Origin of the sequence: Roseomonas sp. GC11 (assembly GCF_024437745.1) — a bacterium.
In the GTDB taxonomy this organism is placed as follows: Bacteria; Pseudomonadota; Alphaproteobacteria; order Acetobacterales; family Acetobacteraceae; genus Pseudoroseomonas.
In genome coordinates this window covers 1-40,957 of the sequence record NZ_JANFNY010000046.1, presented here as the reverse complement: position 1 = coordinate 40,957, position 40,957 = coordinate 1, and the positions used below count along the sequence as shown (strand labels likewise).

Here is a 40,957-nt window from a genome sequence, read left to right as displayed (position 1 = left end):
ACTTGGTGCCAATCAACAGCGGCCCTTCCGGCATAGGATACTCCCTTCGTGACCGGGGGGGGGGGCCCCCCCCCCCCCACACCTCCCCCGCCAGGAAACTGAGTTTCCTGGACCTTCCCTCAGTTCAGGCCCTCAGCTCAGGGGCACACCCTTCGACGTGCTGTACTCGAAATGCAGGGCCTCGCCCGGGAAGACGCGCGGGTGGATGGCATGCGCGGCCATCGCGGCCTCGGAAAAGCCCTGGAGGATCAGCTTCAGCTTGCCAGGATAGGTCGCGATGTCCCCCACGGCATGCACCCCCGCAATGTTCGTCATGCAGGTGGCGGGGTCCACCGCGATATGGCTGCGCTCCAGCCCCAGGCCCCATTCCGCGATCGGGCCAAGCTCCATCGACAGGCCGAAGAAGGCCAGGAGATGGTCGGCGGGGACTTCCTTTTCCTCGCCCTTCAGCGTGGCCAGCACGACCGACTCCAGCGCGCCATCGGTGCCGCGCAGGCCGTGCAGCTGGTAGGGGATGGCCAGCTCGATCTCGCCGCGCGCGGCGGCGGCCTCCATCTGGGCCACGCTCTCCGGGGCGGCGCGGAATTTCGGGCGGCGATGCACCACCGTCACCTTCGCCGCCACGTCCTTCAGGCTCAGCGCCCAGTCCACCGCCGAGTCGCCACCGCCGGCGATCACCACCCGCTTGCCGCGCAGCTCCTCGCGGCGGGAGACCATGTAGCGCACCGCCCCCGTCGCCTCGAAGGCCGGCAGGTCGTTCAGCGGCGGGCGGTTGGGGCCGAAGGCGCCCGCCCCGGCCGCGACGATCACCGCCCTGGCCCGCACCTCCTCGCCCTGGCTGGTGCGCAGGGTGAAGCCGCCCTCCGGCCGCTCCGCCAGCGCCTCCACCCGGCGGCCGAGCAGATAGACGGGGGCGAAGGGCGCCGCCTGCTCCTCCAGCCGGGCGATCAGCTCCGCCCCGGCGATGGCCGGGTGGGCGGGGATGTCGTAGATCGGCTTCTCCGGATAGAGCGCGGCGCACTGGCCGCCGATCGCCTCCAGCGTGTCGATCACCACGCATTTCATCCGCAGCATCCCGCATTCGAACACCGCGAACAGCCCGGTCGGGCCGGCGCCGATGACGGCGACATCGGCCTCGACCACGGCATGGGGGGCGGGCGAGTGATCGGGCATGGGTGCATGAACCTCCGTGTCTGGAGGCGGTGCATAAAGGCTTTGGCGCGCGGCGGCAAAGCCCGGCGATGGCGGGTGCTTGTGGAAGGCCTGGCAGGCCGGCAGATTGCGCGCCGCGATGCCCGAGACGCTGCACCTCCTCCTCCCCGACCTGGCCGCCACCGAGGCGCTGGCGGCGCGCGCCGCGGCGCTCGCCCGCCCGGGCGACGCCCTGCTGCTGGAGGGCCCGCTGGGCGCCGGAAAATCCGCCTTCTGCCGCGCCTTCCTGCGCGCCGCCGCCGGCGACCCGGCCCTGGAGGTCCCCTCCCCCAGCTTCACCCTGGTGCAGGGCTACGACCTCCCCCAGGGCCCGGCCAGCCATTACGACCTCTACCGCCTCTCCGGCCCCGACGAGCTGGAGGAGCTGGGCTGGGAGGAGGCGCGCGACGGCATCGTCCTGGTCGAATGGCCGGACCGCCTGGACTGGCTGACCCCGCCCGATGCCCTCCACATCACCCTGCGCCCGGAGGGCGAAGCCCGCCACGCCACCCTGACCGGCTGGCCCGGCCGCCTGCAGCGGCTTTTTGTGGCTGACTGAAGGCGGGGTCCCCCAAGGGAAGTTTGGGGGTGGCCCTGCCACCCCGGCGGGGGCCAGGGGGCGGAGCCCCCTGATTCTCCGCTTGGCAAGACGCGCCGGCTGCGTCACCTCCTGCCTCCAGCATGATGCCCGCTGACGATTTCCTCTCCGCCCATGGCTATGCCGGCGCCACCCGGCACCCTTTGCCGCAGGATGCCGGCCACCGCCGCTACACGAGGCTGGAGGGCGGCCCGCGCCCGGCCCTGCTGATGGACTGCACCGCCGCGCCGCTTGTGGGTCTGACGCCGGAGGAGGACATCATCCCCTTCCTCCGCCTCGCCCGCCACATCCAGGGGGCGGGCCTCTCCGCCCCGGAGATCCTGGCCGAGGCGGTGCCGGAGGGGCTGGCGCTGGTCGAGGATCTCGGCCCCGCCACCCACACCGCGCTGCTTGATGCGGGCGCCGAGCCGCTGCCGCTCTACCTGGAGGCCGTCGAGGCCCTGGCCGCGCTGCACGCCGCCCCCCCTCCCCCCGGCCTGCCCGGCTGGGAGGGTGCGCGCATGGCCGCCACCGCCGCCGCCACCTTCCTCGACTGGTGGTGGCCCGCCGCCCTCGGCGCCCCCGCCAGCGAGGCGCAGCGCGCCGAATTCATGGCCGCGATGGCCGCCATGCTGGCGCCCTTCACCGGCGCGGGCTGCCTCGTCCACCGTGACTATTTCCCGGCCAACCTGATCCGCCTGCCGGAGCGCGACGGCGCGCGGCGTACCGGCATCATCGACTTCCAGGATGCCGGACTCGGGCATCCGGCCTATGATCTCGTCAGCCTGCTGGAGGATGCGCGGCGCGATGTCGCCCCCGCGGTGCGGGAGGCGGCGCTGGCGCGCTACCTCGCCCTCCGGCCCGGGCTGCGGGAGGAAGAACTGCTGGCCGCCTTCGCCGTGATGGCGGCACAGCGCCACCTGCGCGTGGCCGCGCTCTGGGTGCGGCTGGCGCGGCGGGATGGCAAGCCGGGCTACCTGATCCACGGCCCGCGCTGCTGGGCGCTGCTGGCGCGCGCGCTGCGCCACCCCGCCTGCGCGCCGCTGGCCGCCTTCCTCGACCACCATGTGCCGGCCGCCCTGCGGCGCAACCCCGACGGCCTGACCAAGGATTTCGCCGCGTGATCACCCTCTCCTCCGCCATGGTCCTCGCCGCCGGCCTCGGCACCCGCATGCGCCCGCTCACCGAGGAGCGGCCCAAGCCGCTGCTGCGCCTGGCGGGGCGGACGCTGCTGGACCACGCGCTCGACCGCATCGAGGCCGCCGGCATCGCCAGCCTCGTGGTGAACGCCCACTGGTTCCCGGAGCAGGTGGAGGATGCCTGCGCCGCCCGCGCCAACCCGCCCCGCGTGCTGCGCGAGGAGCCGGTGCAGGAGACGGGCGGCGGCGTGCGCGATGCCCTGCCGCATCTGGGGGACGCCCCCTTCCTGGTCGCCAATGGCGATGCCTTCTGGCTCGACGGCCCGCGCCCGACGCTGGAGCGGCTGGCCGAGCGCTTCGACGCCGGGAAGATGGACGCGCTGCTGCTGCTGGTGCGCTCCGCCCTGGTGGATGGCGAGGTCGGGCGCGGCGATTTCCTGCTGGACCCGGTGGGCCATGCCCGCCGCCCGAGGGAGCGGGAGATCGCCCCCTATGTCTATGCCGGGGTGCAGATCGTCCATCCCCGCCTGTTCGAGAACGCGCCCAGCGGCCCCTTCGGCATGATGACGCTGTGGCAGCGCGCCATCGAGGCGGAACGCCTCTACGGCCTGGTGCATGACGGGGCGTGGTTCCACCTCTCCACCCCGGTCGATCTGCGCCGCGCCGAAGCCGCCCTGGCCAGCGGCCTCGCCCGCCCCCACTTCTGATTTTTTTTGTCAGGCTGCCGCCGTCTCCCGGCACGGCGGGACTCTTTTTCAGGCTGCCGCCATCTCCCGGCACGGCGGGCAAGGCTGCGGCGGGTGGCGCCGCATCCCCTCCCCTGGCATGGCGGGCAAGGCCAGCCCGCAAAGGAGACAGCGCACACCGCACCCGCGAGGAAGCCGGACAAAGCACCGGGAAAAATCTCCGGGAAAGCGGCAGCATTTTAATGCAAACCTAGCGCCTGCCCTGACAGGATGCCCGCGCCATGCCACAGCCCGTCTCCAGCGGCCACCTGCACACGCTGGACGCTCTGCGCGGCCTGGCTGCCATCGCCGTCATGCTGTTCCACATCAGCGGCGATGCCTTCCAGAACATGTTCGGACAAAGGCCGGCCGGGGACGCCTTCGCCGCCGGCTATAGCGGCCTCGACATGTTCTTCGTCCTCAGCGGCTTCATCATCCTGCACGTCCACCGGGCCGATCTCGGGCGGCCCTGGCAGGTACTGTCCTATCTGCGGCGGCGCCTCGCGCGCATCTACCCGCCCTACTGGGCCATCACCCTCGCCTATGCGGGCATCTTCCTCGCCACCGGCCAGGAGCTGGACCCGTATCGCCTCGTCTCCTCCCTGCTGCTGCTGCCCGGCCAGCCGCCCCTCCTCAGCATCGCCTGGACCCTGAGCCACGAGATGCTCTTCTACCTGCTCTTCGCCCTGGCCATCCTCTGGCCGCGCGCGGGGCTGGCGGCCGGCCTCGGCTGGGTGGCGGCCTCGCTGGCGGTGCCCGCGGGGCAGGGCTGGCTGGCCGATTTCCTCTTCGACCTCCGCCACGTGGAATTCCTCATCGGCGCCATCGCCGCCCTGGCGGTGCGCCACGGCGCCGTGGCCCGCCCCCTGCCCGTGGCGCTCGGCGGCGCGCTGCTCTTCGGCCTTTCCGCCGTGCTGGACACGGCCCAGGCAGGCTTCACGCCCCAGGCCCATATCCTGGCCTATGGGCTGGGCAGCGGGCTCATCATCGCCGGCCTCGCCACCGCCGAGCAGGCCGGGCGGCTCCGCGTGCCCACCCCCCTGCGCTGCCTCGGCGAGGCATCCTATACCCTCTACCTGACCCACCTCTCAGCCTACAGCCTGCTCGCCCGGCTGGCGCGGATGGCGCATCTGCCGGAGATCCTGCCGGGCTGGGCGCTGCTCGGCCTGCTGGCCGTGGCCATCACCGCCCTCGCCCTGCTGCTCTACCACACGCTGGAAAAGCCGCTGCTGCGCCTCTGCCGGCCCGCCCGCCCGCTGCTGGTGGCGGCCCGGCCCGCCTGACCGCGCCCCCGGCCTGAAGGCCCGGGGCCTTCACCCCACGCAGTCCAGCCAGGGGCCAAGCTGCCCTACCCGGCGGCGGATCAGCGCCGCGCGCTCGCGCAGCCAGGGGCCGGGCTCGGCGGCGGACCATTCCAGCGGCAGCGGCAGCACCACGGCCAGCTGCGCCGCCTGCTGTTCCGTCAGCTCTGCCGCGCCCGTGCCGAAGAAAGCCCGCGCCGCCGCCTCCGCGCCATAGAGGCCGGGGCCGAACTCGACGATGTTCAGATAGACCTCCAGCACCCGCCGCCGCGGCCAGAGCAGGGCGAGCTGCGGCGTCAGCCAGGCTTCCAGCAGCTTGCGCAGCGGGTCCCGCCCCGGCCACAGGAAGAGATTCTTGGCCACCTGCATCGTCAGCGTGCTGGCGCCGCGCGGGCGTTCCCCGTGAAACAGCGCCCGCACCTCCCCCACCAGGGCGGGAAAGTCGAAGCCCAGCATCTGCGCGCAGAAGCGGTTATCCTCCGAGGCGATGACCGCGCGCGGCAGGGCGGAGGCGATCGCCTCGTAAGCCACCCATTCCTGCCGGATCGGGTGGCCCTGCGCGGCGCGCAGCAGCATCAGCGGCGTCACCGGCACGGGCAGGGAGCGAAAGGCCAGGATCAGCAGCGCCGGGCCCAGCAGCAGCGCGAGGCCAAGCCGCCGCAGCCAGGGCCGGCGCGCCATCAGCGCCCGCAGGCCCCCGCGCGGTCGCGGTGTGACCAGGGAAAGGTGAAGCGTGACCCCGCCGCCCAGGCGCCGGCCCCGGCGGCCTTGGCCTCCGCCTCCTCGTCCCGGTAGCGGCCCTTGGAATAGCGCGTGCAGTCGAAGGCCAGGCCGGAGCGCACCATCTCGGCATTGAGGTCCACCAACTGCCCGCCCTGCTGGCCGCCTTGCTGGCCGCCTTGCTGGACCGTGCAGCTGGCCACGGTGCGGCCATGCGTCAGGCTGCCATCCGGCGTGCAGACGACCTCCCGCCCGCCGATCAGCGCGGTCAGCCGGTTGCGCGCCTCCAGCCCGCAGGCGAAGCGCCCGCCCTGCGGGCTCGGGCATTGCTGGTCATGCTCGAAGGCGTCGATGCCCTGCATCCGCACGCGGATGCCCGCAACATCCATCGTGTCGCCATCGATCACGCGCGGCGTGCCGGAAAAGCTCTGGCCGGGCGCCGCCGTCCGCTCGGCGCGCTCGGTGCGCGGGGCGGGGCCGGCCACCTCGCGCCCCATGCGGTTCCATTGCGCCTCGGTCAGCCCGCAGGCCCCGAGGCCACCCAGGATGCCAAAGGCCAGGATCGCCCAGGGGCGCAGATGCGGCGGCAGCGGCGGCAAGCGGTTCATGGCGGGAGAATCGCGGAAAGGTTGCGCATCCGGCAAGCCCTATCCGGCCTGGAGGCACAGCGGAAGGGGGGCGCGTGCCCACAGGAAGGCGGTTCTGCCGCCACGCCAACAGAACCGCCCCGCGGCCCTCCGGCCGCCCCCTTCAGCTCACCGCGACATAGATCTTCCGCACCGTCTCCAGCGTGCGCCACACGCCGCGATAGCCGGGCTTCATCACGAAGCTGTCCCCCGCCTTGTAGCGGACCGGCGCCTGGCCTTCCTCGACCAGCTCAATGACGCCTTCCAGGATATGGCAGAACTCGAACCCCTCGCCCTTGATGGACAGGGTCTCGCCCGGCGTCGCTTCCCACACCCCGGTGCGGATCCGGCCATCCTTCGAGCTGTCCTGCAGCCAGGTCCTGAAGCTGGGGTCGCCCGAGATGAGGCGCTCCGCCACCGGCTTCGACAGCGCCGGCTCGGCGTCCGGGTTGGGGAGGATGGTCTGCAGCAGGGCCATGTGATGCTCCATGGGCGTAAAGACAGGCGCCCATGCTGGACCGCCCCGCGCCGCAGCTTCTGTTGAAGCCGGGGCGGCAGGCGGCAGGATGCGCCGTCAGCGCTCCGGGGGATCCTCGGCGATGTCCTGGTAGGCGGCGGCCAGGCGGTCCGCCTGGTCGCCCAGCTGCTGGGCCAGGTAGCCGGAACTCGCCGAGAGCAGCAGCAGGACCAGGAGCTGTGTCCGGATCAGGCCGCGCCGGCAGCGACGGCCGAGGCTGGGGAGGGAGGTCATGTCGCTCATGCCATGAAAAATCGCCGGGGCCGCCCGCCGGTTGAGGGGCGGCTGCCGCACGATAGCGCGAGACGAGCCAGGAGAGTGTTATTTTTTAGATAGACAACCCAAAAATCTCTATTAGTTTTTCGTTTATAATTCTTTGGGCATTTTTGGGGCTAATCTAAAAGAAAAGTTAAAAAGCCAGCGCCGCCTCCTGCGGCGACAGCACGAAAGCCCCCCTCTCCCCCGCCATCGGCACCCAGGGGGAGGACAGGCCCAGCACCGTCTCCGCGCCCCCCAGGAACAGCACGCCATCGGGCGCGAGGTGGCGCGCCAGCAGGGCCAGGACATGCTCCTTGGTCGGCGGGTCGAAATAGATCAGCACATTGCGGCAGAAGATCACGTCGAACAGGCCAAGCCCCCGCTGCGGCTCCAGCAGGTTCGCCTCCTCGAAGCGCGCCATGGCGCGCAGCTCGGGCAGGATGCGCCACTTGCCGCCCTCCTGCCGGAAATACCTCACCAGCATCTGCACCGGCAGGCCGCGCTGTACCTCGAACTGGGTGAACACCCCCTCCCGCGCGCGCTCCAGCACCTCGCGCGACAGGTCGGTGCCCAGGATCTCCCCCTCCAGCCCCTGCTCGCGCAGCAGCATGGCGATGGAATAGGCCTCCTGCCCGGTCGAGCAGGCCGCCGACCACAGCCGCAGCCGCTGCCCCGCCGGCCGCGCCGCGCGCAGCTGCGGCAGCAGGCGGCGCAGATGGTCGAAGGGCTTGCCGTCGCGGAAGAAGCTGCTTTCGTTGATCGTCAGCGCCTCGGCGATCTCGCGCGCCAGGGCCTCGGCCCCCGGCGCGGCGGCGCGCAGGCGCTGCGCCAGCGCGTCGAGACCCGGCAGGCCCTCCCGCCGCAGCAGCGGCCCCAGCCGCCCCTCCAGCATGTAGTCCTTGTCCGGGGTCAGCACCATGCCGGAGCGCGCCCTCACCAGCGCGGCGAAGGTGGCGAAGCTGTCGGGGGTCATGCCCGGCCTCCGGCGGTGGATGATGCGGGGGTCAGGGGGACCCCGCCGTCTCGGGCAACAGGCCGAGCTGGGCCAGCTTGCCGGCCAGGATGCCGTCATCGAACGGCTTCATGATGTATTCCTGCGCCCCGGCGCCGAGCGCCATCAGGATGCGCTCGAAATCATTTTCCGTGGTGCAGAGCACGACAATGGGCTCGGCGGGGCCGAATTCGGCCCGCGCGGCCTTGAGGAATTCAAGCCCGTCCATCACCGGCATGTTCCAGTCCAGCAGGACAAGGCGCGGCAATTCGGCGCGGCAGGCGTCCAGGGCCTCCTGCCCGTCCGCCGCCTCCCGCACCACGGCGCCATGCCGCTCCAGCATGCGGCGCGCCACCTTGCGCACCACACGGCTGTCATCCACCACCAGGCAGGTCAGCGCGTCGTCCACCCCACCCATCTCCCCGTCCCAAGAGCCGGGGCATTCGAGACCAGGGACGTTTCCGCGATGTTAACCTTTCGCGGCGGCGTCCCCGGCCGCGCCGTCAGCCCTCCAGCGCGTGCGAGAGGGCGATCAGGTCCCGCGTATGCGGGTGCACCGCCTCGCCGGCGCGCAGCTGGCCTTCCGTCAGCACCTCGACGATCCGCCCGCCCTGCATCACCGCCAGCCGCTCGCAGAGATGCGCGATGACGGCGAGGTTGTGCGAGACCAGGATGCAGGTGAGCTGCCGCGCCTGCCGCAGATCGGCCAGCAGGTTCAGCACCTCCGCCTGCACGGAGACGTCGAGCGCGCTGGTCGGCTCGTCCAGCAGCAGCACGGAAGGGTCGGCGATCAGCGCGCGGGCGATCGCCACGCGCTGGCGCTGCCCGCCGGAAAGCTGGTGCGGATAGCGGAAGCGCGCGGTGCGCGGCAGCGCCACCTCCTCCAGCGCGCGGGTGATGCGCGCCTCCGCATCCGGGATGCCATGCACCTCCAGCGGCTCGGAGAGGATGCGGTCCACCGTCTGGCGCGGGTGCAGCGAGCCATAGGGGTCCTGGAACACCATCTGCACGCGCTTGAAGAAGGCGCGGTCGCGCTTCTGGCCAAGCGGCGTGCCGGCCACCGCCATGCCGCCATCCCAGCCGGCATTCAGCCCGGCGATGGTGCGCAGCACGGTGGACTTGCCCGAGCCGCTCTCCCCCACCAGCCCGAAGGTCTCCCCCGCCGCGACGCGGAAGGAGACGTCATGCACCACATGATTGGCGCCGAAATGGACGTTGAGATTCTCGACTTCGATCATCAACGCGGCTCCAGCCAGGCGGGGTCGCGGGTCAGCGTCGGCAGGCGGTCGCGCCGGACGGAGAGGCTCGGCATGCAGTCCAGCAGGCCACGGGTATAGGCGTGCTGCGCGCGGTGCAGGTCGCGCGCCGGCAGCTCCTCCATCACCTGGCCGGAATACATCACCACCACCCGGTCGCAGAAGCGGCTGACCAGCGGCAGGTCGTGGCTGATCAGCATCAGCCCCATGCCGCGCGCCGAGACGAGATCCTCGATCAGCTTCAGGATCTCGGCCTGGACGCTGGCATCCAGCGCGCTGGTCGGTTCGTCGGCGATCAGCAGGTCCGGGTTCGGCGCCAGCATCATGGCGATCATCACGCGCTGGCCCATGCCGCCCGAGATCTCGTGCGGGTAGGAGTCCAGCACGCGCCTGGGGTCGCGGATCTTCACCTGCTCCAGCAGGGTCAGCGCGGCCTCGCGCGCCTCGCGCTGGCCGCCCTTGTTGTGGGCCAGCCAGGCTTCGGCGATCTGCCGGCCCACCGTCATCACCGGGTTCAGCGAGTATTTCGGGTCCTGCATGATCAGGCCGATGCGGCCACCGCGCAGGCCGCGCATCTGCCGCTCGCTCGCGGCCAGCACATCCACGCCATCGAAGCGCAGGGCCTGCGCGCGGACGCGGGCCGCCGAAGGGAGCAGGCGCATCAGGGCGCGGCCGGTCACCGACTTGCCGGAACCGCTCTCGCCCACGATGCCGAGCTTCTCGCGGCCCATACCGAAGGAGATGCCGCGCACGGCGGCGTTGAAGCCGGAGGGTGTCGGAAAATCGACGCGCAGGTCACGGATTTCGACCAGGGAACTCATGTCATGTGCTCCTTGCCGTGGGGAAGGCGCCGCCTTCCCCACACCCCATCCGCCGGGGTGGCAGGGCCACCCCGGACCCCACCTTCAGAAAAAAGAATCATCGCTGCTTGGGGTCCAGAACGTCGCGCAGGCCATCGCCCAGCAGGTTGAAAGCCAGCGAGGCCAGGAAGATCGCGATGCCGGGAATCACCGGCACCCACCACTGCTCCAGGATGAAGCGGCGGGCGGTCGCGATCATCGTGCCCCATTCGGGGATCGGCGGCTGCGCGCCAAGGCCAAGGAAGCCCAGCCCCGCCGCCGTCAGGATGATCGAGGACATGTCGAGCGTGACGCGCACCGTCAGCGAGGGCAGGCACATCGGCGCCACATGCTTCCAGATGATGCGCCAGGGCGAGGCGCCCGTCATCCGCACGGCGGCGATGTAGTCGGTGTTGCGGATGGTCAGCGTCTCGGCGCGCGCGAGGCGGGCATAGGGCGGCCAGGCGGTGAGCGCGATGGCGATGACGGCGCTCTCCACCCCCGGCTTCATGGCGGCGACGAAGGCCAGCGCCAGGATCAGCCGCGGGAAGGCCAGGAAGACATCGGTGACGCGCATCAGCACGCGGTCCCACAGGCCCCCGGCATAGCCGGCGACGCAGCCCACCACGAGGCCGAGCGGCGCCACCAGGATGACCACCGCCACCACCATGCCAAGCGTCACCCGCCCGCCATGGACGAGGCGCGACCAGGTGTCGCGGCCCAGTTCATCCGTGCCGAGCCAGTGCGCGGCGGAAGGCGGGGCGAGGCGGTTGGCGAGGTTCTGCACGCCGGGGTCCTGCGTGGCCAGCAGCGGCGCGGCCAGCGCCATGGCGAGCATCAGCAGCACGATGGCCAGCCCCGCCACCGCCAGCCAGTTGCGGCGGAAGGCGAGCCAGAGCTGGTAACGCCGCCCCCAGCGCGCCTGGGCGCGCGAGCCGGGCGTGTCGGAGAGCAGCCAGGCCCGGGTCGAGGTCTCGGACATCACTTCACCCTCGGGTCGAGCAGGCGGTAGAGCAGGTCGGCCAGCAGGTTCAGCACGACATAGATCAGCCCGACCACCAGCGTGGCGCCGAGCACCGCGTTCATGTCGGCATTCAGCAGGGAAACGGTCAGGTACTGGCCGAGCCCCGGCCAGGAGAAGATCGTCTCCGTCAGCACCGCGCCCTCGAGCAGGCCGGCATAAGTCATGGCCAGCACGGTGACGAGCGGCACGGCGGTGTTGCGGAAGGCATGGCCCCAGACGATGCGCAGGCCGGACAGGCCCTTGGCGCGCGCGGCGGTGACATATTCGCTCTTCAGCTCGGCCAGCATGAAGGCGCGCGTCATGCGCGCGATATAGGCGAGGCTGAAGAAGGCCAGCACCCCGGCCGGCTGGGCCAGATGCCACAGCGCGTCGCGGAAGGCCGGCATGTCGCCGGCCAGCAGCGCGTCCAGCGTCAGGATGCCGGTGCGCTCATCCACCAGCCCCTCGAAATACAGGCCCTGGCGGCCGGGGCCGGGGGCGATCTCGAGCGTGGCGTAGAACAGCAGCAGCGAGACGAGGCCGAGCACGAAGACCGGCAGCGAATGCCCGGCGAGGCAGAACAGGCGGACCGCCTGGTCCACCCAGCGCCCCTGCCGCGTCGCCGCCCAGACACCGAGCGGCACGCCGATCAGCACGGCGATGAGGATGGCGAAGGTCGCCAGCTCGAAGGTGGCGGGGAAGAAGCGGGCGATGTCCTGGGTGACCGGGTTCGATGTCATCACCGAACGCCCGAGGTCGCCGCGCAGGATCTGCCCGAGGAAATGCCAGAACTGGACATAGAGCGGCTGGTCGAGGCCAAGCTCGAGCCGCGCGCGTTCCACCACATCCTGTGGAGCGCGGTCGCCGACGATGGCGAGCACGGGATCGATCGGCACGACACGGCCGATCAGGAAGGTGACAAGGGCCAGCCCGAAGAGGGTGATGGGCACACTGGCCGCGGTGGCGGACAGGGCCTGCAGGCGCAGTCGCGCCGCCGAGGGCCGGGCCCGCCCCCCGGACGGCACGGCCGCCCGGGGAGAGGTGTTTTCAATCATGCCTTGGTGATGTGCGTGTAGAAGTGGCGGTCATTCATCGGACCCATGTCGAAGCCCTTCACCCCGGCGCGGGAGACGGCGATCTCGATCTCCTGCAGCATCATGACGAAGGGCGAGGACTGCTGGTGGTCCTTCTGGAGCTGGAGATACATCTCCGAGCGCCGGGCGGGGTCGGTCTCCTTCAGGGCGGCGACGGTGCGGGCGGACAGCTCGGGGATCTCCCAGCTGGCGCGCCAGGCGAGGGTGCGGGCCCGCGCAGTGTCGCTGTTGTCGGTGTTGATGCTGAACGCCTCGGCATTGCTGTGCGGGTCGAAATAATCCGAGCCCCAGCGGACCATGGCGATGTCATGCGTGCGGGCGCGCGTCTTGGTGATGACGGCGCGCTGCTCGCCCGGCAGCATGCGCAGGCGGATGCCGATCTCGGCGAGGTTCGCCTGCACCGCCTGGGCGATGTCGGAGAAGGGCGCGGGCGAGGAATAGTCGAAAGAGACCTCGAACCCGTCGGCCAGCCCGGCCTTGGCCATCAGCGCCTTGGCCTCGGCGATGTTGTGCTGGAAGGGCGTGTCGGTCAGCGCGCCGGGCAGGCCGGCGGGCAGGAAGGCCTGCTGCACGGCATAGGTCGTCGGCACGATCGCCTTCTGGATGCCGGCATAGTCGATGGCCAGCTTGATCGCCTGCCGCACCTCGGGCCTGGCCAGGTTCGGGTTCTTCTGGTTCAGCGAGAGGTAGAGCAGGCTCGCCTTGCGGGCGGACTGCACGGTATAGGCCGGGTTGCCCTGGAGCTGCTTGATCTGGTCGGCGCCGAGGTTGCGGGCGATGTCATAATCGCCCTTGGTCAGGCCGAGCAGCTGGGCCGAGGGGTCGGCCACATGGCGCAGGATGATGCGCTTGACCTGCGGCGCCTGCACGGCGTGCGGGTTGGCCTCCAGGATGGCGCTCTCGCTCGCCTTCCACTGGCGCACGGCATAGCTGCCGGAGCCGGCGGAATTCTGCTTCAGCCAGCCATTGCCGAGGTCATCGCCCTGGGCGCGGGCCATCACCGCCGCCTTCTCCACCACCGAGCCGACAGCGGCCGAGAGGCAGTAGAGCAGGAAGGAGGGCGAGGTGGCCTCGGCCGTCTTCAGCACCACCGTCCGCGCATCGGTGGCGCGGATGCGCTCGGCCACATTCTCCTTGGTGAAGCCGAACTGGTTGATGATGAAGGCCGGCGCCTTGTTCAGCAGCACGGCGCGGGAGAGGGAGAAGGCCACGTCCTCGGCCGTCACCGGCTGGCCGGAGGCGAATTTCGGCCCCTGCCGCAGGGTGAAGGTGAAGGTGGTGTTGTTGTCCGACACCTCCCACTTCTCCGCCAGCTCGCCGGTGATCTGGGCCGGGTTGCTGTTCGGCGTGGTCACCAGCTTCTGGTAGACATTCGCCGCGATCTCGGAGGCCGTGTATTCAAAGGCTTCGTGCGGGTCGAGGGTGATGATGTCGTCGATCTGCTTGGCGAAGACCAGGACATCCCTGGGCGTCTGCGCCGCCGCGCCCTTGAGGGCGGCAGGCAGCGTGGCGGCCGCGGCCGAAGCCAGCAGCAGCGAACGGCGATTAAGCATTGGTTTATGAAACCTCCTGCAAGCGAGACGAATGTAGCGCGGGGCGGGGGGGGTACGCCACGGGGGGGACTGCTGCCCCTGGCGCCGGGCGGCCCGCCATGGCATGCGCTGGAGGCATGGAATACTGGCAGGATTTCGAGGCTCCCCCCGCCGCCACGGACCCCGCTACCGCCTGGCAGGAGAGCTACCCGGCCCTGATGCCGGATGGCCGGGCGCTGCGGCTGCCCTTGCGGGACTATGGCGCCATCGCAGTGACGGGCTTCATCGCCAACCAGGCGGGCTTCGCCGTGCTGCGGCCGGTCTGTGGCTGGATGGCCGCGGCGGCGCGGCCGCTGGGGGCGGAGGTGGTGGTGGGCCTGCCGACGCTGGGCCATGTCGTCGGCGCCGGGGTGGCGGAGGCGCTGGGCCACCCCAACTGGGTCGCTCCCGGCTATTCCCGCAAGAGGTGGTATGACCCGGCGCTGTCCGTGCCCACCACCTCCTCCACCAGCCCGGATGCGCGGCGGATGTGGCTGGACCCGCGCCTGCTGCCGCGCCTCGCGGGCCGCCGCGTGCTGCTGGTGGATGACGTGATCAGCACCGGCAGTTCCGCCCTGGCCGGCCTTTCCCTGCTGCGCCGCGCGGGGGTGGAGCCGGTGGGCCTTTGCGTGGCGATGGCGCAGGGCGATCGCTGGCGCCTGGACTGGCCCGCGCATCTGCCCGTGGCGGCCGCCTTCGCCACCCCCCTGTTCCGCCGCACCCTGTCCGGCTGGTGGCCGGACCCTGCCACGCGTCCCGCGCCCCTCCACCTGCCGCCTGAAAACGGATAGAAAAAAGAAGGGGGTGCGGGGGAATTCATTCCCCCGCTCTGGCTGTTTTGTTGTTTTGTCTGAGGAACACGCGATGTCCCGTCTCTGGCTTGTCCTGGGTGCCCTGAGTGGCCTGCTGGCGGTGGGCCTGTCTGCCTGGGCCGCGCATGGCCTGGCGCCGGCCCTGGACGCCGTGGACGCCGCGCGGGTGCAGAGCGCGCTGACGATGCAGGGCTGGCACGCGCTGGCGCTGCTGGCGACGGGCCTGCTGGCCGAGCGGCGGGAGGGCTACCTGCCGCATCTGGCCGGCGCCTTCTTCGCCCTGGGCAGCCTGTTTTTCTGTGGCGCCGTCTGGTGGCTGGTCCTGAACGGGGAATCGCTGGGCCGCCTCGCCCCCTGGGGCGGCACGGCGCTGATGACGGGCTGGCTCCTCCTCGCCCTGGCCGCCCTGCGCCGCCCTGCATCGTCCCCTGGCACGCGGCCGAGCCGATGACGATCCGCGCCGCCTATCTCGCCCATGAGGGCTTCGAGCGCGAGGTGGAGGAGGAGCTCCGCCGCGCCGGCATCGCCATTGCCCGCTGGCACGGCCCGCTGGCCCTGACCGAGGCGCCGCCGGTGCCCTCCGCCTGGGCGCTGGAGGTCTGGACCGACCCGCGCGAGATCCCCGTGCCCTCGATCAAGGGCGCGGCCTCGGCGCTGCGGGCGATCCAGCGCAACTGGTCGCTGGAGCCGGTGCTGCACCACCGCCGCGCCGCGCTGATCGAGGCGGCGCTGCCGCCGCTGAAGGGCCGCGCCCTGCGCTTCCCCGAGCCGGCGCCGGCCGGGCATCTCGGCGCCTGGACGCTGCTGGCGCCGGACCTCATGCTGGCCAGCCCGACCAAGACCAGCCCCTTCCTGCGCGGCGCCGTGCGCTTCGAGGAGGATCGCGAGGGCCCGCCCTCCCGCGCCTATCTGAAGCTGTGGGAGGCGCTGACCCGCCTCGGCCGCTGGCCCGGGCCGGGGGAGAGCGTGCTGGACCTCGGCGCCGCCCCGGGCGGCTGGACCTGGGCGCTGGCGCAGCTCGGCGGCCAGGTGACAGCGGTGGACAAGGCGCAGATGGACCCCGCCGTGGCCGCCCTGCCCAATGTCGCCATCCGCACGGAGAGCGCCTTCGGCCTGGAGCCGGAGAAGCAGCCGGCGGTGGACTGGCTGTTCAGTGACATCATCTGCTACCCGGCGCGGCTGCTCGCCCTGGTGCAGCGCTGGCGCGAGGCGGGGAAGGCCCGGAATTTCGTCTGCACCATCAAGTTCCAGGGCGAGACGGACCATGAGACGGCGGCGCTCTTCGCCGCCATCCCCGGCGCGCGCGTCTTCCATGGGGCGCACAACAAGCATGAGCTGATGTTCTGCCTGCTGGCGGAAGGCTGAGAGGCGCAACCGGCGGATGGGTTTCCAAAGGCCTCAGGCCTTTGGTGGCTGCGCGGCACTGCCGCGCAGGTGCAGAGAGGGGCAAAGCCCCTCTCATCAACCGGCGCGGCGTTGTCCCACCTGCCTCTCAGGCCAGCAGCAGCAGCGCGGCCAGCAGCAGAATCGCCCAATTGGCCAGGATGGCCGGGGCACGCAGGGCGAATTGCGCCGGCGAGGCCTCCGGCGCCAGCATGCCGAAGGGATGCATCAGGCGCGCCACCAGCAGGGCCAGCAGCAGGGCGCGCACCAGGGCGGGCGCGGTGCCCGCGGCCTCGTTCAGCCCGATCAGCAGCAGGGTGAGCGGGACATACTCGGCGAAATTGGCCTGGATGCGGATGAGGCGCTGCAGGCGCGGCTGCCCGGCATCGCCGTGATGCGCCCGGTAGCGGGCGCGGCCCATGGACACCGCCACGGACAGGGCCAGGAACAGCAGGCCCAGCAGGGCCGCGTAAAAGGTGGTGAGGGGCAGCATCACGGCGGGCGACTCCACAGGGAATGTTCTTTTTTGGAAAAAAGAACCAAAAAATTTTTTTCTGCCGGAGCAACGGAAATACCGGGGCCGCGTTCGGCGCAGGTGGAGAAAAACACTCATGCGCAAGGCGTGGTGGCTGGCCCGGCAGACCGTGCTGGGCTTCATCGAGGATGACGCGCTGAGCCGGGGCGCGGCGATCGCGTTCTACACCGTGACATCGCTGGCGCCCGTCCTGCTCATCGCCATCGCCATCGCGGGCAGCGTCTTCGGCGAGGAGGCGGCGCGGGGGGCCATCGTCGGGCAGTTGGGCGGGCTGATGGGGCCGGCGGGGGCGGAGATGGTGCAGGGCATCATCCTCAGCGCCTCCAACCCCAAATCCGGGCTGCTCGCCAGCCTGTTCGGGCTGGCCACGCTGCTGCTGACGGCCAGCGGCGTCTTCGGCGAGATCCAGGCCAGCCTGAACCGCATCTGGCGCACCGAGCCGCGCACCAGCCTGTCCCACCTGCTGCGGGCGCGGGCGGCGAGCCTCGGGCTGGTGGCGGCGCTGGGCTTCCTGCTGCTGGTCTCGCTGGTGGTGAGCGCGGCGCTCGCGGCGCTGGGCCATGCGCTGGATGGCCGCCTGCCCGCCGTGGCGGTGGCGGTGCGCCTGGGCAATGCGGTGATGTCCTTCGCCCTGGTCGCCCTGCTCTTCGCCGCCATCTACAAGATCCTGCCCGACCGCAAGCTGGAATGGCGCGACGTGGCGGTGGGCGCCCTGGCGACGACGCTGATGTTCAACCTCGGCAAGACGCTGATCGGCCTCTACCTCGGCAGCAGCGCCATCGGCTCCACCTACGGCGCCGCCGGTTCGGCCGTGATCGTGCTGCTCTGGATCTACTACTCGGCGCAGATCTTCCTGCTGGGGGCGGAGTTCACCAAGGCCTGGGCGATGCACCGCGATGCGCGCCGCTGGGCCGCCCGGACGGCGGAGGCCTGAGGGGAGAGGGGCGAAAGCCGGGAAAGGAGGGCGCCCGGCTGTGGGGCGCCCCCGGCGCATCAGGCGGCGCGCTCGGCCTCGTCGGCCAGGCGGAGCAGATGCTGGCCATAGGCGGTCTTGGCGAAGAGCCGGCCGCGCGTCCGCAGCTGCTCCACGCCGATGAAGCCGTTCAGGAAGGCGATTTCCTCCAGCGAGGCGATCGGCAGGCCCTGGCGCTGCTGGATGGCGCGGACGAACTCGCCGGCATCGAGCAGCGAATCATGCGTGCCGGTGTCGAGCCAGGCATAGCCACGGCCGAGCTGCTCCACCTGCAGCTCCCCCGCCTCCAGATAGGCGAGGTTGACATCGGTGATCTCCAGCTCGCCGCGCGGCGAGGGCTTCACGGCGGCGGCGATGTCGAGCACGCGGTTGTCGTAGAAATACAGCCCCGTCACCGCCCAGTTGGAGCGCGGCTGCGGCGGCTTCTCGACGATCGACAGGGCGCGGCCCGCCGCGTCGAACTCCACCACGCCATAGCGCTCCGGGTCGTCCACATGATAGGCGAAGACGGTGGCGCCCTTGGCGCGTTCCCGCGCGCTGCGCATCAGGTCGGACAGGCCGGCGCCGTAGAAGATGTTGTCGCCGAGGACGAGCGCCACGCTGTCCTGGCCCACGAAGTCGCGGCCGATGATGAAGGCCTGCGCGAGGCCCTCCGGCTTCGGCTGCACCGCATAGGTGAAGGAGACGCCGAACTGGCTGCCATCGCCCAGCAGCTTCTCGTACATGCCGAGGAATTCGGGCGCGGTGATGATCAGGATCTCGCGGATGCCGGCCAGCATCAGCACCGAGATCGGGTAGTAGACCATCGGCTTGTCATAAACCGGCAGGAGCTGCTTGTTCACCGCCAGCGTGGCGGGGTGCAGCCGCGTGCCGGAGCCGCCGGCGAGGACGATACCCTTCATCTCACTTGGTCTCCTGCGGCGCGGCGGCGGTCAGGGTGGGGCCGATCAGCGTGTCGAGCGTGTCAGAGAGGGCGAGGCGCCAGTCCGGCGCGGCGAAACCGTGCACGGCGGCGAGCTTCGCGCAGTCCAGCCGGCCATCGGCCGGGCGGCGCGCCGGGGTCGGGTAGTCCGCGGTGGCGATGGCCTTGAGCCGCGGCACCTTGTGCCCGCGCGCGGCGGCGCCGGCGAAGATCGCCTCGGCGAAGCCGTGCCAGGTGGTATGGGGCATGCCCGTCAGGTGGAAGACGCCGAAGCGCGCATCCCCCGCCGGCGCCGCCACCAGGGCCGGGGCCATGGCGCGCACCGCCGCGGCGAGGTCGGCGGCGAAGGTGGGGGCGCCATGCTGGTCGGCCACCACACCCACCTCGTCCCGCGTCGCGGCCAGGCGCAGCATCGTCCTGACGAAGTTGTGCCCGTCCGGCGAGCAGACCCAGGCGGTGCGCAGGATGACGCTGCGCGGATTGGCCGCCAGCACCGCCTGCTCGCCTTCCAGCTTCGAGGCGCCATAGACGCCGAGCGGGCTGGTCGGGTCCGTCTCGCGATAGGGCGCGCCCTGCTCGCCGGGGAAGACATAGTCGGTGGAGAAATGCACGAAGGGCACGCCGATGGCCGCCGCCTCGGCCGCCAGCCAGCCCGCGCCGTCACGGTTGACGGCATAGGCCAGGGCGGCATCGCTCTCCGCCTTGTCCACCGCCGTATAGGCGGCGGCGTTGACGACGAGATCCGGCTTCGCGGCCGCGACGGCGGCGGCGATGCTCTCGCGGCTGGTCAGATCCAGCTCGGGCGGCTCCAGCGCCACCACCTCATGCCCATCGGGCGGCAGGGCGCGCAGCAGGGCCTGCGCCACCTGGCCGAGGCGCCCGGCAACCAGGACCTTCATCAGGAGGCCGCCTTCGCCGGCTCGGCCAGCAGGCCGATGCGCTCGCCGCTATAGACGCGCTCGCGCAGCGGCTGCCACCACCAGCTGTTGTCGAGATACCAGCGGATGGTCTTCTCCAGCCCGCTCTCGAAATTCTCGGCCGGCTCCCAGCCGAGTTCGCGCTTCAGCTTGCTGGCGTCGATGGCGTAGCGCGCATCATGGCCCGGGCGGTCGGCGACGAAGCTGATCAGGCGGCGGTGCGGGCCGGCGGCATCGGGGCGCAGGCGGTCCAGCGTGTCGCAGATGGCCTGCACGACCTGGATGTTCTGCCGCTCCGAATTGCCGCCGACATTGTAGGTCTCGCCCACCTTGCCCCGGCGCAGCACGGTGATGAGCGCGGCCACGTGGTCCTCGACGAAGAGCCAGTCCCGCACATTCTCGCCCTTGCCGTAGACGGGCAGGGCCTTGCCATCCAGCGCGTTGAGGATGGTGAGCGGGATCAGCTTCTCGGGGAAGTGGAAGGGGCCGTAATTGTTGGAGCAGTTGGTCATCAGCGTCGGCAGGCCGTAGGTCTCGTGCCAGGCGGCGACGAGATGGTCCGACCCCGCCTTGCTGGCCGAGTAGGGCGAGCGCGGCGAATAGGGCGTCGTCTCGGTGAAGAGGCCGGTGGCGCCGAGCGAGCCGAACACCTCATCCGTCGAGATGTGCAGGAAGCGGAAGCCCGCGCGCTGCTCGGCCGGCAGCGCGTTCCAGTAGGCGCGCGCCGCCTCCAGCAGGGTGAAGGTGCCGACGATGTTGGTGTGGATGAAGGGCGCTGCACCCGCGATGGAGCGGTCCACATGGCTCTCGGCGGCGAGGTGCATCACCGCATCCGGCCGGAACTCGGCGAAGGCCTTCGCCATCGCCTCGGCATCGGCGATATCGGCCTGGAGGAAGCCGAAGCCCGGCTTGCCCTCACAGTCGCGCAGGCTGCGCCGCTCGCCCGCATAGGTCAGCTTGTCGACGACCAGCACGGCCTCGGTCTGCTCCTGCAGGACCAGGCGCCGCACCAGGGCCGAGCCGATGAAGCCGGCGCCGCCGGTGACCAGGATGCGCATGGGTATTCTCCTCGAGTAGGCGGCGATCAGAAATAGGCGGGAAGTTCGGCCAGCTTCGGCTGGCGGCTGTCCTTGTCGGACAGCACGGGCCCGCCGGGCGGCAGCGGCCAGTCGATGGCCAGATCCGGGTCATCCCAGGCCACGCCCTTGTCGCAGGCGGGGGAATAGTAGCCGGTCACCTTGTAGGCCACCTCGCAATCCGGCTCGAGGGTGCAGAAGCCATGCGCGAAGCCGACGGGGACGAAGAGCTGCAGCCCGTTCTCGGCCGACAGCTCCACCGCCACATGCTGGCCATAGGTGGGCGAGGCGCGGCGCAGATCGACCGCGACATCGAGGATGCGGCCGCGCAGGCAGCGCACCAGCTTGTCCTGCGGGTCGGGCTGGATCTGGAAATGCAGGCCGCGCAGCGTGCCGACGGGGGCGGAGGTGGAGAAATTGTCCTGCACGAACTCCGCCGCCAGACCGCAGGCGGCGAGGTCACGCGCGCTCCAGGTCTCAGAGAAATAGCCACGGGCATCGCCGAAGCGCCGCGTCGATACAAGGACAGGGCCTTCCATGGAGAAGCGCCGCAGGGAGAAGTTCCGCGACGAAGCCTCCGACACCAACGCCCCAGACCGGACAAAAGCCGCCACCGCCGAATCCATGTATATCCAGAGCCCTTGTGAGAGTTGCCTGATTGCAAAAATTGATCTGGAACAGGGTCGGCTGTCCATCCTTGATCTTTACACCAGAGACGACACGATAATTTGATCCTTTCTCACCCGCGCAGAAAAAATTCATGATCAGGATCACGCTTGGTTGCCGGCGCACCCCACCCACCCCGCATCCAGGGCAGCCGCAGCCCCCTCATCAACCAAGAGATGAAGCACCCCTGATGGCTTCCGGCGATGGTCCAGCGCCCCGGCCGTGGCACGCACTCCGGCGCGGCTTGGCGAAGCGGGAGAGAGGCCCTCCCCCAGCCTTCAGGCGTATTGCTGTTGACTCAGTTCCAGCGCGCCGGCGCAGAGCTTCAGCCACGTGTCATAAGAAATATCACGCGCGTTGCTGCCTGGGGCAAAGCGGTCGATTCTGCCATGGATCAGGCCAGGGCGAAGCATGCGGACAGAGCCGGCCTCGGCAGGATCCTCCGCCACTGAGACATAGAGCAGCACGGAACCGCCCGCCGCCTTGATCACATCATGCAGTTCAAGGACATCAGCCTCGCTGGTGGTCTGCACGAGGCGCGGCTTGTGAACGTAGATGTGCCGCCCCTCCGAGAGTTGCTTGCGCGTCCGCCGCAGCAGGTGCTGCACCTTGCCCATTTCCGCTTCCCAAATTGCTCTGCGTTCCGCCTCGGACAGCAAAAAGGTGAAGCGCTCCGCCGGCGTGGCACCGTGCGGATTCGTCAATTCAGAGCGAAGTTTGCTGTGCCACGCCACGTCACAAGACTGGTCAAAAACCATTCCAGCATTAAAAGGAAAAAGATTCTCAAAGGCATAAATATTTTCAAAATCAGCACGAATCAGTTTGATCAGAGCCTGGGTAGAGAGGATCTCAGCCCACCGGAAGAGCGTGCCAATATCGACCCCCGCGCGCTCTTGGACAAAACCAAACTCGCAATTCGATCCAAAACTTTCAAAATAATTTAGATACGAAATCGCACCCATATCGGACATAATCCTACTCCTCAGCAAACGGCCATCAACATAGCAAGCGCGTGCAGCATGCCTCAAAAAATTCCAGAGCGCAGCAGCCAGCAACCGGCGGCGAAGCCTCTCCCCGCTACAACCAGCATCACACTCGCGCGGGCGAGAAGAACAGTAAATTGACACGACCAACATAGGAATTTATGCTGCTTTTTAGTCGAAGAAGAGCCGAGAGAATACAATGCGAAATCCTTTTTTTGCTTCTCGTCCCGCTCGCGTAAACAATGAGGCAGCTGCAACGCTTGAAGGTATCGAGCGAGAGGTGGGCGGCAATACAGGAAATCTATTGTTTTTTTCGGCGTTGCGGCGCGTTATCTGCCATGAAACCCCTTCAAGCGGGTTGGAATTTGATCCCGATTATGTCCGCGCCAATCATGATGGCATCATCATCCCCGCAGCAAACTGGCTCATTGCGCAGCGAGACACTGGCAAGCTTGCCAGTCTCATCGAAAGGGCAGACCTCCCTACGGTCCTGGTTGGCATCGGCGGACAGTCGTTCACAGGAAAAATCCCAAACCTGCACCCCAACACCAAGCGCTTCCTGCACGTCGTTTCGGAGCGTTCGCACAGCATCGCCGCGCGCGGCACCTTCACCGCCGAGGTGCTGGCGCATAACGGCGTCAAGAATGCCGTCGTCACCGGCTGCCCCTCGCTGCTGTGGCATGTGAAGCACCCCGCCTCCGTCACCCGCACCGTGCCCACCCAGCCCACCAAGGTCGGCATCAGCGGTACCCGGCATGAAGACTTTGACAAGGATCCCGAAACGGGCGCGCCGGTGCCCTCCATCGGGATGGCGCTGCTGCGCCTGGCCTATTCGCGCGGCTTCGACTACATCGCCCAGACCGAGTTCGACCTGCTGCGCATTGCCCGCGGCGAACCCGCCAGCGCGGATGAGCCCAAGCAGGTCGGCGAGTTCCTGGGCGAGCACGACCCCGCCCGCGTCACCGCCTACCTGAAGCAGCATGCCCGCGTCTTCAGCGACGTGCCGAGCTGGATCGAATACAACGCCACGCGCGACTTCATCTTTGGCATGCGGCTGCACGGCGTCATCTCCTCCCTGCTGGCGGGCACCCCGGCGCTGCTCCTCATCCACGATACCCGCACGCGGGAAATGGCGCTCGAGGCCGGCATCCCGCATGTCGAGACCAAGGAGCTGGAGGGCAAGCCGATCGACGTCGAGGCCCTGGCCGAGCGGGCCGACTTCCGCCACTTCAACGCCGTGCAGGAGAAGTATTTCAAGCGCTTCACCGAGTTCTTCGCGAAGAACGGCGTGGCCACCAACCTGCCGAACTGACACCCCGCCGCCGGGGCGGGGAATGCCCCTCCCCCCGGCGGCGGCGCCTCCCCCGCTTGAAGCGCCGCGCAACCCGCCACATATCGCGCCCCGCTGACGCCTGAACCAACGAGGGGAGAATCACCGTGAGCGAGGCCCTGGAACGGCATGAATTCGGCGCCGAGGTGGGGCGCCTGCTCGATCTCGTCGTCCACGCCCTCTATTCGGAGCGCGAGATCTTCCTGCGCGAGCTGGTCGCCAATGCCGCCGATGCGGTGGACCGCCGCCGCTTCGAGGCGCTTTCCACCCCCGCCCTGATGCTGCCCGGCGAGGCGAAGCTGCGCATCATCCCGGACAAGGACGCGCGCACCCTGACGCTGTCCGACCCCGGCATCGGCATGGGCAAGGCGGAGCTGGTGCAGCATCTCGGCACCATCGCGCGCTCCGGCACCCTGGCCTTCGCCCGCTCCCTGGCCGAGGCGCCGGCGGCGGAGAAGCCCAGCCTGATCGGCCAGTTCGGCGTCGGCTTCTACTCCGCCTTCATGGTGGCGGAGCGCGTCGAGGTCACCTCCCGCCGCGCCGGCACGGAGGAAGCCTGGATCTGGGCCTCCGAGGGCCGCGGCGACTATACCCTGGCCCCCGGCACGCGCGCCGAGGCCGGCACCGACATCGTGCTGCACATGAAGGCCGATGCGGAGGAGTTCCTGGACCCCTGGCGGCTCCAGGCCATCATCCGCAAATGGGCGGACCACATCACCATCCCCATCACCGTGACGCGCGAGGGGGAGGAGGAGCCGGCCAATGAGGGCACCGCCCTCTGGCGCAAGCCCAAGGCCGAGATCACGGAAGACAATTACGCCGAGTTCTACCGCCACGTCGCCCATGCCTTCGACACGCCGTGGTCCACCCTGCACTGGCGGGCGGAGGGCACGGTCGAGTTCACCGCGCTGCTCTTCATCCCCGGCATGAAGCCCTTCCAGGTGCTGGAGGGGGAGCGGGAGAGCCGGCTGCGCCTGCATGTCCGCCGCATGTTCATCACCGACGAGGCCGCGCTGCTGCCGCCCTGGCTGCGCTTCGTGAAGGGCGTGGTGGATACCGAGGACCTGCCCCTCAACGTCTCGCGCGAGATGCTGCAATCCACCCCGGCCCTGGCGCGCATCCGCAAGGCGGTGACCAACCGCGTGCTCGCCGAGCTGAAGAACCGCGCCAAGGGGGGGGCCAAGGGGGAGGCCGAGGGGGAGGCCGAGGGCTACCAGGGCTTCTGGGAGAATTTCGGCGGCGTGCTGAAGGAAGGCATCTGGGAGGATGCCGAGCACCGGCAGGAAATCGCCGCCCTGCTGCGCTTCCGCTCCTCGGCGGTGGAGGGTTGGACCTCGCTGGCCGACTACATCGCCCGCATGAAGCCGGAGCAGGAGGCGATCTACCTCCTCGCCGGCGACAATGCGGCGGCGCTGGCGCAGTCGCCCCAGCTGGAGGGCTTCCGCGCGCGCGGCGTCGAGGTGCTGCTGCTCTCCGAGCAGATCGATGCCTTCTGGCCCGAGCGCCTGGCCAGCTTCGAGGGCAAGCCGCTGCGCAGCGTCACCCAGAGCGCGGCCGATCTCGACAGGCTGCCCCTGCCCGAGCCGGCGGAGGCGGCGGCCGATCTCTCCGCCCTGCTGCCGAAGCTGACCGAGGCGCTGAAGGACGGCGTCTCCGAGGTGCGCGCCAGCACCCGGCTGGTGGACAGCGCCGTGGTGCTGGCCGCCGGCAAGGGCGGGCCGGACCTGCAGATGCAGCGCCTGCTGCGCCGCGCCGGGCAGGAGAGCGGCGCCGGCCTGCCGGTGCTGGAGGTCAATCCGCGCCACCCGCTGATCCGCCGCCTCGCCGCGCAGGCCGGCGGCGCGGAGGACCTCGCCGGCATGGCCGGGCTGCTGCTCGACCTCGCCCGCGTGCAGGATGGCGATGCCCCGCGCGACCCGGCCGCCTTCGCGCGGCAGGTGGCAACGGCGCTGGCAGGGTAAAAAAAGGCGTTCTTTTTTAGAAAAAAAGAACCAAAAAACTTCTTTCAGTTGGTGTCCCGCCTCAGGCCTGAGGCGGGACACCAAAATGAAAGAAAGTCTTTTTGCTTCTTTTTCTTCAGAAAAAGAAGCAATTTCTCCTTCTCCTTCCCCGTTGACGGCCTCAACCGCCCGGCCGAAGGTCGCCCGGTTTTCTTTCTCCGACAGAACCGGACAACGCCATGACACGCGCATCCCTCACCCGGCGGGCGGCCCTGCTGGCCGGCCTGGCCCTGGCCGCCGCCCCTGCCGCCGCCGCCGAGATGCCGGCGCCGCAGGAAGGCCTCTGGGTCGCCCGCAACTTCCGCTTCCACACGGGCGAGACCCTGCCGGAACTGCGCCTGGGCTACACCACCCTGGGCAAGCCGGATGGCATTCCGGTGCTGGTGCTGCACGGCACCGCCGGCTCGGCCCGCAGCCTGCTGACGCCCGCCTTCGCCGGCAACCTCTTCGACCCGGGCCAGCCGCTGGATGCCAGCCGCTACTACATCATCATCCCGGACGCGCTGGGCGCCGGGCGCTCCGCCAAGCCGTCGGACGGGCTGCGCGCCGCCTTCCCGCGCTACAATTACGATGACATGGTCCAGGCCCAGTACCGCCTGCTGACCGAGGGGCTGGGGGTGAGGCATCTCGGCCTCGTGCTCGGGCACTCGATGGGCGGGATGCATGCCTGGCTCTGGGGCGTGACCTATCCGGAGTTCATGGACGCCCTGGTGCCCATGGCCTCGCAGCCCACCGCCATGTCCGGCCGCAACTGGATGATGCGCCGCCTCCAGGTGGAGATGATCCGCCGCGACCCGGCCTACCAGGGCGGCAACTACACGGAGCAGCCGCCGGCGCTGCGGCTGGCCAATGTGGTCTATGGCACCGCCACCAATGGCGGCACGCTGAACCTCCAGGCCGCCGCCCCGGACAGCGCCGCGGCGGACCGGCTGGTCGAGGCCCGGCTGGCCGCGCCACCGCCGAGCGATGCCAATGACTTCATCTACCAGTGGGAAGCCTCGCGCGATTACAACCCGGAGCCGCTGCTGGGCCGCATCAAGGCGCGCGTGCTCGCCATCAACGCCGCCGATGACGAGCGCAACCCGCCCGAGACGGGGCTGATGCAGGCGGCGATGCAGCGCATCCCGCGCGCGCGGCTGCTGCTGATCCCGGCCAGCGAGAAGACGCTGGGCCACGGCACCACCGGCAATGCCGGCTTCTTCGCCGAGGATCTGCGCCGCTTCCTGGCCGCGGCCGAGTGACACCCCCGCCGCCCGGGAGCTTCCCCGGGCGGCCCTTCGTGCCGGAGACGCCCCGCATGCCGAACGCGGCGGAACGCGCCTATGACTTCATCCGCCAGCGCATCCTGGAGGGCGGCTTCCCCCCCGGCACGCCGCTGCGCGAATCCGCCCTGGCCACCGAGCTGGGCCTCTCCCGCACCCCGGTGCGCGAGGCGCTGCGCCGCCTGCTGGCGGACGGGCTGGTGGAGAGCATCCGCAACCAGGGCACCTTCGTCACCGAGATCGGCGCGGAGGATCTGGAGGAGGTGTGGGACCTGCGGCTGATGCTGGAGGGCCACGCCGCCGCCCGCGCGGCGCGGCGCATCACCCCGGCGGGGCTGGCGGCGCTGGAGGCCCTGGCCGGGGCGATGGAGGCGCTGGACCCCGGCGCGCCGGAGGCGCCGCGCGCCTTCTCCGCGTTGAACAACCGCTTCCACATGACCATCGCCGCCGCCGCCGGGGCGCGCCGGCTGGAGGGGATGATCGGCCAGGCGCTGGAGGTGCCGCTGGTGCTGCTGAAGCCGGGGCTGACGCGGCAGGCGGTGGATATCGCCCATTCCAACCAGCAGCACCGGGAGCTGATCGCGGCGCTGCGCTCCGGGCAGGGGGAATGGGCGCGGCTGGTGATGCAGGCGCATCTGGCCTCCACCCGGCCGCGGCGGGTGTGAGGGGCCCGCCTTTGTGCACAACAAAGGCGGGCTTTTGGGTATTTTTTGGGCAAATCTGCGGATGAATTTGCCCACACCCTGACCCGATGGGCGAATCCGCATTCTCATCCCTTCTTCATTGTGCACAATGGCGGCACGCCGGTTCGCCGGAGCCCTCCCCTCACCGCCGAGGTGCCCATGCCCCGCCCCCTCCCCGCCACCGCCGCGGCCCGCCCCGCATGAGCCGCGAGCGCGTCCTCATCGCCGGCGCCGGCCCGGTCGGGCTGGTGGCCGCCACACTGCTGGCCGAGGCCGGCATCCCCGTCACCCTCGTCGAGGCGGAGCGCGAGCTTCCCACCGACCTGCGCGCCTCCACCTTCCATCCGCCGACGCTCGACATGCTCGACCGCCTCGGCCTCGCCGCGCCGCTGGTGGAACAGGGGCTGATCTGCCCGCAATGGCAGTTCCGCGACCGCGCCACCGGCCCCGTCGCCACCTTCGACCTCTCCCTGCTGAAGGACGAGACGGCCCACCCCTTCCGCCTGCAATGCGAACAGTGGCGCCTGGCCCGCATGCTGCGCGACCGGCTGGAGCAGCACCCGGACGTCACCCTGCTCTACGGCGCCCGCGCCACCGCGGCGGAGCAGGACGCCGATGGCGTGCGCCTGACCCTCACCCTGGCCGGGGGCGGGGAAGAGGTGCTGGAAGGCCGCTACCTGATCGGCGCCGATGGCGCGCACAGCGCGGTGCGCAAGGCCGCCGGGGCGGTGATGGAGGGGCAGACCATCCCGGAGCTGTTCCTCACCCTCTCCACCACCTTCGCCTATCACGAGGTGATGCCGGACCTCACCAGCATCGCCTATATCTCGGACCCGCAGGAATGGTTCGTGCTGCTGCGCACCGCCAGCCTGTGGCGCCTGCTGCTGCCCACCCCGCAGGATGAGCCGGAAGACGTGATGCTCTCCGAGGCGCGCATCCAGGCGCGCATGCAGGAGGTCTGGCCGCGCGCCGGCGGCTACGAGATCCGCCACCGCACCGCCTACCGCGTGCATGAGCGCGTGGCGGACCGCTACGTCTCCGGCCGCATCCTGCTGGCGGGCGATGCCGCCCATCTCAACAACCCGCTGGGCGGCATGGGCATGAATGGCGGCGTGCATGACGCCTTCAACCTGGCGGAGAAGCTCATCGCCGTCTGGCGCGGCGCGGACCCGGCGCTGTTCGGCCGCTATGAGCGGCAGCGCCGCAAGGTGGCGCTGGAGGTCGTCCAGGCCCAGACGCTGCGCAACCGCGCCACCCTCAACCAGCGCGACCCGGAAGTGCGCCGCGCCGCCCTCGACGACCTCCGCGCCACGGCGGAAGACCCGGCCCGGCACAAGGCCTATCTGATGCGAAGCTCCATGATCGCCTCGCTGCGCGAGCTGGACAGCGTCGCCTGATGAGAAGGGAGGGCCTGGGGAAGCCCCGCCTCCCCAGACGAAAAGATTGTTCCCTGGGGAGGCTCCGCCTCCCCAGACCCCTCCGCCGGGGGGACAGGGTCCCCCCGGACCCCGCCATCCGTTTGGCGCCAACGGATCGCGGGGTCCGGGGTGGCCGTGCCACCCCGGCGGGGGTTCAGGGGGCGGAGCCCCCTGCCCGGCCTTTACCCGGCCTGCGCCCCGGTGGCCTTCACCACATCGCGCCAGCGTTCCGTCTCGGCGGCCATGAAGGCGCCGAAGGCCTCGGCGCTGCCGGGCCGGGGAATGGCCCCCAGTTCCAGGTAGCGCGCGCGCAGCCCGGGCTCCTGCAGGCTGGCCACCACCTCCTGGTTCAGCCGGGCGATGATCTCCGCCGGCACGCCGGCCGGCGTCACCACGCCGAACCAGCCGGTGGAGGTGATGTCGATGCCCTGCTCCTTCAGCGTCGGCACCTCGGGGAAGCTGTCCAGCCGCTCCGTGCCCGTCACCGCCAGGGCGCGCATCTTCCCGGCCCGCGCCATCTCTGCCACCGCCGAGACGGATTGGAACAGCACCTGCACGCGGCCTTCCATCATGTCCGTGTTGAGCTGGCCGGAGGAGGAATAGGGCACGTGCTGCATGTCCAGCCCCGTCACCAGGGCGAACTGCGCCCCCGCCAGATGCTGCGAGGAGCCGGCGCCGACGGAACCGTAATTCACCTCCCGCGCGTGCTTGCGGGCATAGGCGATGAAGCTGGCCACGTCCTGCACCGGCAGGCTGGGCGAGACCACCATCAGGTTCGGCACCAGCGCCATCAGCGAGACCGGCAGGAAGTCCTTCTCCGGCACGAAGGGCAGGCTGGGGTAGAGCCAGCGGTTGACGGCGTTGGAGGCGATGGAGCCCAGCCCCAGCGTGTAGCCATCCGGCGCGCTGCGGGCCACCGCGGCCATGCCGATATTCGTCCCCGCGCCGGGGCGGTTCTCCACGATCACCTGCTGCCCCAGGCGACGCGACAGCGCCTCCCCCAGCAGGCGGGAGAGCACATCCCCCGCCCCGCCGGCCGGGCCGGGCACCACGAAGCGGATGGGCCGCGACGGCCAGGCCTCGGCCCGCGCCGCGCGCCCGGCCAGGGCGGCCCCCGCCACGGCGCCGGCCGCCGCCAGCACGCCACGCCGCCGCATCACAGAGGAAGGAAAGGAGATCGTCATGCCCGGGAACTCCTGAAGCAGGCTGTGCAAACCTATGCGCAACCATGCATGAACCGCGCCACTCCTGGCACGCCCCTTTTCACTCCGCCCGAAGGATCCTTCCGCCCATGACCGATGTGCTCGGCTACCGCCGCAAGTTCGGCGTCCTCGGCCCTTCCACCAACACCGTGGTGCAGCCGGACTTTGACGATATGCGCGTCCCCGGCGTCACCGCCCATTACAGCCGGATCTTCACCCCCAACGCCAAGGCCATCAGCGACGAGACCTTCAAGGCCGGCACGCAGAAGATCGCCGAGGGGGTGCTGGACGCCGTGGCCAGCGTCATGACCTGCGAGCCGCATTACCTGGTGATGGGCATGTCCGCCGTGACCTTCTTCGGCGGCAAGGCGGGGGCCGAGGCCTTCCGCGAGAAGATCGAGACGGCCTCGGGCGTTGGCATCAGCTGCGGCAGCCTGGCCACCACGGCGGCGCTGCGCGCCTATGGCGGGGTGCGGCGCATCGCCTTCCTCTCCCCCTACTACCCCGTCGCCAATGCCGAGGTGCGCCGCTACTTCGAGGAGGAAGGCTTCACCGTGGTGCGCGACACGCCCCTGCGCTGTCCCTCCTGGACCGCCATCGCCGAGGTCGGGCCGGAGCGCCTCCGCACTGTGCTGCGTGAACTCGATGGGGAGGATGTGGACGCGCTGGTGCAGGTGGGCACCAACCTGTCCATGGTGCGGCTGGCGGCGGCGGCGGAACTCTGGCTGGGCAAGCCGGTGATCGCCATCAACACCGCCACCTGGTGGCATGCCCTGCGCGCCAATGGCATCCAGGACAAGATCCAGGGCTTCGGGCGGCTTCTCGAAGAGTTTTAAGGCAGGAAGAAGCGTTCTTTTTTTGAAAAAAAGAACCAAAAAACTTTTATCCGTTAGCGTCCCACGTCTGGCCTGATGTGGAACGCCAAACTGAAAAAGTCTTTTTGGTTCTTTTTCTTCAGAAAAAGAACATTTTATATGAAATTTCTTGTCGATCCCCGCAGCATCAGCGTCCCCCGCAGCGAGATGACATCATCGGGCACGCGGGCGCCGCTGATATCGGCCACCAGCAGGTCGAGCCCGCGCGCCACCATGGGGGCCAGGGGCTGGGCCACGGTTGTCAGCCGGTAGGGCGGGCCGGCGGCGATGGCGATGCCGTCGAAGCCCGCCACGGACACATCCTCCGGCACGCGCAGCCCGGCCGCGCGCAGCGCGTCGATCACTCCCATGGCCAGGATGTCGGACACGGCGAAGACGGCATCGGGCCGCGTGTCCGGCGGCAGGGCCGCCAGGCGGGACCCGGCGGCATAGCCCGCCGCGTGGCTGGCCCCGCCCGGCACCAGCAGCGGCTCCGGCAGGCCGGCGGCGCGGAGGCAACGCGCGAAGCCCTCCGCCCGGTCCTGGTTGTTCGAGCTGTCCGGGTTGCCGGTGACGATGGCGAAGCGCCGGTGCCCGCCCTCCAGCAGATGCGCCGCCAGTTCCTCGCAGCCCGCGCGGTTGTCGCAGGCCACGGCGCTGGCGTGCAGGCGCGGCACGCGGTTGACCATGACGACCGGCACGCCATTGGCGGCGCAGACCGAGGCCGCGCGGGAGGAAAGTTCCGCCGAGGTGATCAGGCAGCCATCCATCTTGTACTGCAACAGGGCGGCGGCGGTGCTGTCCTCGATCGGGCCGCGGCCGACATGCAGCAGCAGCACGCGCAGTTCGCGCCGTGCCGCCTCCGCCACCACGGCCTGCATCATCTCGGCATAGATGGGGTTCTCGATGGGGCCAAGGACGAGGCCGATCAACTGGCTGCGCCCGCCCACCAGGGTGCGGGCCAGGGCATTGGGCGTATAGCCCGCCGCCTGGGCCAGGGCGGTGATGCGGTCGCGCATGGCGGGGGAGATGCGCGGATCCCCCTTCAGGGCGCGGGAGACGGTGGAGGCCGCGACCCCCGCCTCACGGGCCAGGCTGGCAATGGTGGCACGCGCCGGATTGTCCTGCATGGGCTTTGGGGTAGCAGGCTGCCGCGAAGCTGGCCAGTCTCCAGCGCGGGGCGATCAGCCCTCCGCCGGCAGGCCCGCCGCCAGCAGGGCCGCGCCGGCCCGCTCCAGCGCGCAGGCCGCCGCCTCGCCCCCCAGATAGGGCACGGCGGCGAAGGCGCCCTCCATCAGCACCAGCATGCCATCGCCCAGCCCCGCCGCATCCGCCGCCCCCGCCGCGGCGCAGAGGTCGCGCAGCATCGCCCGCACCTCCTGCTTGCGCGCATCGGCCACCTTGCGGGCCGGGTGCTCGGGGTCGGGGAATTCGACGATGGCGAGGCCCATCGGGCAGCCGCGGAAACCCGGGCTGCGCAGCGCCGCCGCCGCGGCGTGCAGGAAGGCCAGCGGCCGCTCGCGCACCGGCATCTCGGCGCGCAGCACGGGGCCGTACCAATCCTCCTCCGCCGCGCAATCCTCGCGCAGGATGGCCTCCACCAGCGCATCCTTCGAGGGGAAGGCCCGGTAGAGGCTCATCTTCGTCGTGCCGGCGACGCGGCAGACTTCTTCCACCCCCGTGGCGCGGATGCCCTGCCGGTAGAAAAGCTCCTTCGCCGCCTCCAGCACACGCCGCGCCGCCGGGCGCGGATCACGCACACCACAGGCCTTGGGCATCGCCGACTCGGTCACCGGAACCTCCTTGCTGCTGGGCCTCGCCCGGGCCTCGCGGTCTTGTGGGGAAAGCACCTTCATGGACCTCTTGCAATGATACTGACCGGTCCGTATCAATATGTGACAAACCGGTCGGTATCATTCGACCGTGGAGATAGGCAATGCCCACCCCCTCCCGCAAGATCCTGCCGGCGGCTCTTGGCCTGCTGGCGTTTGGTTTCTCCCCGGCCATCACCCCCGCCACCGCCCAGCCTGCTCCCCCCGCCGTCACCGTCGCCGAGCCGCTGCGCCGCACCGTCACCGAGTGGGACGAGCATGTGGCGCGGCTGGAGCCTTCCGCCCGCGTCGAGCTGCGCCCCCGCGTCTCCGGCCAGGTGCAGCGCGTGCATTTCCGCGATGGGCAGATCGTCCAGGCGGGTGACCTGCTTTTCACCCTCGACCAGCGCCCCTTCGTCATCGCCGCCGAGGCGGCGCGGGCGGAGGTGGCGGGCGCCCAGGCGCGGCTCGACCTCGCCCGGCAGGACAGCGACCGCACCGCCCCCCTGGTGCGCGACCGCTTCGCCCCCCAGGCCCAGATGGACAGCCGCCGCGCCGCCCAGCGCGAGGCGGAGGCGCAGCTGGCCGCCGCCCAGGCGCGGCTGCGCCAGGCGGAGCTGGACCTCTCCTGGAGCGAGGTGCGCGCCCCGCAGGCGGGCCGCGCCTCCGACCGCCGGGTGGATGCCGGCAACCTGGTGCAGGCCGGCGACACGCTGCTGACCACCATCCTGACGCTCGACCCCATCTATGCCGTCTTTGATATGAGCGAGGCGGATTACCTGCGCCTCGCCCGGCTCGGGGTGACGCGGCCGGAGGCGGCGCCCGCCGTGCAGCTCCGCCTCGCCGATGAGACGGGGTGGAGCCGCGCCGGGCGGCTCGACTTCGTGGACAGCGCGCTGGAGGGCCGCTCCGGCACGCTGCGCGCCCGCGCCCTGCTGGACAACAGGGACCTCCTCCTGGCCCCTGGCCTCTTCGCCCGGCTGCGCCTGCGCGCCGGTGAGGGCGAGGCGCTGCTGGTGCCGGATGCCGCCATCGCCGCCGACCAGGGCGCGCGCATGGTGATGACGGTGGCGGCGGATGGCACGGTGCAGGCCCGCCCGGTGACGCTAGGCCCGGTGGTGGACGGGCTGCGCGTGGTGCGCCACGGGCTTTCGCCGCAGGATCGCGTGATCGTCGCCGGCCTGCACCTCGCCCGCCCCGGCGCCCGCGTGACCGCCGAAACCGCCCCTCCCCGCCTCGCCTCCCGCTAATTTCTTTCAGGCTGCCGCTCCAGCGTGGCGAGGCGGGCCTCTTTTCTTTCAGGCTGCCGCTCCAGCGTGGTGAGGCGGGCCACTTTTCTTTCAGGCTGCCGCTCCAGCGTGGTGAGGTGGGCCGCTTTTCTTTCAGGCTGCCGCTCCAGCGTGGTGAGGCGGGCCGCTTTTCTTTCAGGCTGCCGCTCCAGCGTGGTGAGGTGGGCCGCTTTTCTTTCAGGCTGCCGCTCGCGGGCAGCGCGATCCAGCGCCGGCCGACAACGGAGGCCGGCCCTGAAAAAAACCTGAAAAAAAGCTGAACAGGGATACAGAACATGCGCTTCGCGCGCTTCTTCATCGCGCGGCCGGTCTTTGCCGCGGTGATCTCGATCGCGATCACGCTGATCGGGGCCATCGCCGCCTTCCGGCTGCCGATCAGCGAATATCCTGAGATCGCGCCGCCGACGGTGACGGTCACGGCAAGCTATCCCGGCGCCTCGGCCGAGGTGATCGCCGCCACGGTGGCAACACCGCTGGAGCAGGAGATCAACGGCGTTGACGGCATGCTCTACCTCACCTCGCAATCGACCGGCGACGGGCGGCTGACGGTGACGGTGGTGTTCCGCCAGGGCACCAATGTGGATTCCGCCCAGGTGCTGGTGCAGAACCGCGTGGCCGTGGCCGAGCCGCGCCTGCCGGAAGAGGTGCGCCGCCTCGGCCTCCAGGTGCGCAAGGCCTCGCCGGACCTGCTGATGGTCGTGCACATGCTCTCGCCCGATGGCTCGCGCGACCAGCAATACGTCTCCAACTACGCGACGCTGAATGTGCGCGACCGGCTGGCGCGGCTCGATGGCATCGGCGATGTGCAGATCTTCGGCGCGCGCGACTATGCCATGCGCATCTGGCTGGACCCGGCGCGCGTCGCCGCGCGCGGCCTGACGCCGGGCGAGGTGGTGGAGGCGCTGCGCCGCGCCAATGCGCAGGTGGCGGCGGGCGGGCTGAACCAGCCGCCCACCGGCGCCGGCCAGGGCCAGGCCTTCCAGGTGAATGTGCAGGCGCTGGGCCGCCTCGTCTCGCCCGAGGAATTCGCCGAGACGGTGGTGGCCACAGGCGCGGGCGGCGCGCCCGTGCGCCTGCGCGATGTCGCGCGCGTCGAGCTGGGCAGCCAGGACTACACGGTCAACGCCTATCTCGACAACCAGACGGCCACGGCCATCCCGCTCTTCCAGCGCCCCGGCTCCAACGCACTCGCCACGGCGGAAGCCGTGCGCAACACAATGGAGGAACTGTCGAAGAGCTTCCCCCCCGGCCTGAAATACTCGATCGTCTACGACACGACGCGCTTCATCGCGCAGTCGATGGAAGCGGTGGTGCACACCTTCGCCGAGGCGGTGCTGCTCGTCGTTGTTGTCGTCATCCTCTTCCTGCAATCCTGGCGCGCGGCGGTGATTCCGCTGCTGGCCATTCCCGTTTCCATCATCGGCACCTTCGCGGTGATGTCGGTGCTCGGCCTCTCGCTCAACACGCTGTCGATGTTCGGCCTGATCCTGGCCATCGGCATCGTCGTCGATGACGCCATCGTCGTCGTCGAGAATGTGGAGCGCCACCTGGCCGATGGCATGGAGCCGCGCGCGGCGGCGGAGCGCACGATGGACGAGGTGGGCTTCGCCCTGCTCGCCATCGCCCTCGTGCTCTGCGCCGTCTTCGTGCCCACGGCCTTCATCTCCGGCATCGCCGGCGCCTTCTACCAGCAATTCGCCGTCACCATCGCCGTGGCCACGCTGCTCTCGGCACTGGTGTCGCTGACGCTCTCCCCCGCCCTCGCCGCGCTGCTGCTGCGCCCGCACGGGCACCACGCGGCCACCGGCTGGCGCCGCTGGCTCGGCGCGCCCGTCGGCTTCTTCTTCCGGGGCTTCAACCGCCTCTTCGATGCGCTCTCCTTCGGCTATGGCCGCATGACGCGGCGGGTGCTGCGCTTCTCCGCCCTGCTGCTCATCCTCTATGCCGGGCTGCTGGCGGTGACGGGGCAGACGGTGCGCAGCACGCCCACCGGGCTGATCCCGCCGCTCGACCGTGGCTATCTGATCGCCGCCTTCCAGCTGCCGCCGGGTGCCGCGCTGGCGCGCACCGATGCCGTCATCCGCCGCGCTTCCGAGACGGTGCTGAAGATCCCGGGCGTCGAGGGCGCGGTGGCCTTTGTCGGCTTCGATGGCGCCACCTTCACCAACGCGCCCAATTCGGGCGTCATCTTCGTCACGCTCAAGCCGTTCGAGGAGCGCATCGCGCAGGGCCTCGCCTATGGCGCCATCCTGGGCGAGATGCAGGCGCGGCTGGCGCAGGAGCGCGAGGCGATGGCGCTCGTCATCCCGCCGCCCTCGGTGCCGGGCATCGGCACGGGCGGCGGCTTCAAGCTCTATGTGCAGGACCGCGCCGGCCGTGGCCCGCGCGCGCTGGAGCAGGCCACCCAGCGCGTCGTCGGCGCCGCCTTCCAGCGGCCCGAGATCGCCATGGCCTTCACCCTGTTCAACACCTCGACGCCGACCCTGCGCGCCGAGGTGGACCGCAGCAAGGCGGAGATGCTGGGCGTGCCGCTCTCCCGCGTGGCGGAGACGCTGTCCGTCTATCTCGGCTCGGCCTTCGTGAACGACTTCAACATTCTCGGCCGCACCTACCGCGTCACCGCCCAGGCGGAGGAGACGCAGCGCCTGACGCCGCGCGATGTCGCCCTCCTGCGCACGCGCAACGAGGCCGGGCAGATGGTGCCGGTGGGCGCCCTCGCCAGCTTCGAGGATGACACGGCACCCTACCGCGTGCCGCGCTACAACCTCTATCCGGCCGCCGAGATCCAGGGCGCGGCGAAGCCCGGCATGTCCACCGGCCAGGCCATCGCCGCGATGGAGGCCGTGCTGGCCAGCGAACTTCCCGAGGGCTTCGGCTTCGAGTGGACGGAAATCGCCCTGCAGGAGACGACGCAGGGCGACACGGCGCCGATCGCCTTCGGCCTCGCCGTGGTCTTCGTCTTCCTGCTGCTGGCGGCGCTGTATGAAAGCTGGCTGCTGCCGCTGGCGGTGGTGCTGATCGCGCCGATGTCGGTGCTGGCGGCGCTGATGGGCGTGCTGTGGCGCGGGCTGGACAACAATGTGCTGGTGCAGGTGGGGCTGGTGGTGCTGGTCGGCCTCGCCGCCAAGAACGCCATCCTGATCGTCGAGTTCGCCCGCGCGGCGGAGGCGGAGGGCATGACCCGCTGGCAGGCCGCCGAGGCCGCCGCCCGCACCCGCCTGCGGCCGATCCTGATGACCTCGCTGGCCTTCATCCTGGGCGTGCTGCCGCTGGCGGTCGCCACCGGCGCGGGCGCCGAGATGCGCCAGAGCCTCGGCACCGCCGTCTTCGCCGGCATGCTGGGCGTGACCGCCTTTGGCCTGCTCTTCACGCCCATCTTCTACGTCGTCGCCCAAACTCTCTCCGCCCGCTTCGCTTCCAGGCGGCCGCCCTCTCCCGCCGCGGCGGAGCATGGGGCGGAGGCACGGCACACCGGGTGAAAGGCCGTTCGAACAGGCGGCCCGCGCTGTTGAGAGGGGCTTCGCCCCTCTCAAACTCTCCCGACCAAAGGCCTGAGGCCTTTGGAAACCCATCTGAAGGCGGGTGCAGGGGACCCTGTCCCCTGCTGGGGGAGTTTGAGGGGGCAAAGCCCCCTCAAAGCCACAAGCACCCCCTGTGGAACCATCAATCCGCGTAAGTGCCAGCGGCCTCGATGATCGGCCGCCAGCGGGCGACTTCCTCGGCGAGGAAGCGGCGGTGGAAGGCGGGGGTGGCGTGCTCGGGCGGGGCTGGCTCGGTCACCAGTTCGGCGAAGCGCTGGCGCAGGCGCTCCTCGCGCAGGGCGGCGCGCAGCGCGGTGGAAAGGCGCTGCTGCACCGGCTCCGGCGTCTGGGCGGGGGCGTAGAGGCCATGCCAGGTGCTCATGGCGATGCCGGGGGCGCCGGCCTCGGCGGTGGTCGGCAACTCCAGGCCCGGCACGCGCTGGGCGCTGCTCACCGCATAGGCCTTCACCCGCCCCTCGCGGATGAAGGGCATCGTGTTGGTGGCCTGGTCACAGAAGATGTCGATGCGCCCGGCCATCAGGTCGGTGATGGCGGGGGCGCTGCCGCGGAACACCACGGGCGTCACCGCCGTACCGGCCGCGTGCTGCAGCAACATGCCGCAGAGCTGGTTGGCGCCACCCAGGCCGGAATGGGCGAGGTTCAATTTATCCCCCTGCTGGCGGATCTCGGCCATGAAGCCGGCGAGGTCGCGCGCCGGGAAGTCGGGCCGCGCGATCAGCGTCATCGCCGCGTTGGAAGCCAGGCCGAGCGGTGCGAAACTCTCCAGCACGGAGAAAGGAAGTTTGCGATAGAGCGTGGCCGTGCTGGCCATGCCGATATGGTGCATCAGCAGCGTATGGCCATCCGGCCGCGCCTGCGCCACGCGCGCGGCGGCGATGGTGCCGCCGGCGCCCACGACATTCTCCACCACCACCGGCTGGCCGAGATCGCGCGACATGCCCTCCGCCACCAGGCGGCTGATCACATCGGTCGGCCCCCCGGCGGAGAAGGGCACGGTGAGGGTGATGGCGCGGCTCGGGAAGCCCTCCTGCGCGCGCAGGGCGGGGGCGGCGAGCAGCGGCGGCAGCGCGGCCAGCAGGCTGCGGCGGGACAGGCTCATGGAGAATCTCCCTCGGGCGGCCGGCGTCGGCGATGCGCGCCTGGCTCGTTCTGGATGAGGGCCGCCGGGCGGAGCGCCCGCCGGCCCGGCCTCCGGCCCCGCTGGCGCGCGGGGCCACGGGAGGAACCGCGCCGCCGCTCAGGCGTTGCCGGCGCGGATCGCCTCGCAGACGGCCTCCGTCACCTCGCGCGTCGTCGCCCTGCCGCCGAGGTCGGGGGTCAGGATGCCGGCGCCCGTCACCTGCGCCACGGCGTGCATCAGCCGCGCGGCGGCGGCGGGCTCGCCCAGATGCTCCAGCATCTGGGCGCCCGTCCAGAAGGTGGCGACAGGGTTGGCGATGCCCTTGCCGGTGATGTCGAAGGCAGAGCCGTGGATCGGCTCGAACATCGAGGGGAAGCGCCGCTCGGGGTCGATATTGCCGGTGGGCGCCACGCCCAGGCTGCCCGCCAGCGCCGCCGCGAGGTCGGAGAGGATATCGGCGTGCAGGTTGGTGGCGACGATGGTGTCGAGGCTGCCGGGCTTCAGCACCATGCGCATCGTCATGGCGTCCACCAGCATCTTGTCCCAGGTGACGTCCGGGAATTCCTGTGAGACCTGCTCGGCGATCTCGTCCCACATCACCATGCCGTGCCGCTGCGCGTTGGACTTGGTGACGACGGTGAGCAATTTGCGCGGCCGCGCCTGCGCCAGGCGGAAGGCGTAGCGCATGATGCGGGTGACGCCGACGCGCGTGAAGATGGCGGTCTCGGTCGCCACCTCCTCGGGCAGGCCACGATGGGCACGGCCGCCATGGCCGGCATATTCGCCCTCCGAATTCTCGCGGACGATCACCCAATCCAGGTCACCCGGGCCGCAGTCGCGCAGCGGCGGGGTGATGCCGGGCAGGATTTTGGTGGGGCGGACATTGGCGTATTGGTCGAAGCCCTGGCAGATCGGCAGGCGCAGGCCCCACAGGGTCACATGGTCGGGCACGTCGGGGGCGCCGACGGCGCCGAAATAGATGGCGTCGAAGGGCTTCAGGCGCTCCAGGCCATCGGCGGGCATCATCACGCCGGTCTTGCGGTAATGGGCCGAGCCCCAGGGGAATTCCTCGACCTTCAGGCGGAAATCGCCGCAGCGGCGCTCCAGCGCCTCCAGCACCTGGAGGCCGGCGGAAATCACCTCGGGGCCGATGCCGTCGGCCGGGATGGCGGCGATGGCATATTCACGCATGCGCGTCTCCTCCTGGGGAGGCGAGTCCGGGGGGAAAGAATTCCCCCCGGCCCCCCATCTTTTTCTATCGGGGCCGGCCGCCGCTGGCGGCCGGCAGCCAGCATAGGGGGTGGCGGCGCGGAGGAGCGCATGCATAGGATTGTATAAGAGATTGATATAATCAGCTTGGCGGGAGGGTGTGCGGTGGAGTTGCGGCAGCTGGGCTGCTTCGTGGCCGTCGCGGAGGAACTGCATTTCGGGCGCGCGGCGGCGCGGCTGCACATGCTGCCTTCGGCGCTTGGGCGCCATATCCGGCTTCTGGAGGAGGAACTGGGGGCGCGGCTCCTGCTGCGCACCACCCGGCATGTGGCGCTCACCCCCGCGGGGCAGGCCCTGCTGGAGGAAGCGCGCATCGTGCTGGCCGCGGCCCAGGCGGCGGCGGCGCGGGTGCGCGCGCTCGGGGGCGGGGCCGCGCTGCGGCTGGGGGCGATCGACAGCGCGGCCTCGACCCTGGTGCCGCCGCTGCTCTCCGCCTTCCGGCAGCGCCACCCTGCGGTGGATATCCGGCTGACCGAGGAAAAATCCTCCCGGCTGCTGCCACAGCTGGAGGCGGGGCGGCTGGATCTGGTGTTCATCCGCACGCCGCCGGCGGGGTCGGGCCTCGCCTTCCGCGCGCTCGGGCAGGAGAAGCTGGTGGCGGCGCTGCCGGAGGGGCACCCGCTGGCCCTGAGAAAAAGCCTCGCGGTGCGGGACCTCGTGGGGGAAAGGCTGATCCTGCCGCCCCGCCATGCCCGGCCGCACAGCCACGCGCTGGTGCGCCATCTCTTCGAATCCGCAGACCTGCCGCCGCCCCGCCCGGCCCAGGAGGCGGCGGAAAAGCAGACGATCATCGCCCTGGTGGCAGCGGGGATGGGTGTGGCGCTGGTGCCGGAATGGGTGGCGCGGCTACAGGCCGAAGGGCTGGCCTATCGCCCGCTCGAAGCACCCCCGCAGGCGGCGCCGGAAGCGATCCTGGGCGCGGCCTGGATGCCCTCCCATGCCAGCGTGGCACGGGATATTTTTCTGGCGATGCTGGAGGGGCTCAAACGCAAGAACCCCGCTTGAGGGCGAGGTTCTTGCGTTTTGTTTTGATGGGATGCGGGGACAGGATTTGAACCTGTGACCTTCAGGTTATGAGCCTGACGAGCTACCGGGCTGCTCC

At 70.3% G+C, this 40,957-nt stretch carries 41 protein-coding genes and 1 tRNA gene; 18 read left to right on the top strand and 24 right to left on the bottom strand.

Features of this window, described 5'->3' with window-relative positions:
* Positions 1 to 132: 132 nt before the first annotated feature.
* Entirely contained in the window at positions 133 to 1,173 is a 1,041-nt protein-coding gene (locus NON00_RS15135; protein ID WP_256022488.1) for an NAD(P)/FAD-dependent oxidoreductase, read from the bottom strand.
* Between the two features lie 118 nt (positions 1,174 to 1,291).
* On the opposite strand from NON00_RS15135, the gene tsaE reads away from it, so the two are divergent.
* The 4 genes from tsaE (at position 1,292) to NON00_RS15115 (ending at position 4,915) form a co-directional block, all read left to right on the top strand.
* Positions 1,292 to 1,750 (top strand): tRNA (adenosine(37)-N6)-threonylcarbamoyltransferase complex ATPase subunit type 1 TsaE, encoded by a 459-nt coding sequence (tsaE, locus tag NON00_RS15130; RefSeq protein WP_256022487.1) that lies wholly within the window; start codon positions 1,292 to 1,294, stop codon positions 1,748 to 1,750.
* Positions 1,751 to 1,872: 122 nt separating this feature from the next.
* Positions 1,873 to 2,892 (top strand): aminoglycoside phosphotransferase family protein, encoded by a 1,020-nt coding sequence (locus NON00_RS15125; RefSeq protein ID WP_256022486.1) that lies wholly within the window; start codon positions 1,873 to 1,875, stop codon positions 2,890 to 2,892.
* Entirely contained in the window at positions 2,889 to 3,614 is a 726-nt protein-coding gene (locus NON00_RS15120) for a nucleotidyltransferase family protein (protein WP_256022485.1), read from the top strand. The genes NON00_RS15125 and NON00_RS15120 overlap by 4 nt, the downstream gene beginning before the upstream one ends.
* 260 nt (positions 3,615 to 3,874) lie before the next feature.
* Complete coding sequence (locus tag NON00_RS15115) at positions 3,875 to 4,915, top strand: acyltransferase (RefSeq protein ID WP_256022484.1); 1,041 nt, start codon at positions 3,875 to 3,877, stop codon at positions 4,913 to 4,915.
* 30 nt (positions 4,916 to 4,945) lie between these two features.
* Here the strand turns inward: NON00_RS15115 and mtgA are convergent, their stop codons facing one another.
* From mtgA to NON00_RS15060, 11 genes are all read right to left on the bottom strand, one after another.
* Positions 4,946 to 5,614, bottom strand: a complete 669-nt coding sequence (gene mtgA, locus NON00_RS15110; protein ID WP_256022483.1) for a monofunctional biosynthetic peptidoglycan transglycosylase — start codon at positions 5,612 to 5,614, stop codon at positions 4,946 to 4,948.
* Entirely contained in the window at positions 5,614 to 6,261 is a 648-nt protein-coding gene (locus NON00_RS15105; RefSeq protein WP_256022482.1) for a thermonuclease family protein, read from the bottom strand. Before NON00_RS15105 ends, mtgA begins: the two co-directional genes overlap by 1 nt.
* A 142-nt stretch (positions 6,262 to 6,403) precedes the next feature.
* Positions 6,404 to 6,757, bottom strand: coding sequence for a cupin domain-containing protein (locus NON00_RS15100; protein WP_256022481.1), 354 nt, complete (start codon positions 6,755 to 6,757; stop codon positions 6,404 to 6,406).
* Between the two features lie 96 nt (positions 6,758 to 6,853).
* Positions 6,854 to 7,039: a hypothetical protein gene (locus NON00_RS15095; protein ID WP_256022480.1), complete on the bottom strand. Its 186-nt coding sequence runs from the start codon at positions 7,037 to 7,039 to the stop codon at positions 6,854 to 6,856.
* A 166-nt stretch (positions 7,040 to 7,205) separates the two neighbouring features.
* The gene (locus tag NON00_RS15090; RefSeq protein ID WP_256022479.1) at positions 7,206 to 8,027 is read right to left on the bottom strand and encodes a protein-glutamate O-methyltransferase CheR; all 822 of its coding nucleotides are present in this window, start codon (positions 8,025 to 8,027) and stop codon (positions 7,206 to 7,208) included.
* Positions 8,028 to 8,058: 31 nt separating this feature from the next.
* Complete coding sequence (locus NON00_RS15085; protein WP_256022478.1) at positions 8,059 to 8,463, bottom strand: response regulator; 405 nt, start codon at positions 8,461 to 8,463, stop codon at positions 8,059 to 8,061.
* A gap of 85 nt (positions 8,464 to 8,548) precedes the next feature.
* On the bottom strand, positions 8,549 to 9,283 hold the full coding sequence (locus NON00_RS15080; protein ID WP_256022477.1) for an ABC transporter ATP-binding protein: 735 nt from the start codon (positions 9,281 to 9,283) through the stop codon (positions 8,549 to 8,551).
* Entirely contained in the window at positions 9,283 to 10,122 is an 840-nt protein-coding gene (locus tag NON00_RS15075; protein WP_256022476.1) for an ABC transporter ATP-binding protein, read from the bottom strand. The genes NON00_RS15080 and NON00_RS15075 overlap by 1 nt, the downstream gene beginning before the upstream one ends.
* A gap of 97 nt (positions 10,123 to 10,219) precedes the next feature.
* Positions 10,220 to 11,122 (bottom strand): ABC transporter permease, encoded by a 903-nt coding sequence (locus tag NON00_RS15070; protein ID WP_256022475.1) that lies wholly within the window; start codon positions 11,120 to 11,122, stop codon positions 10,220 to 10,222.
* Positions 11,122 to 12,198, bottom strand: a complete 1,077-nt coding sequence (locus NON00_RS15065) for an ABC transporter permease (RefSeq protein ID WP_305123366.1) — start codon at positions 12,196 to 12,198, stop codon at positions 11,122 to 11,124. The genes NON00_RS15070 and NON00_RS15065 overlap by 1 nt, the downstream gene beginning before the upstream one ends.
* Positions 12,195 to 13,790, bottom strand: coding sequence for an ABC transporter substrate-binding protein (locus NON00_RS15060; protein ID WP_256022473.1), 1,596 nt, complete (start codon positions 13,788 to 13,790; stop codon positions 12,195 to 12,197). Before NON00_RS15060 ends, NON00_RS15065 begins: the two co-directional genes overlap by 4 nt.
* 116 nt (positions 13,791 to 13,906) lie before the next feature.
* Between NON00_RS15060 and NON00_RS15055 the strand changes: the two genes are divergently transcribed.
* The 3 genes from NON00_RS15055 (at position 13,907) to NON00_RS15045 (ending at position 15,985) form a co-directional block, all read left to right on the top strand.
* Positions 13,907 to 14,599, top strand: coding sequence for a phosphoribosyltransferase (locus tag NON00_RS15055; RefSeq protein ID WP_256022472.1), 693 nt, complete (start codon positions 13,907 to 13,909; stop codon positions 14,597 to 14,599).
* 73 nt (positions 14,600 to 14,672) lie between these two features.
* Complete coding sequence (locus tag NON00_RS15050; RefSeq protein ID WP_256022471.1) at positions 14,673 to 15,071, top strand: DUF423 domain-containing protein; 399 nt, start codon at positions 14,673 to 14,675, stop codon at positions 15,069 to 15,071.
* Positions 15,068 to 15,985: an SAM-dependent methyltransferase gene (locus NON00_RS15045; protein ID WP_256022470.1), complete on the top strand. Its 918-nt coding sequence runs from the start codon at positions 15,068 to 15,070 to the stop codon at positions 15,983 to 15,985. Before NON00_RS15050 ends, NON00_RS15045 begins: the two co-directional genes overlap by 4 nt.
* 127 nt (positions 15,986 to 16,112) lie before the next feature.
* Here the strand turns inward: NON00_RS15045 and NON00_RS15040 are convergent, their stop codons facing one another.
* Positions 16,113 to 16,496, bottom strand: a complete 384-nt coding sequence (locus NON00_RS15040; RefSeq protein WP_256022489.1) for an MAPEG family protein — start codon at positions 16,494 to 16,496, stop codon at positions 16,113 to 16,115.
* A gap of 118 nt (positions 16,497 to 16,614) precedes the next feature.
* Here NON00_RS15040 and NON00_RS15035 point away from each other — a divergent pair, with 118 nt between their 5' ends.
* Positions 16,615 to 17,472, top strand: a complete 858-nt coding sequence (locus NON00_RS15035) for a YihY/virulence factor BrkB family protein (protein ID WP_256022469.1) — start codon at positions 16,615 to 16,617, stop codon at positions 17,470 to 17,472.
* 59 nt (positions 17,473 to 17,531) lie between these two features.
* On the opposite strand, the gene rfbA is transcribed toward NON00_RS15035, so the two are convergent.
* The 4 genes from rfbA to rfbC are packed head-to-tail and all read right to left on the bottom strand — an operon-like array spanning position 17,532 to position 20,965.
* Positions 17,532 to 18,413, bottom strand: coding sequence for a glucose-1-phosphate thymidylyltransferase RfbA (gene rfbA, locus NON00_RS15030; protein WP_256022468.1), 882 nt, complete (start codon positions 18,411 to 18,413; stop codon positions 17,532 to 17,534).
* A 1-nt stretch (position 18,414) separates the two neighbouring features.
* Positions 18,415 to 19,332, bottom strand: coding sequence for a dTDP-4-dehydrorhamnose reductase (rfbD, locus tag NON00_RS15025; RefSeq protein WP_256022467.1), 918 nt, complete (start codon positions 19,330 to 19,332; stop codon positions 18,415 to 18,417).
* Positions 19,332 to 20,408, bottom strand: coding sequence for a dTDP-glucose 4,6-dehydratase (gene rfbB / locus NON00_RS15020; protein ID WP_256022466.1), 1,077 nt, complete (start codon positions 20,406 to 20,408; stop codon positions 19,332 to 19,334). The genes rfbD and rfbB overlap by 1 nt, the downstream gene beginning before the upstream one ends.
* A 26-nt stretch (positions 20,409 to 20,434) precedes the next feature.
* Positions 20,435 to 20,965, bottom strand: a complete 531-nt coding sequence (gene rfbC / locus NON00_RS15015) for a dTDP-4-dehydrorhamnose 3,5-epimerase (protein ID WP_256022465.1) — start codon at positions 20,963 to 20,965, stop codon at positions 20,435 to 20,437.
* On the opposite strand from rfbC, the gene NON00_RS15010 reads away from it, so the two are divergent.
* Positions 20,964 to 21,158, top strand: a complete 195-nt coding sequence (locus NON00_RS15010; protein ID WP_256022464.1) for a hypothetical protein — start codon at positions 20,964 to 20,966, stop codon at positions 21,156 to 21,158. The two genes, rfbC and NON00_RS15010, sit on opposite strands and share 2 nt — an antisense overlap.
* A 212-nt stretch (positions 21,159 to 21,370) precedes the next feature.
* Here NON00_RS15010 and NON00_RS15005 read toward each other — a convergent pair whose 3' ends face one another.
* Positions 21,371 to 22,063 carry a hypothetical protein gene (locus tag NON00_RS15005; protein ID WP_256022462.1) on the bottom strand — a complete coding sequence of 231 codons (693 nt, stop codon included), beginning with the start codon at positions 22,061 to 22,063 and terminating at the stop codon, positions 21,371 to 21,373.
* Between the two features lie 370 nt (positions 22,064 to 22,433).
* Here NON00_RS15005 and NON00_RS15000 point away from each other — a divergent pair, with 370 nt between their 5' ends.
* The 5 genes from NON00_RS15000 (at position 22,434) to NON00_RS14980 (ending at position 28,747) form a co-directional block, all read left to right on the top strand.
* A complete protein-coding gene (locus tag NON00_RS15000) occupies positions 22,434 to 23,387 on the top strand; it encodes a polysaccharide pyruvyl transferase family protein (protein ID WP_256022461.1) in 954 nt (317 codons plus the stop codon).
* A gap of 125 nt (positions 23,388 to 23,512) precedes the next feature.
* Entirely contained in the window at positions 23,513 to 25,366 is a 1,854-nt protein-coding gene (gene htpG / locus NON00_RS14995) for a molecular chaperone HtpG (protein WP_256022460.1), read from the top strand.
* A gap of 218 nt (positions 25,367 to 25,584) precedes the next feature.
* Positions 25,585 to 26,646 carry an alpha/beta fold hydrolase gene (locus NON00_RS14990; RefSeq protein WP_256022458.1) on the top strand — a complete coding sequence of 354 codons (1,062 nt, stop codon included), beginning with the start codon at positions 25,585 to 25,587 and terminating at the stop codon, positions 26,644 to 26,646.
* 56 nt (positions 26,647 to 26,702) lie between these two features.
* Positions 26,703 to 27,332 (top strand): GntR family transcriptional regulator, encoded by a 630-nt coding sequence (locus NON00_RS14985; RefSeq protein ID WP_256022457.1) that lies wholly within the window; start codon positions 26,703 to 26,705, stop codon positions 27,330 to 27,332.
* A 218-nt stretch (positions 27,333 to 27,550) separates the two neighbouring features.
* A complete protein-coding gene (locus NON00_RS14980) occupies positions 27,551 to 28,747 on the top strand; it encodes an NAD(P)/FAD-dependent oxidoreductase (protein WP_256022456.1) in 1,197 nt (398 codons plus the stop codon).
* Positions 28,748 to 28,950: 203 nt separating this feature from the next.
* Here the strand turns inward: NON00_RS14980 and NON00_RS14975 are convergent, their stop codons facing one another.
* On the bottom strand, positions 28,951 to 29,952 hold the full coding sequence (locus tag NON00_RS14975; RefSeq protein WP_256022455.1) for a tripartite tricarboxylate transporter substrate binding protein: 1,002 nt from the start codon (positions 29,950 to 29,952) through the stop codon (positions 28,951 to 28,953).
* 107 nt (positions 29,953 to 30,059) lie between these two features.
* On the opposite strand from NON00_RS14975, the gene NON00_RS14970 reads away from it, so the two are divergent.
* Positions 30,060 to 30,806: an arylmalonate decarboxylase gene (locus NON00_RS14970; protein WP_256022454.1), complete on the top strand. Its 747-nt coding sequence runs from the start codon at positions 30,060 to 30,062 to the stop codon at positions 30,804 to 30,806.
* Positions 30,807 to 30,940: 134 nt separating this feature from the next.
* On the opposite strand, the gene NON00_RS14965 is transcribed toward NON00_RS14970, so the two are convergent.
* On the bottom strand, positions 30,941 to 31,954 hold the full coding sequence (locus NON00_RS14965) for a LacI family DNA-binding transcriptional regulator (RefSeq protein ID WP_256022452.1): 1,014 nt from the start codon (positions 31,952 to 31,954) through the stop codon (positions 30,941 to 30,943).
* 54 nt (positions 31,955 to 32,008) lie between these two features.
* The gene (locus NON00_RS14960) at positions 32,009 to 32,617 is read right to left on the bottom strand and encodes a TetR/AcrR family transcriptional regulator (RefSeq protein ID WP_256022451.1); all 609 of its coding nucleotides are present in this window, start codon (positions 32,615 to 32,617) and stop codon (positions 32,009 to 32,011) included.
* A gap of 143 nt (positions 32,618 to 32,760) precedes the next feature.
* Here NON00_RS14960 and NON00_RS14955 point away from each other — a divergent pair, with 143 nt between their 5' ends.
* Complete coding sequence (locus NON00_RS14955; protein WP_256022450.1) at positions 32,761 to 33,885, top strand: efflux RND transporter periplasmic adaptor subunit; 1,125 nt, start codon at positions 32,761 to 32,763, stop codon at positions 33,883 to 33,885.
* A gap of 314 nt (positions 33,886 to 34,199) precedes the next feature.
* Complete coding sequence (locus tag NON00_RS14950) at positions 34,200 to 37,403, top strand: efflux RND transporter permease subunit (protein WP_256022449.1); 3,204 nt, start codon at positions 34,200 to 34,202, stop codon at positions 37,401 to 37,403.
* 184 nt (positions 37,404 to 37,587) lie between these two features.
* On the opposite strand, the gene NON00_RS14945 is transcribed toward NON00_RS14950, so the two are convergent.
* Together NON00_RS14945 and NON00_RS14940 are read right to left on the bottom strand one after the other, a co-directional pair.
* On the bottom strand, positions 37,588 to 38,565 hold the full coding sequence (locus NON00_RS14945) for a tripartite tricarboxylate transporter substrate-binding protein (RefSeq protein WP_256022448.1): 978 nt from the start codon (positions 38,563 to 38,565) through the stop codon (positions 37,588 to 37,590).
* 138 nt (positions 38,566 to 38,703) lie between these two features.
* Entirely contained in the window at positions 38,704 to 39,777 is a 1,074-nt protein-coding gene (locus NON00_RS14940; RefSeq protein WP_256022447.1) for a tartrate dehydrogenase, read from the bottom strand.
* A gap of 183 nt (positions 39,778 to 39,960) precedes the next feature.
* Between NON00_RS14940 and NON00_RS14935 the strand changes: the two genes are divergently transcribed.
* Positions 39,961 to 40,860, top strand: coding sequence for a LysR family transcriptional regulator (locus NON00_RS14935; RefSeq protein ID WP_256022446.1), 900 nt, complete (start codon positions 39,961 to 39,963; stop codon positions 40,858 to 40,860).
* A 38-nt stretch (positions 40,861 to 40,898) separates the two neighbouring features.
* Here the strand turns inward: NON00_RS14935 and NON00_RS14930 are convergent.
* Positions 40,899 to 40,957, bottom strand: a tRNA-Met gene (locus NON00_RS14930).

What these genes read in the sequence shown, in the direction of transcription:
- NON00_RS15135 (WP_256022488.1), bottom strand. Translation starts at nt 1,173, where the DNA reads ATGCCCGATCACTCGCCCGCCCCCCATGCCGTGGTCGAGGCCGATGTC.
- tsaE (WP_256022487.1), top strand. Translation starts at nt 1,292, where the DNA reads ATGCCCGAGACGCTGCACCTCCTCCTCCCCGACCTGGCCGCCACCGAG.
- NON00_RS15125 (WP_256022486.1), top strand. Translation starts at nt 1,873, where the DNA reads ATGATGCCCGCTGACGATTTCCTCTCCGCCCATGGCTATGCCGGCGCC.
- NON00_RS15115 (WP_256022484.1), top strand. Translation starts at nt 3,875, where the DNA reads ATGCCACAGCCCGTCTCCAGCGGCCACCTGCACACGCTGGACGCTCTG.
- mtgA (WP_256022483.1), bottom strand. Translation starts at nt 5,614, where the DNA reads ATGGCGCGCCGGCCCTGGCTGCGGCGGCTTGGCCTCGCGCTGCTGCTG.
- NON00_RS15105 (WP_256022482.1), bottom strand. Translation starts at nt 6,261, where the DNA reads ATGAACCGCTTGCCGCCGCTGCCGCCGCATCTGCGCCCCTGGGCGATC.
- NON00_RS15100 (WP_256022481.1), bottom strand. Translation starts at nt 6,757, where the DNA reads ATGGCCCTGCTGCAGACCATCCTCCCCAACCCGGACGCCGAGCCGGCG.
- NON00_RS15095 (WP_256022480.1), bottom strand. Translation starts at nt 7,039, where the DNA reads ATGAGCGACATGACCTCCCTCCCCAGCCTCGGCCGTCGCTGCCGGCGC.
- NON00_RS15090 (WP_256022479.1), bottom strand. Translation starts at nt 8,027, where the DNA reads ATGACCCCCGACAGCTTCGCCACCTTCGCCGCGCTGGTGAGGGCGCGC.
- NON00_RS15085 (WP_256022478.1), bottom strand. Translation starts at nt 8,463, where the DNA reads ATGGGTGGGGTGGACGACGCGCTGACCTGCCTGGTGGTGGATGACAGC.
- NON00_RS15080 (WP_256022477.1), bottom strand. Translation starts at nt 9,283, where the DNA reads ATGATCGAAGTCGAGAATCTCAACGTCCATTTCGGCGCCAATCATGTG.
- NON00_RS15075 (WP_256022476.1), bottom strand. Translation starts at nt 10,122, where the DNA reads ATGAGTTCCCTGGTCGAAATCCGTGACCTGCGCGTCGATTTTCCGACA.
- NON00_RS15070 (WP_256022475.1), bottom strand. Translation starts at nt 11,122, where the DNA reads ATGTCCGAGACCTCGACCCGGGCCTGGCTGCTCTCCGACACGCCCGGC.
- NON00_RS15065 (WP_305123366.1), bottom strand. Translation starts at nt 12,198, where the DNA reads ATGATTGAAAACACCTCTCCCCGGGCGGCCGTGCCGTCCGGGGGGCGG.
- NON00_RS15060 (WP_256022473.1), bottom strand. Translation starts at nt 13,790, where the DNA reads ATGCTTAATCGCCGTTCGCTGCTGCTGGCTTCGGCCGCGGCCGCCACG.
- NON00_RS15055 (WP_256022472.1), top strand. Translation starts at nt 13,907, where the DNA reads ATGGAATACTGGCAGGATTTCGAGGCTCCCCCCGCCGCCACGGACCCC.
- NON00_RS15050 (WP_256022471.1), top strand. Translation starts at nt 14,673, where the DNA reads ATGTCCCGTCTCTGGCTTGTCCTGGGTGCCCTGAGTGGCCTGCTGGCG.
- NON00_RS15045 (WP_256022470.1), top strand. Translation starts at nt 15,068, where the DNA reads ATGACGATCCGCGCCGCCTATCTCGCCCATGAGGGCTTCGAGCGCGAG.
- NON00_RS15040 (WP_256022489.1), bottom strand. Translation starts at nt 16,496, where the DNA reads ATGCTGCCCCTCACCACCTTTTACGCGGCCCTGCTGGGCCTGCTGTTC.
- NON00_RS15035 (WP_256022469.1), top strand. Translation starts at nt 16,615, where the DNA reads ATGCGCAAGGCGTGGTGGCTGGCCCGGCAGACCGTGCTGGGCTTCATC.
- rfbA (WP_256022468.1), bottom strand. Translation starts at nt 18,413, where the DNA reads ATGAAGGGTATCGTCCTCGCCGGCGGCTCCGGCACGCGGCTGCACCCC.
- rfbD (WP_256022467.1), bottom strand. Translation starts at nt 19,332, where the DNA reads ATGAAGGTCCTGGTTGCCGGGCGCCTCGGCCAGGTGGCGCAGGCCCTG.
- rfbB (WP_256022466.1), bottom strand. Translation starts at nt 20,408, where the DNA reads ATGCGCATCCTGGTCACCGGCGGCGCCGGCTTCATCGGCTCGGCCCTG.
- NON00_RS15010 (WP_256022464.1), top strand. Translation starts at nt 20,964, where the DNA reads ATGGAGAAGCGCCGCAGGGAGAAGTTCCGCGACGAAGCCTCCGACACC.
- rfbC (WP_256022465.1), bottom strand. Translation starts at nt 20,965, where the DNA reads ATGGAAGGCCCTGTCCTTGTATCGACGCGGCGCTTCGGCGATGCCCGT.
- NON00_RS15005 (WP_256022462.1), bottom strand. Translation starts at nt 22,063, where the DNA reads ATGTCCGATATGGGTGCGATTTCGTATCTAAATTATTTTGAAAGTTTT.
- NON00_RS14990 (WP_256022458.1), top strand. Translation starts at nt 25,585, where the DNA reads ATGACACGCGCATCCCTCACCCGGCGGGCGGCCCTGCTGGCCGGCCTG.
- NON00_RS14985 (WP_256022457.1), top strand. Translation starts at nt 26,703, where the DNA reads ATGCCGAACGCGGCGGAACGCGCCTATGACTTCATCCGCCAGCGCATC.
- NON00_RS14980 (WP_256022456.1), top strand. Translation starts at nt 27,551, where the DNA reads ATGAGCCGCGAGCGCGTCCTCATCGCCGGCGCCGGCCCGGTCGGGCTG.
- NON00_RS14975 (WP_256022455.1), bottom strand. Translation starts at nt 29,952, where the DNA reads ATGACGATCTCCTTTCCTTCCTCTGTGATGCGGCGGCGTGGCGTGCTG.
- NON00_RS14970 (WP_256022454.1), top strand. Translation starts at nt 30,060, where the DNA reads ATGACCGATGTGCTCGGCTACCGCCGCAAGTTCGGCGTCCTCGGCCCT.
- NON00_RS14965 (WP_256022452.1), bottom strand. Translation starts at nt 31,954, where the DNA reads ATGCAGGACAATCCGGCGCGTGCCACCATTGCCAGCCTGGCCCGTGAG.
- NON00_RS14955 (WP_256022450.1), top strand. Translation starts at nt 32,761, where the DNA reads ATGCCCACCCCCTCCCGCAAGATCCTGCCGGCGGCTCTTGGCCTGCTG.
- NON00_RS14950 (WP_256022449.1), top strand. Translation starts at nt 34,200, where the DNA reads ATGCGCTTCGCGCGCTTCTTCATCGCGCGGCCGGTCTTTGCCGCGGTG.
- NON00_RS14945 (WP_256022448.1), bottom strand. Translation starts at nt 38,565, where the DNA reads ATGAGCCTGTCCCGCCGCAGCCTGCTGGCCGCGCTGCCGCCGCTGCTC.
- NON00_RS14940 (WP_256022447.1), bottom strand. Translation starts at nt 39,777, where the DNA reads ATGCGTGAATATGCCATCGCCGCCATCCCGGCCGACGGCATCGGCCCC.